Annotated in this window: 48 protein-coding genes (1 of these 48 running past the window's edge); 25 read left to right on the top strand and 23 right to left on the bottom strand. The window is 70.1% G+C overall.

Annotated elements, in window-relative coordinates:
- Both ACTOWY_RS17970 and ACTOWY_RS17965 read left to right on the top strand, forming a co-directional pair.
- Positions 1-811, top strand: partial view of a hypothetical protein gene (locus ACTOWY_RS17970; protein WP_441310779.1) — the 3' portion only. 20 nt of this gene lie to the left of the window's left edge; the window shows 811 of its 831 coding nt (coding positions 21-831); its start codon lies beyond the left edge, outside the window; it ends in the stop codon at positions 809-811.
- 33 nt (positions 812-844) lie between these two features.
- Positions 845-1,405, top strand: coding sequence for a hypothetical protein (locus ACTOWY_RS17965; protein WP_441310778.1), 561 nt, complete (start codon positions 845-847; stop codon positions 1,403-1,405).
- On the opposite strand, the gene ACTOWY_RS17960 is transcribed toward ACTOWY_RS17965, so the two are convergent.
- From ACTOWY_RS17960 to ACTOWY_RS17950, 3 genes are all read right to left on the bottom strand, one after another.
- Positions 1,402-2,652, bottom strand: a complete 1,251-nt coding sequence (locus tag ACTOWY_RS17960) for a hypothetical protein (RefSeq protein ID WP_441310777.1) — start codon at positions 2,650-2,652, stop codon at positions 1,402-1,404. The genes ACTOWY_RS17965 and ACTOWY_RS17960 overlap by 4 nt on opposite strands.
- Before the next feature lie 102 nt (positions 2,653-2,754).
- Complete coding sequence (locus ACTOWY_RS17955; RefSeq protein WP_441310776.1) at positions 2,755-3,603, bottom strand: alpha/beta fold hydrolase; 849 nt, start codon at positions 3,601-3,603, stop codon at positions 2,755-2,757.
- Positions 3,600-4,310, bottom strand: coding sequence for an SDR family NAD(P)-dependent oxidoreductase (locus ACTOWY_RS17950; RefSeq protein ID WP_441310775.1), 711 nt, complete (start codon positions 4,308-4,310; stop codon positions 3,600-3,602). Before ACTOWY_RS17950 ends, ACTOWY_RS17955 begins: the two co-directional genes overlap by 4 nt.
- Positions 4,311-4,786: 476 nt before the next feature.
- On the opposite strand from ACTOWY_RS17950, the gene ACTOWY_RS17945 reads away from it, so the two are divergent.
- Together ACTOWY_RS17945 and ACTOWY_RS17940 are read left to right on the top strand one after the other, a co-directional pair.
- Positions 4,787-5,002, top strand: a complete 216-nt coding sequence (locus ACTOWY_RS17945) for a hypothetical protein (protein WP_441311012.1) — start codon at positions 4,787-4,789, stop codon at positions 5,000-5,002.
- A complete protein-coding gene (locus ACTOWY_RS17940; RefSeq protein WP_441311007.1) occupies positions 4,981-5,736 on the top strand; it encodes a YeiH family protein in 756 nt (251 codons plus the stop codon). Before ACTOWY_RS17945 ends, ACTOWY_RS17940 begins: the two co-directional genes overlap by 22 nt.
- Here ACTOWY_RS17940 and ACTOWY_RS17935 read toward each other — a convergent pair.
- On the bottom strand, positions 5,733-5,894 hold the full coding sequence (locus ACTOWY_RS17935; protein WP_247757350.1) for a hypothetical protein: 162 nt from the start codon (positions 5,892-5,894) through the stop codon (positions 5,733-5,735). The genes ACTOWY_RS17940 and ACTOWY_RS17935 overlap by 4 nt on opposite strands.
- A 340-nt stretch (positions 5,895-6,234) precedes the next feature.
- Between ACTOWY_RS17935 and ACTOWY_RS17930 the strand changes: the two genes are divergently transcribed.
- From ACTOWY_RS17930 to ACTOWY_RS17905, 6 genes are all read left to right on the top strand, one after another.
- A complete protein-coding gene (locus tag ACTOWY_RS17930) occupies positions 6,235-7,470 on the top strand; it encodes an MFS transporter (protein ID WP_441310774.1) in 1,236 nt (411 codons plus the stop codon).
- Between the two features lie 211 nt (positions 7,471-7,681).
- Complete coding sequence (locus tag ACTOWY_RS17925; protein ID WP_441310773.1) at positions 7,682-8,443, top strand: DeoR/GlpR family DNA-binding transcription regulator; 762 nt, start codon at positions 7,682-7,684, stop codon at positions 8,441-8,443.
- 112 nt (positions 8,444-8,555) lie between these two features.
- Positions 8,556-9,911 carry an ABC transporter substrate-binding protein gene (locus ACTOWY_RS17920; protein ID WP_441310772.1) on the top strand — a complete coding sequence of 452 codons (1,356 nt, stop codon included), beginning with the start codon at positions 8,556-8,558 and terminating at the stop codon, positions 9,909-9,911.
- Between the two features lie 11 nt (positions 9,912-9,922).
- A complete protein-coding gene (locus ACTOWY_RS17915; RefSeq protein WP_441310771.1) occupies positions 9,923-10,834 on the top strand; it encodes a carbohydrate ABC transporter permease in 912 nt (303 codons plus the stop codon).
- Complete coding sequence (locus ACTOWY_RS17910; RefSeq protein WP_247757358.1) at positions 10,831-11,655, top strand: carbohydrate ABC transporter permease; 825 nt, start codon at positions 10,831-10,833, stop codon at positions 11,653-11,655. The genes ACTOWY_RS17915 and ACTOWY_RS17910 overlap by 4 nt, the downstream gene beginning before the upstream one ends.
- Complete coding sequence (locus tag ACTOWY_RS17905; RefSeq protein WP_441310770.1) at positions 11,655-12,650, top strand: zinc-dependent alcohol dehydrogenase family protein; 996 nt, start codon at positions 11,655-11,657, stop codon at positions 12,648-12,650. Before ACTOWY_RS17910 ends, ACTOWY_RS17905 begins: the two co-directional genes overlap by 1 nt.
- 51 nt (positions 12,651-12,701) lie before the next feature.
- Here the strand turns inward: ACTOWY_RS17905 and ACTOWY_RS17900 are convergent, their stop codons facing one another.
- Complete coding sequence (locus ACTOWY_RS17900) at positions 12,702-13,358, bottom strand: hypothetical protein (protein WP_441310769.1); 657 nt, start codon at positions 13,356-13,358, stop codon at positions 12,702-12,704.
- A gap of 88 nt (positions 13,359-13,446) precedes the next feature.
- Here ACTOWY_RS17900 and ACTOWY_RS17895 point away from each other — a divergent pair, with 88 nt between their 5' ends.
- Positions 13,447-13,980: a GNAT family N-acetyltransferase gene (locus ACTOWY_RS17895; protein WP_441310768.1), complete on the top strand. Its 534-nt coding sequence runs from the start codon at positions 13,447-13,449 to the stop codon at positions 13,978-13,980.
- A 25-nt stretch (positions 13,981-14,005) separates the two neighbouring features.
- A complete protein-coding gene (locus ACTOWY_RS17890) occupies positions 14,006-15,865 on the top strand; it encodes a hypothetical protein (protein WP_441310767.1) in 1,860 nt (619 codons plus the stop codon).
- Positions 15,866-16,254: 389 nt separating this feature from the next.
- Here the strand turns inward: ACTOWY_RS17890 and ACTOWY_RS17885 are convergent, their stop codons facing one another.
- A complete protein-coding gene (locus ACTOWY_RS17885) occupies positions 16,255-17,004 on the bottom strand; it encodes an IclR family transcriptional regulator (RefSeq protein ID WP_441310766.1) in 750 nt (249 codons plus the stop codon).
- 101 nt (positions 17,005-17,105) lie between these two features.
- On the opposite strand from ACTOWY_RS17885, the gene ACTOWY_RS17880 reads away from it, so the two are divergent.
- From ACTOWY_RS17880 to ACTOWY_RS17860, 5 genes are all read left to right on the top strand, one after another.
- Positions 17,106-18,305: a CaiB/BaiF CoA transferase family protein gene (locus ACTOWY_RS17880; protein ID WP_441310765.1), complete on the top strand. Its 1,200-nt coding sequence runs from the start codon at positions 17,106-17,108 to the stop codon at positions 18,303-18,305.
- Positions 18,302-19,048, top strand: a complete 747-nt coding sequence (locus ACTOWY_RS17875) for an acetoacetate decarboxylase (RefSeq protein ID WP_441310764.1) — start codon at positions 18,302-18,304, stop codon at positions 19,046-19,048. Before ACTOWY_RS17880 ends, ACTOWY_RS17875 begins: the two co-directional genes overlap by 4 nt.
- Entirely contained in the window at positions 19,045-19,974 is a 930-nt protein-coding gene (locus ACTOWY_RS17870; RefSeq protein ID WP_441310763.1) for a 3-hydroxyacyl-CoA dehydrogenase NAD-binding domain-containing protein, read from the top strand. Before ACTOWY_RS17875 ends, ACTOWY_RS17870 begins: the two co-directional genes overlap by 4 nt.
- A 1-nt stretch (position 19,975) precedes the next feature.
- Positions 19,976-21,145: an acyl-CoA dehydrogenase family protein gene (locus ACTOWY_RS17865; protein WP_441310762.1), complete on the top strand. Its 1,170-nt coding sequence runs from the start codon at positions 19,976-19,978 to the stop codon at positions 21,143-21,145.
- 306 nt (positions 21,146-21,451) lie between these two features.
- Positions 21,452-25,654, top strand: a complete 4,203-nt coding sequence (locus ACTOWY_RS17860) for a sugar-binding domain-containing protein (RefSeq protein ID WP_441310761.1) — start codon at positions 21,452-21,454, stop codon at positions 25,652-25,654.
- A gap of 46 nt (positions 25,655-25,700) precedes the next feature.
- Here the strand turns inward: ACTOWY_RS17860 and ACTOWY_RS17855 are convergent, their stop codons facing one another.
- Positions 25,701-26,570 (bottom strand): AraC family transcriptional regulator, encoded by an 870-nt coding sequence (locus tag ACTOWY_RS17855; RefSeq protein ID WP_441310760.1) that lies wholly within the window; start codon positions 26,568-26,570, stop codon positions 25,701-25,703.
- A gap of 91 nt (positions 26,571-26,661) precedes the next feature.
- On the opposite strand from ACTOWY_RS17855, the gene ACTOWY_RS17850 reads away from it, so the two are divergent.
- The gene (locus ACTOWY_RS17850; protein WP_441310759.1) at positions 26,662-27,573 is read left to right on the top strand and encodes an MBL fold metallo-hydrolase; all 912 of its coding nucleotides are present in this window, start codon (positions 26,662-26,664) and stop codon (positions 27,571-27,573) included.
- Positions 27,570-28,931 carry a carboxylesterase/lipase family protein gene (locus tag ACTOWY_RS17845; protein WP_441310758.1) on the top strand — a complete coding sequence of 454 codons (1,362 nt, stop codon included), beginning with the start codon at positions 27,570-27,572 and terminating at the stop codon, positions 28,929-28,931. Before ACTOWY_RS17850 ends, ACTOWY_RS17845 begins: the two co-directional genes overlap by 4 nt.
- Here ACTOWY_RS17845 and ACTOWY_RS17840 read toward each other — a convergent pair.
- Positions 28,912-29,628, bottom strand: coding sequence for a TetR/AcrR family transcriptional regulator (locus ACTOWY_RS17840; RefSeq protein WP_441310757.1), 717 nt, complete (start codon positions 29,626-29,628; stop codon positions 28,912-28,914). The two genes, ACTOWY_RS17845 and ACTOWY_RS17840, sit on opposite strands and share 20 nt — an antisense overlap.
- A gap of 95 nt (positions 29,629-29,723) precedes the next feature.
- On the opposite strand from ACTOWY_RS17840, the gene ACTOWY_RS17835 reads away from it, so the two are divergent.
- Positions 29,724-30,401, top strand: coding sequence for an NAD(P)-dependent oxidoreductase (locus ACTOWY_RS17835; RefSeq protein ID WP_441310756.1), 678 nt, complete (start codon positions 29,724-29,726; stop codon positions 30,399-30,401).
- Positions 30,402-31,608: 1,207 nt separating this feature from the next.
- Here the strand turns inward: ACTOWY_RS17835 and ACTOWY_RS17830 are convergent.
- From ACTOWY_RS17830 to ACTOWY_RS17820, 3 genes are all read right to left on the bottom strand, one after another.
- Positions 31,609-33,984, bottom strand: coding sequence for a terpene synthase family protein (locus tag ACTOWY_RS17830; RefSeq protein WP_441310755.1), 2,376 nt, complete (start codon positions 33,982-33,984; stop codon positions 31,609-31,611).
- A gap of 533 nt (positions 33,985-34,517) precedes the next feature.
- On the bottom strand, positions 34,518-35,504 hold the full coding sequence (locus ACTOWY_RS17825) for a FecCD family ABC transporter permease (RefSeq protein ID WP_441310754.1): 987 nt from the start codon (positions 35,502-35,504) through the stop codon (positions 34,518-34,520).
- Between the two features lie 74 nt (positions 35,505-35,578).
- Positions 35,579-36,631 carry a FecCD family ABC transporter permease gene (locus ACTOWY_RS17820; protein WP_441310753.1) on the bottom strand — a complete coding sequence of 351 codons (1,053 nt, stop codon included), beginning with the start codon at positions 36,629-36,631 and terminating at the stop codon, positions 35,579-35,581.
- 61 nt (positions 36,632-36,692) lie between these two features.
- On the opposite strand from ACTOWY_RS17820, the gene ACTOWY_RS17815 reads away from it, so the two are divergent.
- Both ACTOWY_RS17815 and ACTOWY_RS17810 read left to right on the top strand, forming a co-directional pair.
- Positions 36,693-38,474 (top strand): ABC transporter transmembrane domain-containing protein, encoded by a 1,782-nt coding sequence (locus tag ACTOWY_RS17815; protein WP_441310752.1) that lies wholly within the window; start codon positions 36,693-36,695, stop codon positions 38,472-38,474.
- Positions 38,471-40,228, top strand: coding sequence for an ABC transporter ATP-binding protein (locus ACTOWY_RS17810; protein ID WP_441310751.1), 1,758 nt, complete (start codon positions 38,471-38,473; stop codon positions 40,226-40,228). Before ACTOWY_RS17815 ends, ACTOWY_RS17810 begins: the two co-directional genes overlap by 4 nt.
- A gap of 636 nt (positions 40,229-40,864) precedes the next feature.
- Here ACTOWY_RS17810 and ACTOWY_RS17805 read toward each other — a convergent pair.
- The 4 genes from ACTOWY_RS17805 to ACTOWY_RS17790 are packed head-to-tail and all read right to left on the bottom strand — an operon-like array spanning position 40,865 to position 43,518.
- The gene (locus ACTOWY_RS17805) at positions 40,865-41,875 is read right to left on the bottom strand and encodes an iron-siderophore ABC transporter substrate-binding protein (protein WP_441310750.1); all 1,011 of its coding nucleotides are present in this window, start codon (positions 41,873-41,875) and stop codon (positions 40,865-40,867) included.
- Positions 41,876-41,907: 32 nt separating this feature from the next.
- On the bottom strand, positions 41,908-42,654 hold the full coding sequence (locus ACTOWY_RS17800; RefSeq protein WP_441310749.1) for an ABC transporter permease: 747 nt from the start codon (positions 42,652-42,654) through the stop codon (positions 41,908-41,910).
- Between the two features lie 40 nt (positions 42,655-42,694).
- A complete protein-coding gene (locus tag ACTOWY_RS17795; RefSeq protein WP_185004707.1) occupies positions 42,695-42,901 on the bottom strand; it encodes a DUF7336 domain-containing protein in 207 nt (68 codons plus the stop codon).
- Positions 42,901-43,518, bottom strand: a complete 618-nt coding sequence (locus tag ACTOWY_RS17790) for a hypothetical protein (protein ID WP_441310748.1) — start codon at positions 43,516-43,518, stop codon at positions 42,901-42,903. Before ACTOWY_RS17790 ends, ACTOWY_RS17795 begins: the two co-directional genes overlap by 1 nt.
- A gap of 207 nt (positions 43,519-43,725) precedes the next feature.
- Here ACTOWY_RS17790 and ACTOWY_RS17785 point away from each other — a divergent pair, with 207 nt between their 5' ends.
- The gene (locus tag ACTOWY_RS17785; RefSeq protein ID WP_441310747.1) at positions 43,726-44,943 is read left to right on the top strand and encodes a serine hydrolase domain-containing protein; all 1,218 of its coding nucleotides are present in this window, start codon (positions 43,726-43,728) and stop codon (positions 44,941-44,943) included.
- On the opposite strand, the gene ACTOWY_RS17780 is transcribed toward ACTOWY_RS17785, so the two are convergent.
- The 8 genes from ACTOWY_RS17780 to ACTOWY_RS17745 all read right to left on the bottom strand — a co-directional run bounded on the left by ACTOWY_RS17780 (position 44,940) and on the right by ACTOWY_RS17745 (position 55,862).
- Entirely contained in the window at positions 44,940-45,446 is a 507-nt protein-coding gene (locus ACTOWY_RS17780; protein WP_441310746.1) for a DinB family protein, read from the bottom strand. The two genes, ACTOWY_RS17785 and ACTOWY_RS17780, sit on opposite strands and share 4 nt — an antisense overlap.
- 47 nt (positions 45,447-45,493) lie before the next feature.
- Positions 45,494-47,041: a GMC family oxidoreductase gene (locus tag ACTOWY_RS17775; protein ID WP_441311006.1), complete on the bottom strand. Its 1,548-nt coding sequence runs from the start codon at positions 47,039-47,041 to the stop codon at positions 45,494-45,496.
- Complete coding sequence (locus ACTOWY_RS17770; protein WP_441310745.1) at positions 47,038-48,567, bottom strand: APC family permease; 1,530 nt, start codon at positions 48,565-48,567, stop codon at positions 47,038-47,040. The genes ACTOWY_RS17775 and ACTOWY_RS17770 overlap by 4 nt, the downstream gene beginning before the upstream one ends.
- A gap of 68 nt (positions 48,568-48,635) precedes the next feature.
- A complete protein-coding gene (locus ACTOWY_RS17765; protein WP_441310744.1) occupies positions 48,636-50,108 on the bottom strand; it encodes an aldehyde dehydrogenase family protein in 1,473 nt (490 codons plus the stop codon).
- 34 nt (positions 50,109-50,142) lie between these two features.
- Entirely contained in the window at positions 50,143-51,300 is a 1,158-nt protein-coding gene (locus ACTOWY_RS17760) for an aromatic ring-hydroxylating oxygenase subunit alpha (protein WP_441310743.1), read from the bottom strand.
- Positions 51,297-52,439, bottom strand: a complete 1,143-nt coding sequence (gene solA / locus ACTOWY_RS17755; protein WP_441310742.1) for an N-methyl-L-tryptophan oxidase — start codon at positions 52,437-52,439, stop codon at positions 51,297-51,299. Before solA ends, ACTOWY_RS17760 begins: the two co-directional genes overlap by 4 nt.
- A gap of 19 nt (positions 52,440-52,458) precedes the next feature.
- Positions 52,459-54,897, bottom strand: a complete 2,439-nt coding sequence (locus ACTOWY_RS17750) for a GcvT family protein (protein WP_441310741.1) — start codon at positions 54,895-54,897, stop codon at positions 52,459-52,461.
- 176 nt (positions 54,898-55,073) lie between these two features.
- Positions 55,074-55,862, bottom strand: coding sequence for an IclR family transcriptional regulator (locus ACTOWY_RS17745; RefSeq protein ID WP_441310740.1), 789 nt, complete (start codon positions 55,860-55,862; stop codon positions 55,074-55,076).
- A 238-nt stretch (positions 55,863-56,100) separates the two neighbouring features.
- Between ACTOWY_RS17745 and ACTOWY_RS17740 the strand changes: the two genes are divergently transcribed.
- Together ACTOWY_RS17740 and ACTOWY_RS17735 are read left to right on the top strand one after the other, a co-directional pair.
- A complete protein-coding gene (locus tag ACTOWY_RS17740; protein WP_441310739.1) occupies positions 56,101-56,418 on the top strand; it encodes a bifunctional 3-phenylpropionate/cinnamic acid dioxygenase ferredoxin subunit in 318 nt (105 codons plus the stop codon).
- Positions 56,415-57,590, top strand: coding sequence for an NAD(P)/FAD-dependent oxidoreductase (locus ACTOWY_RS17735; RefSeq protein ID WP_441310738.1), 1,176 nt, complete (start codon positions 56,415-56,417; stop codon positions 57,588-57,590). Before ACTOWY_RS17740 ends, ACTOWY_RS17735 begins: the two co-directional genes overlap by 4 nt.
- The last annotated feature ends 81 nt before the right edge of the window (positions 57,591-57,671 follow it).

The following is a 57,671-nucleotide window of genomic DNA, read 5'->3' as shown; positions in this document are numbered from 1 at the left end:
AGCCGCCCGCCGCCGCATCTGGTCCTGGATCGCGGCGGGTGTGCTGTTCGCCGCCCTGCTGCCCGCGCTGCCCGCCTCCGCCACCTCCACCCCGGCGCCGCCGGTCTCCTGCACCGAGGAAGAACGGGCCGCGGACCTGGTCAGGGAACGGGACCGGGTACTGCCCGCGCTCGAACAGGTGCGCACCGTGCGGAACTGGGCGCAGCTCGGGCTGCTCGCGGCGACCGGGTGGGGCGCCCTCGGGCACGGGTTCGTCAGCTTCAAGGGCGCGGGCGTGGCCATCGCGCGGACCGACTCGCCGTTGAGCGGATCGCACGTGGTGATCCCGCTGCCGGTCGGGTCGAAACCGTTGCTGCCGTTGACCATGCCCGACCTGGTGTTCTACGCGCCGAACCCGGAGTCCGGCACCGTCACGCACCCGCACAGTCCCGACTTCCCCTACACCCTGGTCGGCTGGGGTTATTGGGACCTCTACAACCTGGAGCGGCATCCCACCGGACGCGGACCCCTCTGCCTGACCCGGCGGGACTGGCACGTGCACGAGCGCGGCATCCACGACTTCGCCACCTTCGGCTTCGTGCCGGTGCCGCCACGGGAGAGCTTCCAGGGCGAGTCCAGCGGCGCCGAACTGGTGCCGCCGCTGGAACTGCTGCGCAATCCCGGGATCGTCCACAAGCGAGCGTGGAACACGCATCTGTGGCTCACGCCGGACGGAACCACGGTCACCCCGGCCTTCGCCAACCCACACCAGCCGATCCGCGGTCAGGAGCTGCGCTACGGCGAGTGGTTCTTCCAACCGCCGAGCCGGTGATCGGCACTCGCCCGGCCATGTCAAGATGGTGGCATGGGGTGGAGCAGGGGCGGGCGGCTGGGGGCCGTCGCGATGAGTGTTGGTCTGTTGCTGGTGGTGGCGGCTGACGGGTCCGGGGTGGCCGCGAGCAGGGCGAGCGGTTTCGGCGAGCAGGTGCTGGCGCGGGCCGAGACCTGGTACCGGCAGAACCTCCAGTACTCCCAGGAACGCTGCTACCAGAACGGGATCGGCTACGCCGACATCGACTGGGGCGGACCGCTGGGTGGGTGCCGGTGGCCGTATTACCGCACCGACTGCTCCGGGTTCGTCTCCATGACCTGGGGCCTGCGGTTCAGCTACGCCACCCCGCGTCCCGGCGACAGCCCGGACCTGGCCGATGTCGCGCACCGGATCCAGCTGCCGCAGCTGCGCGCCGGGGACATCCTGGTCGCCGACGGCAAGCACGTCCGGTTGTTCGAGCGCTGGCTGGACTACGCCGCGGGCCGGTACCGCGCCTACGATTTCGGCTCCACACCGGTGAAACACCAGGACTACGTGTGGGGCGCACCGGGCGAACACGCCTATCGCCCGATGCGCACCAACAGCCATCCTTAGCTCTTGACGTAGAACCGGTACTCGGTCACCGGGGACAGGTTGCCCGCGCGATCCTTGGCGTAGACCCGCATCCGCTGGCCGTGCGCCTGGGTCGGCGCGTACTCCACGGTCAGCGTGCCGTCGGCGTTCGCGGGCGTGGTGCGCATCCGGTCGCCGTCACCCCAGTGGTAGGCGGTGATATCGCTGACACCGTTGGGGCTGAAGGTGAACTTGCCGGTCACGCCGACCCCGCCGTGGCCCGGTTCCTCGTCACCGGCCGGGTAGTCCGTGGAAACCACTGTGGGAGCCTGGTCCGGGCGGGTGAAGTCGGTGCTGAACCGGCAGGGCGCGCTCGGCGGCGAGATCGCGTTGAACGGGTCGGCCGCGCGCAGGGTCAGTTCGTAGGTCTCGTTGTCCCGCAGGAAGTTCGCCGGTACGTAGCCGTGCGCGTAGTCGGTGGACCGGAAGTCCCCGTCCACCTCCACCCGGTGTGCCGGGTCGCTGGTCGAGGCCAGGGTGAACTTGGCGAGGAGCTGTTCGTTCGGGTCCGGATCCGACATCGTGCCGACCATCCGCGGCTTGGGGTCGTTGATGAACTGGTGCTCCGCCACGCAATCCCGCTTGGCGGACCCGGTCATCAGCGCCAGCCCGGTCGGCGCGTTCGGTGCCCGGTTGTAGCGCACCACCAGCGCGAGCCGCTCGTAGGAACGGCTGTCGGCCGGGTTGAGCTGCGCGGCGCCGGACATCCGCAGCGCCAGGGTGATGCTGGACTTGCGGGAGTGCACCGCCTCGCGCACCAGTTCGTCGGCGGGCCAGGTCACAAAATCGCCAGCGCACGGGCCGAAAGCGTTGGGACCGGCCAGTTTCACCCGCTCCCTTGGCGGATTCAGCCAGGTCGGCTCGCCGTTCCCGTCGGTCACCCATGCCTCGGTGACCCTGGTGCGCTCGCAGTCGCCCGCGGTCTCGATCGCGGACAGGTGCGCGGTCAGCAGCTCCGCGCCGTGCATGCCGGTCAGGTCGAAGGTGAGGTAGACCTTCGACGAGTGGAAACCCTTGTCCAGCCAGGAACCCACCCGCACCTTGTCCTCGGTGACCGGGAACGTGCGCAGCGGCTCGGCGATATCGGTGTGCACCACCTTGGCCGCCTTCAGCGCGGCGTAGCTCCCCCCGTTGGGCAACGGATCCGCCTGCGCGGCCTGCGCCGGGACGGCCAGCCCCGCGCTCAGCGCCGCGGCCACCACCGCGACGGACAGCAAACGAGCCCTCATGTCTTGCTCCTCCCCAGCCGCCCGCGTTCAGGCGGTCCGTGGAGTAGCACCCCCGCGGCGGACTCCGGGTTGCCCAGACAACCCGGGGTTCACTCGTTCAGCCTAGGAAGGGTGGGCGGCGAGATGGTTGAGGAGCAACGGAATCGTCTGATTGGCGCATTCCTCGGGCAGCCAGTGGCTCGCCCCGGCCAGGATCTCCAGGCGATAGGGCGCGTCCACGAACTCGGCGGTGCGCAACGCCGCGCCCCGGCCCAGCGCGCGGTCCGCCGAACCCCACAGGTACAGCGTGGGCGTGCGGATCCGGCCCGCCGGGATGGTGAGTTTCTCGTCCACCGCGCGATACCAGTTCAGGGTGGCGGTCAGCGCACCCGGTTCGGACAGCCTGCGCACGTTGCGCGCCACCAGGTCCGCGGCCACCTTGCCCTCGTAGGCCGCGCGCAGCCGGGCCGCGTCCTCGGCCAGCAGGCTGGCCTCGGCCTGACCGTCGGGGAGCTGGAAGAAACGGACGTAGTCCAGGCGACTGTGCTGGTCCGGGTCCGTTTCCTGTTGCTGTCGCAGTGCGACGGGGTGTGGGGTGGCCAGCACGGAGAGCGAGCGCAGCCGTTCGGGGTGCGCGCTGGCCAGCGCCCAGGCGATGAGGCCGCCCCAGTCGTGCGCGATCAGGTGGAAGCGGGCCGCGCCGAGCGTGGCGGCGAACGACAGCGCGTCGGCGACCAGCAGCGGGACCGTGTAATCGGTGATCTCGGGTGGGCGGGCGCCGACGGCGTAACCGCGCTGGTCCACCGCGACCGCCCGGTAGCCCGCGGCGGCCAGGGCACGCACGTGTTCGGTCCAGCAGTCGGCGAACTCCGGCCAGCCGTGCAGCAGCAGCACCAGTTCGCCGTCGGCTGGGCCCGCGGCGATGGCGGTGTGCCGGTGCGGGCCGTTGTCCAGGGTCAGGTGTTCGATCACGCGGTGCCCACCAGGTCTCGGATGTGGTTCAGCCAGGTCTCATGATCACTCGCGCGGCGCATCAAGTGATCTTGCACTTCGGGGTGCGGCAGGATCAACAGCCGTTCGTCGGCCATCCCGGTGAGCACCGTCTCGGCGACGCGATCCGGGTCGGCGGGGGAACTCGGGCAGACGCAGGAGACCCGCACGTTGTCCTTGGCGTGGTTGAGGTTGAGCCACTCGGCCAGTGCCACCGCGGCGTGCTGGACCACGGTGTGCACCAGGGCCGAGGGCTGGGTCAGCAACCCGGCCGCCGAGGCGGCGAGCACCAGGTAACCGCCCGTCAACCGCATCCGGGGCACCAGCGCCCGCGCCGCCCACACCGGGGAGAGCACGTGCGCCCGCCACAGGGTGTCCCAGATGTCATCCGCCACCTCCGCGCCACCGGGCGGGCCGGTCAGGCCAGGGTTGGCGCAGTAGACGTCGATATCGCCGTGGCGGCGGACCGCGCCGTTGATCAGCGCCAGCACCTCGGACTCGTGCCCGGCGTCGAAGCGGTGCGCGGTCACCACCGGACCGGCCGCCGCGGCCACCGCGCGCGCCCCGGCCAGGTCGAAGTCCGCGGCCACCACCGCCCGCGCCCCTTCCCGCGCGAACCGGTGCACCAGCGCGGCGCCGAGCGGGCTCGCCGCCCCGGTCACCACGATGTGCTTCCCGCTGATCCGCATGCGGGCACACGGTACGAGCGTGGCCGGTTCCGGTCGAGCCGCCCTCGTTGTGCCGCTGCGACATTCTCGAACCCGGTGGTCGGGCCGCTGCTCCGGCAGGACCAGTGGAAAGCGTTTCCTCCGTTGGTAGGACACGACCTTGCCGGAACCGCCCGCACACACGTGTGCATCGGGCGGAAACGGGCGGTGCGCAGCAACTTCCCTGAAGTCGAATCTGTCCGGAAGTGCCAGTCACAGCGCACCTCGGCTCGTCAAGACGGCTTACCCCGAACGGCCGCAGCGGCCACGAATCGTCCCGGTGTCTGAGACGACAACGGCGCCGCTGCCGGCGGCGGGTGGCCGTGATTACCGTCCCCGGCCATGACCGGACCGCGGCCCGCCCGCGCGATCGATGAGGACTGGCTCTCCGTCCTCATCGGACTCGCGCTACTCGCCCTCGCCCTCACCGGCGTCATCCCACCAGGGCTGGTGCCGTGATGACCACGATCGCCCCCGGCCGCACCCTCGGCCACGCCGCGCTCGGCGTGCTCGTGGTGCTCGCCCTGTCCGCGCTGACCCGCTACCTCTCCGCTGCCGTGCCCGCGCTGACCAAGGGCACCGCGCTGGCCGGGATCGGCGCCTCGATCGAGTTCCCGGTGTACGCGATCCTGCTGGGGCTGCTGGACCGGCGATCATCCAGTCGCTGCTGCTGATCACCATCGTCTTCGGCTTCGGCTGGTGGCTGGGCGGACGGCTCGGCCTGGAGGACAAGCTGCGCGCGCTGCTGTCCTCGGCGGTGGCCATCTGCGGGGTCAGCGCGGCCATCGCGGCCGCGGGCGCGGTGCAGGCCAAGAAGGAACAGCTGGCCTACAGCGCCAGCCTGGTGATCGTCTTCGCGCTGCCCTCGATCTTCGTGCTGCCCTGGGCCGCGGCCGCGCTCGGCCTGCCGCCGGAGGTGGCCGGGGCCTGGATCGGCGGCAACATCGACACCACCGCCGCGGTCACCGCGGCCGGTTCGCTGACCGGGCAGAAGGCCCTGGAAATCGCCACCATCGTCAAGGTCACCCAGAACGCGCTGCTGGGCGTGGTCGCGGTGGCGCTGACCGCCTACTTCGCGCTCAAGGTGGAACGCAGCGGGCCCAGTGCGCGCTCGGCGGGAAGCCAGCTGTGGCAACGGTTCCCGAAGTTCGTGCTCGGTTTCCTGGCCGCCTCGGTCCTCACGACCGTCTACATCGGACTGGTGCCGGCGGCGGAGAGCAAGGCCGCGATTGGCGTGGCCAACGACCTGCGCACCTGGTTCCTGATCCTGGCCTTCGTCAGCATCGGCCTGGAGTTCCGGGCGGGCGCGTTGCGCGCGGCGGGCTGGCGGCCGGTGGGTGTCTTCGGCGCGGCGACGGTGGTCAACATCGTCGCCGCCCTCGGCCTCGCGGTGCTGCTGTTCGGTTAGGTGAACAGCCGCTGCACGAAGGTGATCACCGACTCGGCGGCACTGCGGAGCATGCCCAGGATGCCGTGCACGCCACCGGCGGCACCTGTGGGGTCGTTGACGATCAAGTAGATCACCAGAATGACCGCCAACACCACGATCAGCTTCTTCACGTTCACCGGCTCGAGTCCATCCTCATCACTGCCCGTCAACCCAGGACGCGCAACAGCCTCCCATCGAGGGACCGCGAACGTCGAACCGACACACCGTTGGCTTGCACACACCCGTCTGGGGGAGAGTCTAATTTGAAACCGGTCCCCATCGGGTGGAATTCAGGATTCCAGATCCGCAACTCCCGCCGGTGATCATCCATCCGACCATCGGACAATGCTCTGACCTGCGACAATGATCGTCCAACGGTAACTGGTTGCGGATGAAAACAGGTTCTTTCTCCCGCTAGTTCCATTCCACCAATGCAACAACTCGACCGAACGGGTCGCTCTCTGCCACAAAGACCGGATGCTCTCCCCCGTCCCGGTGCACGCGCAGGTGGCGGCCGGTCCCTGGCAGGCACGTCAGTGGTTCTGGCTCAGCTGCGGCGTCTTCGGCGTGCTCGGCTTCGGCAGCGCCCTGCTCGGCCCGACCCTGGGCGACCTGGCGCAGGCCCTGGCCATCACGCTGCCACTGGCCGGGTCGATCCGCTCCGGCCGCCAGCTCGGCCAGTTCCTCGCCTCGGTGAGCTGCGCCTGGCTGGGCGCCAAGCTGTCCACCGCGCTGCTCGGACTGGCCGGGTTCCTCTGCTACTCCGCCGGACTCCTGCTGCTGCTCCTGCCAGCCGGGCTGCCGGTGGCGGTCCTGGCAGCCGTGCTGTGGGGCCTTGGCCAGGGCGGGCTGCACGTGGTGTGCAACGCCGAAGTGGTGGCCCGGATGGGCGACCAGGCGCCGCGGCACGTGGCCCAGCTGCACTTCTGGTACTCCCTGGGCTCCATCGCCGGACCGCTGCTGGTCTACCTGTGCCGGCTCACCGGGCACTGGGGCGCGGCCTACGCGCTGGCCGCAGGCACCATGGCGGTGCTGGGCCACCGTCTGTTCCGGCACCGGGCCACGCCCGTTTCGGAACTGAACCGGGCAGCCACGCCGCGGCTGCCGATCGGGCTCGCGGTGCTCGCCGCGCCGATGGTGGCGGTCTCCGCGGTGAACATGATGAACGCCGGACTGGCCGACTGGTCCTACCAGAACGCGGTGCTGGTCGCCGCCGCCGGACCGGCCGCGGCCACCGCGGTGACCTCGGCGTTCTGGATCAGCGTCGCGGTGGGCAGGCTGATCTCGGTACGCCTGGTGGACCTGCTGGGCACCGGCCCGCTGCTGGTCGCCGCGGCCGCGGTGGCCACCGTCGGCACCGGCGGCATCGTGCTGTGGGGACCGCACATCCCCAGCCTCACCGCGGCCACCGCACTCGCCGGCCTCGGCATCGCCCCGCTGTACCCGCTGGTCACCGCCCTGGGTGCGGCCGCGACCGACTCCCCCACCACCGCGGCGGGCGTGCTGTCCGCGGCCGCGGCGGCCTCCGCGGCACTCGGACCGATGGCGCAGGGCTTCCTCGGCGGCGGACAGGACGGCGGGATGGTCCTGGTCGCCGCGCTGGCACTGCCCCTGGTGATCGGCGTGGTGCTCACCGTGCGCCAGGACCGGGCGCGAAAAGTCACCCTCCCGGGTGCTCATGGAGAAGGTCCGGGCCACCACCCGGGCAGCTAGATCACGCGAAACAGGCAGCACGCCTGCCCAGGTGGATCGATTACCTGGGGAAACCCCAGGTCCGGCGCCGCCAAGACGGGCAGCAAACGGGCATAACCACGCCAGGCTGTGGCGCTGGCCACAGCGTTTCAGTGGTGTTACACCTATGCACCAAGCCCGAACGGGCACAGTCGAGCCCAGGATCGACGCCCGAACGGACAAGGAGGTCTGGATGCAGGCGGAGGACCGCAAGCGACGCATCCTGGCCAGGGCCCGAGCCGACGGCAAGGTCGACGTGATGGCCATGGCCAGCGAGTTCGGGGTCGCGCCGGAAACGGTGCGCCGCGACCTCAAGACCCTCGGCGAACACGGGCTGCTGCGCCGCACGCACGGCGGCGCGCTGCCGGTGGAGAGCGCCGGGTTCGAGACCGGACTGGCCTTCCGGGCCGCGTCCATGGTCCCGGAGAAGCAGCGCATCGCACGGGCCGCGGCCGACCGCCTGGACGAGGCCGAGACGGTGTTCATCGACGAGGGCTTCACCCCGCACCTCATCGCCGAACACCTGCCGGCCAACCGGCCGCTGACCGTGGTCACCGCCTCACTGCCGACCGCGGCGGCGATGTCGGAGCAGCCCAGCGTCACCGTGCTGCTGCTCGGCGGGCGGGTCCGCGGCCGCACCAAGGCCACCGTGGACCACTGGGCGATCCGGATGCTGAGCGAACTGGTCATCGACCTGGCCTACATCGGCGCCAACGGCATCTCCCGCGAACACGGGCTGACCACCCCGGACCCGGTGGTCAGCGCGGTCAAGGCGCAAGCGATGCGGTCCTCCCGGCGGAAGATCTTCGTCGGCGTGCACACCAAGTTCGGCGTGGCCAGCTTCAGCAAGTTCGCCGCCGTCGGCGACTTCGAGGCGATCATCACCGACACCACGCTGTCCCCGACCGAGGCCCACCGCTACGCCCTACTGGGCCCCAAGGTCCACCGCGTCTAACCCCACCCCCGTACTGGCCGCTCTCCTACACCGACTTGGCCCAACTGGCACACCCACTTGGGCCAACTCGGCGTACGACTTGGGCCAACTCGTCACACTCGAAAGGAAGACGATGAGGTCTCCTCTGCCACGCAGGCTCGGGGCGATCGCGGCGTGCTCGCTACTGCTGACCGCGGGATGCGCGGGCGCGGGCGGCATCGGCGATCCGGACGACCCGAACTCGATCAACGTGCTGATGGTGAACAACCCGCAGATGCTGGACATCCAGCGGCTCACCGCCCAGCACTTCACCAGCCGCAGCGGCGTGAAGGTGAACTTCACCGTGCTGCCGGAGAACGACGTCCGGGACAAGATCAGCCAGGACTTCACCAGCCAGGCCGGGCAGTACGACATCGCCACCCTGTCCAACTACGAGGTGCCGATCTACGCCAAGAACAAGTGGCTGGCGCCCCTGGATCCCTTCATCGCCGCCGATCCCGGCTTCGACCAGCAGGACATCCTGGAGCCGATCCGGCAGTCGCTGACCGCCGCCGACGGCAAGGTCTACGCCCAGCCCTTCTACGGCGAGTCCTCCTTCCTGATGTACCGCAAGGACATCCTGGCCGCCAAGAACCTCTCCATGCCGGATCGGCCCACCTGGCAACAGGTCGCCGACATCGCGTCCAAAGTGGACGGTGCCGAGGCCGGGATGAAGGGCATCTGCCTGCGCGGCCAGCCCGGCTGGGGACAGCTGATGGCGCCGCTGACCACCGTGGTCAACACCTTCGGCGGCACCTGGTTCACCCAGGACTGGCAGGCGAAACTGGACTCCCCCGAGTTCACCGAGGCCACCAAGTTCTACGTCGACCTGGTCCGGAACCACGGTGAAGCCGGTGCCCCGCAAGCCGGTTTCGCCGAATGCCTGAACAACATGACCCAGGGCAAGACGGCCATGTGGTACGACGCCACCTCCGCCGCCGGGCTCCTGGAAGCCGCGGACTCCCCGGTACGCGGCAAGCTCGGCTTCGCCCAGGCGCCGGTGGTCAAGACCAAGAGTTCCGGCTGGCTCTACACCTGGGCCTTCGCCGTGCAGCAGGCATCCACGAAGCAGCAGGCGGCCTGGAAGTTCCTGTCCTGGGCCAGTGGCAAGGACTACGAGACCGTGGCCGGCCAGCAGCTCGGCTGGTCCAAGGTCCCCGACGGCAAACGCGCCTCCACCTACCAGCGGCCGGAATACCTGAAGCTGGGCGGTTCCTACGCCGATGCCACCCGCACCGCCATCGCCACCGCCGACCCGCGCAACCCCGGCGTGCAACCCCGGCCCGCCTACGGCATCCAGTTCGTCGGCATCCCCGAGTTCACCAACCTCGGCACCCAGGTCTCCCAGGAGATCAGCTCGGCCATCGCCGGACGGCAGAGCGTGGCGGAGGCCCTGAAGTCCGCGCAAGGCCTGGCGGACAAGGTCGCCGCGAAGTACCGGAAGTCCTGAGAGGAGGAACGATGACCACCCTCGCCACCCGCCCCAGCCCGCCCGCCCAGCCACGCGGACTGTCCACGGCGGCCCGCTGGGCCCGGCGCGCGCCACTGCTGCCCGCGCTGATCTTCACCATCGCGGTCACCCAGCTCCCGTTCGTGGCCACCCTGGTGATCTCCTTCCTGCAGTGGAACTCCCTGGCCCCGGAGAACCGCGGCTTCGCCTGGCTGGACAACTACCTGGCCGTGGTCACCGACCCGAACCTGCGGTCCTCGGTGCTCACCACCATCCTGCTCACCGCTAGCGTGGTGCTGGTCAGCCTGATCCTCGGGCTGGGGCTGGCCCTGTTGCTGGACAACAAGTTCCGCGGCCGCGGCCTGGTCCGCACGATGCTGATCGCGCCGTTCCTGGTGGTCCCGGTGGCCGCCGCGCTGCTGTGGAAGCACGCGCTGTACAACCCGGAATACGGGCTGTTCAACGGGATCCTCGGCATCGAGCTGGACTGGATCAGCGAGATGCCGCTGATCGCGGTGATCGCCTCGCTGGTCTGGCAGTGGACGCCGTTCATGATGCTGATCCTGTTGGCCGGTCTGCAATCCCGTCCGCTGGACGCGGTGGAGGCGGCCTCCATCGACGGCGCCAGCGGCTGGCAGGTCTTCCGCTACCTGACCCTGCCGCACCTGCGCCAGTACCTGGAACTGGGCGGGCTGCTCGGCTCGATCTACATCGTGCAGAACTTCGACGCGGTCTTCACCATCACCTCCGGCGGCCTGGACACCGCGAACCTGCCCTACACCATCTACCAGACCTTCTACCAGGCACACGATTACGGCGCGGCCTCCGCGGCCGGGGTGGTCGTGGTGATCGGCTCGATCATCATCGCCACCTTCGCCCTGCGCGCGGTGTCCTCCCTGCTGAAAGACGAGGTGACCCGATGACCCGCCGCGCCTGGCGCCCGTGGGGCGCGCTGGCCTGGTTCGCCGGCATCCTGTTCTTCCTGCCGGTGGCCTGGATGGTGCTGACCTCGCTGCACAGCGAGTCCGACGCGGCGACCAACCCGCCGTCGGTGCTGGCCCCGCTCACCTTCAGCGGGTACGCGGAGTTCTTCGGCGCGGACGGCGGCGCGAGTCCATGGCCGCCGCTGCTCAACTCGGTCACCGCGAGCGTCGGCTCGACGATTCTTGTGCTGCTGCTGGCTGTTCCGGCCGCCTACGCGCTCTCCATCCGGCCGGTGCGGAAGTGGAGCGATGTGCTCTTCTTCTTCCTCTCCACCAAGATGCTGCCGGTGGTCGCCGGACTGCTGCCGATCTACCTGATCGCCCAGTACACCGGGCTGCTGGACAACATCTCCTTCCTGGTGGTGCTCTACACCTCGATGAACCTGCCGATCGCGGTGTGGCTGATGCGCTCCTTCCTGGCCGAGATCCCCAGGGAGATGCTGGAGGCCGCCGCGCTGGACGGCGCCGGCCTGATCACCACGCTGCGCCGGGTGGTCGCCCCGGTGGCCATGCCCGGCATCGCGGCCACCGCGTTGATCTGCTTCATCTTCAGCTGGAACGAGCTGCTCTTCGCCCGGGTGCTGACCGGGGTCGTCGCGGGCACCGCGCCGGTCTTCCTCACCGGGTTCGTCACCAGCCAGGGCCTGTTCCTGGCCAAGATGTGCGCCGCGGCCACCGTGGTGTCACTGCCGGTGCTCATCGCCGGTTTCGCCGCCCAGGACAAGCTGGTCCAGGGCCTGTCGTTGGGAGCTGTGAAGTAATGAAGGCCGCCGTCATCACCGGAGTCGGTCAGGTCGAGGTCACCACGGTGCCCGATCCCACTCCCGGCCCCCGTGAGGTCGTCGTCGAGGTCTCCGCCTGCGGCCTGTGCGGCACTGATCTGCATATCCTGCAAGGGGAATTCGCGCCCACCCTGCCGGTGATCCCCGGGCACGAGTTCGCCGGTGTGGTGGTGGAGACCGGCAAGGACGTCACCGAGGTCCGCGCCGGGGACCGGGTCGCGGTGGATCCCTCGCTGTACTGCCACGAATGCCGTTACTGCCGGCTGGGCCGCAACAACCTGTGCGAGCGCTGGGCCGCCATCGGCGTGACCAATCCCGGTGGCGCGGCCCAGTTCGCGGTGGCCCCGGTGGCCAACTGCGTCAAGCTGCCCGAGCACGTGCGCACCGAGGACGCGGCGCTGATCGAACCGCTCTCCTGCGCGGTCCGCGGCTACGACATCCTCAACTCCCAGCTGGCCAGCCGGGTGCTCATCTACGGCTCCGGCACCATGGGCCTGATGATGCTCGAACTGGGCAAGCGCACCGGCGCGGCCAGCATCGAGATGGTCGACCTCAACCCGGACCGGCTGGCCACCGCACAGCAGCTCGGCGTCACCGGCACCGCCACCAACGCCGACGAGCTGGACCGGCCGCGGGGCTGGGACGTGGTCATCGACGCCACCGGCAACGAGAAGGCCATCCAGGACGGCCTCGGCCGGGTCGCCAAGGGCGGCACCTTCCTGCAGTTCGGCGTCTCCGACTACTCCGCGCGGGCGGTGATCGAGCCGTACAAGATCTACAACCAGGAGATCACCATCACCGGCTCGATGGCCGTGCTGCACTCCTACGAACGCGCCGCCGACCTGTTCGCCGCCGGCGTGCTGGACCCGGAGATCTTCATCAGCCACCGCCTGCCCCTGGCTGACTACGCCGAGGCGCTGGAGTCCTTCCGGCGCGGCGAGGGCCGCAAGATCCAGGTCCTGCCCGGCGCCTGACCCGAGAGCGCCCCCGCCGCCCGCCGCGGCGGGGGCGCTCCGGCCACAACCTCAGAGGAAGTTGATCGAACCCCGCCGGGACACGTCCAGGGTCACGTCCTTCAACGTGATCTGGCGGCCGCCGGCCGACACGGTCCGGTACTGGCACTTGAACTCGGTCTTCTTGCCCGGCTCGACCAGCTGCGCGGCCGGCAGCTGGTCGCAGCGCAGCTCATCGCCCCGCCGCTGGTACTGCTCGGCGAACAACGCGTGCACCGCCTCGGCCTGCAGCACGCCCTTGAGCGGCTTCATCGTGTATTTGACCAGCATGTCCGACTCCTTGAAGTCGTCGGAGACGGTGATCTGCCACGGCACCTGCAGGCCGTTGTAGGTGACCGTGCAGTCGGTGATCCCGCCTGCCTTGAACACGATCTTGTCGTCCTTGCAGGAGCCGGCGACCTCGCCGCGGAACTGCACCATGATCAGGGTCTGCAGGCGCAGCTCCTGCACCATCTTCTTCAGCGGCGGCGCGTCGAGCGGCTCGTCCGGGACGAGCTTGCGCGCCTCCTCCGACTTCAGCGGCGCCGCCTTGCCCGGCGTGATCAGCACGGCCCGTGGCGTGCCCTCGATCGGCACCGCCTCCGCCGCGCCCACGATGGACCGGGTGCCGCAACCGGTCAGTGCCAGCAAGGCCAGCGCCAGTGCACCGGCGATCCCCCCATAACGCATGGTCAGAGCCTAGACGACGGACCGGCCGAGCCGGCGCCGGGCACCCTGGTCGTGGCGGCGCGATCTTGTACCGGGGGATACTGGACACATGACCAGAAAACTTCCGGGGTACCTGACCGCGCGCGAGCCGGTGGAAGCCGATCACGCCAAGGTCACCGTGGCCCTGTCCACCTGGTGGGGTGGCCTTGGCGGGGCCGCTGGCGAGCAGCAGCGGGCGTTGCTGGTGCCCCGGCTGATGTTCCAGCACTTCGCCACCAGCAGCACGGTGCTCGAACGCGACGGGCGGATCGCCGCGTTCCTGATCGGTTTCCTGTCCCAGTCCCGGCCGCGGGAGAGCTACATCCACTTCGTCGGGGTGGACCCGGCCCTGCGCGGCCTGGGGGTCGGCGGCTGGCTGTACGAGCGGTTCTTCGCGCACAGCAGGGCCAACGGGCGCACCGTGGTGCGGGCGATCACCTCCCCGACCAACGCGGGCTCGCACGCCTTCCACACCCGGATGGGCTTCCTCACCGAGCCCGGGCCGGCCGAGTTCGAGGGCCGTCCGGTGCAGCCCGACTACGACGGCCCCGGCCTGGACCGCCTCAGCTTCCGGCTCGACCTGGGCGATTCCCCCACGCCGTGACCCGCGGTCCGGGCACACTCATCCGGTGATCATCCGAGCACTGGCCGCCGCGGTCGCGCTGACCGCCACCGGCCTGCAACCAGCCGCGGCCGCCCCCGCGGCGATCGAACCGTGTTCCGCGGTCTCCGTCGGACCAGCCCAGGTCGTCGTGGACAACGCCACCCGGCTCGGCCTTGGCCTGAAGGGCTGGCCGGACACCGCCTTCGGGGTGCTGCCCGAAGGCGGTGGCCAGTACCGGTTCCTGTCCGTCTCCGCGCTGGTGCCCTCCGGCAACATCAACCAGAGCATCTCGACCACCCGCGGCACCCTGGACAATCCGGTGGCCGGCGGGGCCAAACACGGACAGGTGCAGAACATCCCGGCGGGCTACCAGTATGCGGGCGGCGGCCCGGTCTTCCGCGATCCGGGCAGTGGCCTGGTGCTGCAGATGCTGCACCTGGAACGCAGCCTGGACGGGCCGAATCACCAGTTCTACTCCGACCTGCACCTGGGCCTGCACGACCCGGCCACCGGCCACACCCGGCGGCTCGGCGAGATCATCGCCCCGGACATGGACTTCGCCACCGCGCACCAGCACAAGCTGACCGCCGACATCGGCACGTCCAGCTTCGTGCTGCGCGACGGTTTCCTGTACGCCTACTTCCCGGATTACTCCTTCGACAACGGCAAGTGGGTCAACACCCCGCTGTCGGTGGCCCGCGCCCCACTGGCCAAGGTGATCGCGGCGGCCAAGCAGGGCAAGGCCAGCGAGTGGAAGAAGTACCACCAGGGCGCCTGGAACTCCCCCGGCCGCAACGGGCCTTCCAGCGCGGTCCGTGAGCAGGGCGTCGGCGCCTGGCATCCCAGCGTGGTCAGGACCACCCGCGGCGGCACGATCATGGTGGCGGGCAACAGCATCACCGAGTTCGTACTGGCCACCTCGCCGGACGGGATCACCGGCTGGTCCGGCCCGACCACCCTGTTCCGCGACCCCGAACGCGGCAACGCCTACCCCACCATCGTCGGCACCGGCGCCGATCCGTCCATTGTGGACAAGGAATTTTACCTGTACTACCTGCAGTGGGCCAAGGCCGGTGACTGGGCGAACGCGGTGGCCATGCGCCGCCACGTCACCTGCGTCGCCGGCCGCACCCTGCCGAGGACCACGCTGACCGGCTACGTCAACGGCGCCCAGCACCGCACCAGCACGGTCCTGGACCGCACCCCGGGCTTCGCCCCCGAGCCCGGCAAGCTGTGGCAGCTGGACACCGCGGCCACGCCGGGCACCGTCCCGCTCTACGGCTGCCGCAACGGCACCGACCACTACCTGTCCCTGGCCGCGGGCTGCGACTCGCCCCAACACGCGGTGCTGCAGAGCGAGGGCCGGATCAACACCGCCGCACCCCCGGCCACGCCGTCAACCCCGTTGTACCGCTGCAAATCCGGCGGCGACCACTTCACCTCGACCGCGGCGAACTGCGAGGGCCGCGGCACCCAGGACCAGGTCCTCGGCCACGCCCTGACCAGCACCCAGCGGGCGTTCAGCCGGTTCTACGACGGCCGCGAACACTGGGACACCAGCGGCCCGGTCACCGCCAAGTACGCGCTGGAACACCGCTGGTTCCTGGAAACCGCGGCACAGCCGGGCACCGTCGCGCTGTACGGCTGCGCCTACACCAGTGTCAAGGGCCGCAACCACTTCGTCTCCACCCAGTCCGGCTGCGAGAACCAGACCGTGCTGCGCACCGAGGGCTGGGCCTACCTGGAGCAGCCCAGCGCACCGTCGATCCCGCTGTACCGGTGCTACTGGCCGGAGCAGGACGACCATTTCCTGTCCCCGCACGAGAACTGCGAGGGCGTCCCCGGCGGCCGCAACGAAGGCCGCCTGGGCTACGCGCTGACCTGAGCCACGCGGTCCGCATCCCAGTACCACTTGGGCCAACTGGTACGCCCACTTGAGCCAACCCGGCGTACCAGTTGGCCCAACTCGCCGGAAGATCGGCACGCCAGGGCGGGTTCACCACCAGCGTCCGCCACGGATCCGGCTCCGCGGCCGCTCAGCCACCGCCGCTCAGCCACCGCCCCGGCGCCAACGGCCGCCCGCCGCGGTGCCATCCGCCCGCCTCCGCCAACCCCGCCCGCGACCCGTCACTCCACCAGCCCAGGAATCCCCGGCCCGCCAATCCCTCGGCCCACCGCGTCCCGGCTTGTCGCTCCCCCACTCATCACTCCACCCCATTCACCGCTTCGCCAGCCGCCCAGCCCACTCCCGCACCTCAGCCAGCTCCACCCCACTCACCGCTCCACCGGCCGCCCCGCCCACTCCCGCACCGCCGACACCAGCACCTCGGCCAGCTCCGCCAACCGCTCCCCCACCGCCTCCCGCCGCCCCGCCAGCGACACCGCCCCCACCACGGCCCCCTCGGCCCACACCGGCGCCGCCACCGCCGCGATCCCGCGCAGCATCGGCCCGCTGTCCCCCAGCGAGAACCCGTCCTCCCGGATCTCCGCCAGCTCCCCCAGCAACCCCAGCGCGGCCTGCGCCTCGCCGCCCACGTGCGCGCTCACCACCTCATGCCGCTCCCGCTCCGGCAGGTGCGCCAGCAGCACCCGCCCCACCGCGGTCTCCGGCAGCGGCGTGCGCAACTGCCGCACTGTCAGGTAATTGAACGGATCGTCCGTGCCAGCCCAGTCCACGTACACCGAGGCGTCCCCCAGCCGCACCGCCAGCACCGCGCTGCACCGGTGCTCCCGGGACAGCGTCACCAGGTCCGCGTGCCGCACCACCCTGGCCGGCACCCGTCCGGCCCGCAGCGACAGCAGGTACGGCGCGGCGCCCAGGGTGAAGCGGTGGTCGGCTTCGTCCAGATAGCCGACCGCGACCAGGCCGTTGACCAGCTTCTGGATCGAGGAGACCGGGGCGTCCAGGCGCAGCGCGAGCTGGGTCAGCCCCAGCCCCTGGGGCTCGGTGGCCACGGTTTCCAAGATCGCGGCGATCCGGTCGACCGCGCGGTGATGTGGGCGTTTGGCGGCGAGATCGGACATCGCGACTCCTTACCTATATGGATAGCACCGTATCACATTGCGTAAGATCCTTAGCCTACCTAAGTTCGGAGGTGACCGGAGCACAACGAGGAAGGACCGTGATGACCGAGAACAGGGGCGCGCTCGACGGGATCCGGATCATCGACCTCTCCACCGTGGTGATGGGCCCGTACGCGACCCAGATCCTCGGCGACCTGGGCGCCGATGTGATCAAGGTGGAGGCGCCTGCCGGGGACATGAGCAGGCTGTCCACCCCGGCACGCAACGCGGGCATGGGCGCGCTGGCGCTCAACGTCAACCGGAACAAGCGGGCCATCGCGCTCGATCTCAAGCAAGCACAGGGCAAAGAGGTCTTCCTCGACCTGGTGCGCACCGCCGACGCGCTGGTCACCAACATGCGTCCCGGCGCGCTCGCCCGTCTCGGCCTTGGCTACGAAGACCTCACCGCGGTCAACCCGAACCTGGTGTACTGCAACGCCCAGGGCTTCCGCAGCGACTCCTCCCTGGCCGGCCGGGCCGCCTACGACGAGATCGTGCAGGCCACCTCCGGCACCGCCGACCTGATGCGCCGCGCCACCGGCACCCCCACCTACATGCCGACCATCCTCGGCGACAAGGTCAGCGGGCTGACCATCGTCTACGCGGTGCTCGCCGCGCTGCTGCACCGTCAGCGCACCGGCGAGGGCCAGCGGGTGGAGGTGCCGATGACCGACACCATGCTGGCGTTCAACCTGGTCGAGCACCTCGCGGGCCGCACTTTCGAGCCCGCGCAAGGGCTCCTGGGTTTCCCGCGCTCGCTCGCGCCCGGCCACCGTGCCGTGCGCACCGCCGATGGCTGGGCCTGCATCCTGCCCTACAGCCGTAAAAACCTCCTCGACTTCTTCACCGAGGCCGGTGCGCCCGAGCTGGCCGAGGATCCCCGGTTCAGCACGGCCGAGTCCCTCGCCGAGCACTTCGGCGACCTCTACGAGCTGATCGAGAAGTTCGCCGTGCGACGAGACACCGCGGACTGGGAGGCCGCCTGCGCGCGGCTGAGCATCCCGTTCGCCCCGGTGCTGGACCTGGACCAGGTGACCGAGGACGGCTACGTCCGCGAGGTCGGCCTGCTGGAGACCGCCGAGCACCCGACCGAGGGCGCCTACCGGGTGATCGGTTCGCCGGTCCGCTTCTCCGCCACCCCGGCCGGTCTGCGCAGGCACGCGCCGCGGCTGGGCCAGGACAACGACGAGGTGCTGGCCGAACTCGGCTACCCGCCGGAACAGCGCCGCGCGCTCGCCGAGAACGGGGTCACCGCGTCATGAAGGCAGCCGATGTGGCCCGCAGGCTGGTCACCCCGCTCACCGCACCCGCCTACCCTGCCGCACGCACCCGCTTCCGCGACCGCGAGTACCTGAACATCGTGTACCGCACCGACCCGGACGCCCTGCGCGCCGTGGTCCCGGAACCCCTCGAGATCGAGGAACCGCTGGTCCGCTTCGAGATCATGCGGATGAACCAGGCCAGCAACTACGGCCCCTACACCGAGGCGGGCCAGGTCATCCCGGTCCGCTTCGGCGCCGAACGCGGCGAGTACCTGCACCAGATGTACCTCGACAGCTTCGCCGCCACCGCCGCCGGGCGCGAGCTGGCCGCCTATCCCAAGTCGATGGGCTCGCCCGCGCTCTTCGCCGAGCACGGCGCCCTGGTCGGCACCCTGGACCTCGGCTCGCAGCGGGTGGCCACCGCGACCATGGGCTACCAGCACCGGCCCCTGGACTTCGAGCTGGCCAGGGCGCAGATCGCGGTGCCCACGTACATGCTCAAGATCGTCCCTGGCTATGACGGCAAGCCCCGAATCTGCGAGCTGGCCCGCACCCAGATCACCGACCTGACGATCAAGGACGCCTGGACTGGTCCCGCCCGCCTGCAGCTGTTCGAGCACGTGCTCGCGCCACTGGCCGACCTGCCGGTCCGCGAGATCGTCTCGGCCAGCCACATCATCACCGACCTCACGCTCGCCCCGCTCCGGCCGGTGCACGACTACCTGCGAGGGAGCCAGTCATGAGCCGCACCATCGCGGTCGTCGGCGCCGGCGTCATCGGCCTGTCCTGGACGACCCTGTTCCTGGCCAAGGGTTTCCAGGTCCGGCTGTGCGACCCGCGCCCCGACCTGGCCCAGATCGCCACCGCCGCCATCCCCGAACTCGCACCCACCGTCCCCGGCTTCACCGGCGAGGCGGCCGAACTGCTCACCCGCCTGGAGTGCACCGCCGACACGCTCAACGCCGTGCGGGATGTGCACGCCGTTCAGGAGAACGGCCCGGAGGACCTGGAGTTCAAGCAGGACCTGTTCGCCGCACTGGAGAAGGCGGCCCCGCCGGACGCGCTGCTGCTGTCCTCCACCTCCGGCCTGGTGCCCAGCCTGCTCGGGGCGCGCATGGCCGACCCGGGCCGGGTACTGGTCGGGCACCCGTTCAACCCGCCGCACCTGCTGCCCCTGGTCGAACTGGTCCCGCACCCGGACACCGCCGCCGAACTGGTCGAGCGCGCCGCCGGGTTCTACCGCGGCCTCGGCAAGGTCCCGGTCACCCTGCGCACCGAGAGCCGCGGTTTTGTGGCCAACCGGTTGCAGGGCGCGCTGTTCGCCGAGGCGGTCACCCTGGTCCAGGACGGCGTGGTCACCCCGGCCGAACTGGACCTGATCGTGCGCAACTCCCTCGGCATCCGCTGGGCCGCGGTCGGCCCGTTCGAGGCCCTGCACCTGGGCGGTGGCCCCGGCGGCCTGCGGCACCTGCTCACCCACCTCGGCCCCGGCATGGCCCGCGGCTGGGCCCAGTGCCGCACCCCTGTCCTCGATGAGTCCACAGTGGACACCCTGGCCACCGCGGCCGACCAAAACTTCGGCAGCGCCGACTACCCCGGCCGCACCCGGCGCCGCGACGACCGGCAACTGGCGATCCTGGCCGCGCTCACCACCACCGAAGGAGCCTGACATGGCCACCGCACCCGACCTCCTCACCGGCGATTTCTACGGCTTCCAGCACCTCCTGGACGACCGAGAGCAGGACATCGTGCGCCGCACCAGGGAATTCCTGGCCGCCGAGGTCGCTCCCATCGCCAACAGGGCCTGGGCCGCCGCCGAGTTCCCGCACGAGATCATCAAGGGCTTCGCCGAACTGGACATCGCGGGCCTGGCCTACCGCGGCGAACGCAGCCTGCTCACCGGTTTCCTGGCCATGGAACTCAACCGCGTCGACCCGTCCCTGGCCACCTTCTTCGGTGTCCACAGTGGACTGGCCATGGGCAGCGTGAACCGCTGTGGCAGCGAGGAGCAGAAGCAACGGTGGCTGCCGGCGATGGCCCGGATGGAGCAGATCGGCGCGTTCGCCCTCACCGAACCCGAAGGCGGCTCGGACGTCTCCGGCGGCATGCGCACCACCGCCCGCCGCGAGGGTGATCACTGGATCCTCAACGGCGCCAAGCGCTGGATCGGCAACGCCACCTTCGCCGACCTGATCGTGGTCTGGGCCAGGGACGAGGCCGACAACAAGGTCAAGGGCTTCGTGGTCGAACGCGGCACCCCCGGTTTCACCGCCACCCGGATCGAACACAAGGTCGCCCTGCGCACCGTGCAGAACGCCGACATCACCCTCACCGACTGCCGGGTCCCGGAGGCCAACCGGCTGCAACGCGCCACCGGCTTCCGCGACACCGCCGACATCCTGCGCCAAACCCGCGGCGGCGTCGCCTGGCAGGCCGTCGGCGTGATGATGGGCGCCTACGAGAAGGCCCTGGCCTACGCCACCCAGCGCGAACAGTTCGGCCGCCCCATCGCCGGCTTCCAGCTCGTCCAGGACCTGCTGGTCCGCATCCTGGCCAACGTCACCACCAGCCTCGCCCTGGTGGTCCGCCTGGCCCAGCTGCAGGACGAGGGCGTCTACCGCGACGAACACTCCGCCCTGGCCAAGGCCGTCTGCACGGTCCGGATGCGCGAAGCGGTCGGCTGGGCCAGGGAAATCCTCGGCGGCAACGGCATCGTCCTCGACTACGACGTGGCCCGCTTCGTCGCCGACGCCGAAGCCATCTACTCCTACGAAGGCACCCGCGAAATGAACACCCTGATCGTCGGCCGAGCCATCACCGGCCACAGCGCCTTCGTCTAACCCACCCCACCCGCGTGTTGGCCGTTCCGGTACGCCACGTTGGCCGTTGCGGACGCCGGGCCGGGCACCTCAGCACCGCGAACACGCCCGAGCAGACGCCCGCTCAAACACAGTCACCCCCGGCTAGCCTGATCGGATTACAACGTTGGCAGTCCATTTCCGGCCATAGTTCGGTCAGTTCTTGACTGCTCATGATCGGCTGCTGTTAATGGGAGCGGTTCCACATCGGGGTGGGCTCGCTGCTCGCCGCCATGGCGCGCCCACCCCACCTTCGGTTGTGCTCCCCCGCCAGGAGGTAGGCGCCCCATGCCCCGTTCCCGATCGCGCACCGCTGCACTGGTAGCCGCGCTGGCCCTGGTCGCCGCCTCGGCGTCGACGTTCACCCCACCGGCGGCCCAGGCGGCCCCAGCGGAGCGCACCGTCACCGGCCAGGTCCGCGACGCGGTCACCGGCGCGCCGGTGGCCGGGGCGGTGGTACACGCGGCGGCCCAGACCACCAGCGTGCGCACCGGCGCCGACGGCCGGTTCAGCCTGCCCAGGGTGCCCGCGGACACCATCGGCGTGGTCGCGGCCAAACAGGGCTACGACTTCCGCTGGCAGCCCCTGGAATCCCGCGGCGACACCGCGGTCACCCTGCGCCTGGACCGGGATACGCCACGCTCCCTGCCACACCCGGACTACCCGCGCCCCGACCTGGACCGCCGCGCCGGCGCGGACGGGAAATGGCTCAACCTCAACGGAACCTGGTCGCTGAGCTTCGACCCGCGCGATGTCGGCCGCACCGAGAACTGGGCGGCGGGCGGGCACGAGTGGCAGCACGCCGTCCGGGTCCCGTTCAGCTACACCTCCCTGGCCGGCGTGGGTGAACAGGCCCGCGCCAACAACCAGGTCTACGCCAGTCAGTTCGAGGCCAACCGGGGCGCGGTCTGGTACCAGCGCCAGGTCACCGTGCCCGCCGACTGGCCTGCCGAGCGCAACGTGCTGCTGCGCTTCGGCGCGGTGGAATGGAACGCCGTGGTGTTCCTGAACGGTGTGCAGCGGGCCGAACACGACGGCGGCTACTCCCCGTTCGAGGTCGACCTGGGCCGTCTGGCGCCGGGCTCCACGCATTCGCTGGTGGTCCGCGCCTTCGCCCCGGACAACAGCGACCGCACGCCGTACCCGCAGGGCAAGCAGATGGGCTGGTACGCCGACACCGGCGGCATCTGGCAGTCGGTCTGGCTGGAACCGGCCGATCCCGCCCGCCTGGACACCGTGCACGTCACGCCGAAGCTGACCTTCGCCGGTGACCGCCTGACCAGCGCCAAGGCCGAGGTCGCGATCACCGGCAACACCGCGGCGGCCGGGTCCACCGCGAAGATCACCATCCGCGAGCAGGCAGGCAGGCCCGGTGTCGAGCAACGCGGCCTGGACCTGCCCAAGCCGGTGGAACCCAAGGCAGGCCGGGTCATCGCCACCAGCACGCTGACTCTCGACGGAACCACCGGAAAGTCCACTGTGGACATTCCGGAAGCCCGGCTGTGGTCGCCGAACACGCCCTGGCTCTACCAGGTCCAGGTCGAACTGACCGGCGCCCAGGGCCGGGACGCACTGCACACCTGGACCGGCCTGCGCACCATCTCCCGGGACTGGGCGCCCGGCCACTCCCCGGCCGAGCAGTCCGATCCCCAGCAGCAGTACCAATATCTGCACCTGAACAACAAACCGATCTACCTGCGTTCCGCGCTCGACCAGGCGTTCAACCCCTGGGGCACCTACTCCTACACCGGCCTCTACCAGGGCGGCGACCTGCGCGCAGGCTCGGTCGGCGACCCGCGCAAGGGGTCGGTGCTCTTCGATCTCGCACTGGCCAAGCAACTCGGCCTGAACTCCACCCGCCTGCACATCAAGATCAACGATCCGCTGTATTACCACTGGGCGGACGTGATGGGCCTGATGGTCTGGTACGACCAGCCGAACTTCGGCTACAACGGCTACCAGGCCCGCGCGGAGCAGCTGTTCGAGAGCGTGCTGCACGACGCGGTGAAGCGGGACTACAACCACCCGTCGATCGTGATCTGGGACGTCTTCAACGAGGGCTGGGGCATCACCGACGGCAACGGCATGCGCGAGGACGCCAAGCCGTGGGTGGAACGCATGGTGCAGCTCACCAAGCAACTCACCCAGGGCGGCAGGCTGATCGTGGACAACTCGCCCTGCTGCAACAACCACCACCCCAGTGAGAGCACGGACTTACTCGACTTCCACGGCTATCTGTCCACATGGGAGGAATGGAAGTCCAATGTGGACCACATCGTGCGCAACACCTATCCCGGCTCGACCTTCAACATGGAGGAGGGCAAGAAGCAGGCCGGCCAGCCACTGCTGAACTCCGAGTTCGGTCCGTGGTCCGGCGGCCGGGAGAAGGATCAGGACGTCGCCGCGCCGTTCCGCTACACCACCGAACTCTTCCGCAACCAGCCCAAGATGAACGGCTACCTGTTCACCGAACTGGCCGACATCGAATGGGAGTGGAACGGCTGGTCCGCCTACGATCGCACGCTCCAGGTGCCCGGTTACCTCGACGCCGACGGGAAACAGGGCGGCGTGCACCTGGCCAACGCCGACGACGTGCTGTTCTTCGACGCCCGCCCGGTGCAGCGGGTCACCCCGGGTCAGCCAGTGTCGCTGACGGCGAAGTCCTCGCTGTTCTCCGGCCGCGACCTCGGCGCCACCGAGTTGCGCTGGCGGATCTCCGGCACCGATGCGACCGGCGCGCCGGTCCGCGGCACCGAGTGGGCGCGGAAACCGGTGTCCCCCAAGAAGTACACCACCAGCGACCTGGGCAAGGTCGAGGTGACCGTGCCCGCCGAGCTGACCCACGGCCGCCTGGACATCCAGCTGGTGCGTGGCCGGGACGTGCTGGCCACCGGCCAGACCTTCCTCGCGGACTGGAGCACCCGCACCGACCGGGCCACCGTGCTCGGCGAGCAGCGCACCAGCCCGTCCAGGGTGGCAGGCACCATCCGGCTGGATCCGGCCGCGGCCAAGGCGAACTGGCCGCAGGGCCACGACACCTTCCGCAACGACGGCTCCAGCGCCGCCTGGGGCTACGGCGACGGCGAGTTCCAGTGGACCGTCGAGTTGCCCGACGAGCTGCGCGAAGGCCGCTGGAACACCGCCCAGCTGGTCCTGGAGGCCTCCGCGTCCCGGCCGGGCTCGCCCCGCACCCGGTTCCCGCAGACCTCCGAACGCCGCTACCCCACCACGTTCCGGGCCTTTGTGGACGGTGTGTCGACCCAGGCCGTTGTGCTGCCGGATGATCCGGCCGACGCACGCGGCGCGCTGTCCAACGAGTCCGGCTTCGATCCCGGCCAGTACGGCTACCGGGTGGTCCTGGACCTGGACGCGCGCAAGCTCAAGGAGGCCGCCGCCGACGGCAGGTTCACCCTGTCCCTCACCGGTTCCGGCGGCGGGCTGACCGTGCACGGACCGCGTACCGGCCGGTTCGGGATCAGCCCGCAACTCGTGCTGTCCCAGGGCCGCGGCGTGTCCGGACCGCCGGTGCAGCAGCCGGAGTCCTATGTCGGCACCACCGAGGGCGCCGGGGTCAACACGCATTTCGTGCCGGGCACGCTGAAGGAGGGTCAGGCCACCCCGGCGAGTGTGCTGGTGGTCAACGACTCACCGCGCACGGTCCGTCAGGTCCGCCCCGAACTGGTGCTGCCCGCCGGCTGGCTGGCCGAACCGGTCGGCGAGGTGTCCACAGTGGACCTTCGCCCCGGCGAGTCCACGGTGGCGCGGTACCGGCTGGTGCCCGGCAGTGTCGGTGATTCCCAGGTGACCACCAGGGCCTTCTACCGCGACGATGCCGGGCGGCAGGTGGTCGACGAGCCGTGGCTGGTGACCGTGCCGGTGCCGGAACCGACCGAGGCGAACTACCCCAAGCGCACCATCCTCGACGGTTTCGACTCCGACACCAGCGCGCACTACCGGGGTCACCAGCCCTTCAGCGGCGAGGCCGCACCCGCACCCACGGTGTCGGATTCCAAGCTGAAGGTCAGTCACCCCAGCCAGTTCTTCACCATGATCGGCTCCAACGCCACCCCCTCGGCCAATCCGGCGGTGAACATCGTGGAGGTCGGAGAACTGGCCGGTGGCAGCATGCGGGAGAACAGCCTGTTCACCGGTCTGGTCAAGGACAAGGACACCTATGTGGTGGCCTGGTACAACCACTTCCGCAAACAGACCGGCTTCGACATCCGGCTCAACGGCCAGTTCCTGCAAGGCAATCCGACCGCCCGCCTGGATCTGCAACCCGGCGACAAGTTCGCGCTCGTGGTGGCCGGGAAATCCCTGGACATCTTCCACGGCCGCGACGGGCGCTGGACCTCGGTGCGCACCGGGTCGGTCGATCCGCGGCTGAACCTGTCCGATCCCACGGTGCTCAGCCAGTTCCGGCACGGCGTGGCCATGCGCGGCGACAGCGGCACCGTGTCCATCGAATCCCTGGAGGGCCGCACCCGCTGACCGGACACCGGGCCGCCTCCGTCCACTTCGGACGGAGGCGGCCCGCTCAGCCCGGTCGCTCCCACTCCCCGATGTGCTCATGATCACTCCGGCGCAACTGCCGGTACCGTCCCGCCGACACCCCGTACTCCCGCTTGAACGCGTTGGCGAAGGCGAACTGCGAACCGTAGCCACAGCGATCCGCGATCACCGCCAGGGTCGCGTCGGTGGTGCGCAACATCCGCGCCGCCATGGCCAGCCGCCACCAGGTCAGATAGCCCAGCGGCGGCTGCCCGACCAGCTGGGTGAACCGGCGCGCGAACGCGGCCCTGGACAACCCGGCGGCGGCCCCCATCCCCTCCACCGTCCACGGCGCCGCCGGATCCCGGTGAATGGCCCGCAAGGCCGTGCCCACCACCGGATCCCGCATCGCGGCATCCCAGTTCCGTCCGTCGCCGTGCTCGTCCAGCCAGGCCCGCAACAGGTAGACGAGCAGCACCTCCAGCAACGACGGCAGCACCGCGTCCCGCCCCGCCCGCACCTGCGCCAGTTCCGCCCCCAGCACCGAGATGATCCCCTGCAGCGGCGCGTGCTCGCCGGGCCGCGCGGTCTGGACCAGCAGCTCGGGCAACTCGGCCAGCAACGGGTGCGGCCGGGCCTGCTCCAGCTGGAACGCCCCGCACAGCAACCGGGTGCGCACCCCCGCGTCGACCAGCTCGTGCGCGGCGCCACGCGGCAACACCACCGCGTCCCCCGGCGTCAGCAGCACCGGCTCCCGTCCAGGCAGCACCACCTTGATCGCACCGACCAGCACCACGTGCAGCCGGGCCCCGGCGAAATCGGGGAACTGCCGCGACCAGTGGCCCTCCGCCTCGGTCAGCGCCGAGTACGGCCGCCCGCTGCGCATGGCCGCGATCGCGTCACTGAGCACATCCATCCGCGGACCCCCGACGATCAAGACGAAGACGTAAACACCCAAGACCCTGGATCATTCCCGACCTGGCACCGCCGAACCTAGCGTGACCGGCATGAGCACCATCACCCTCGGCGACGTCGAGATCAGCAGGGTCACCGAGTGGCACGGCCCCTTCGCCCCCACCAGCATCCTGTTCCCCACCCTGTCCCGCGATCACTGGCAGGCCAACAGTTCCTGGCTCAGCCCCGACCACTGGGATCCCGCCACGGACATGTACCTGGCCCGCACCCAGTCCTGGGTGCTGCGCAGCGAGGGCCGGATCATCCTGGTGGACACCGGAATCGGCGATGACAAGCAGCGCCAGGTCCCCGCCTTCCACCACCTCCGGACCGGCTTCCTGGACCGCCTGGCAGCGGCAGGCGTGCGACCGGAGGACGTCGACCTGGTCGTCAACACCCACGCGCACGCCGACCACGTCGGCTGGAACACCCGTCTGCACAACGGCGAATGGATCCCCACCTTCCCCAACGCCCAGTACCTCCTCAGCACCCCCGAAGACACCTTCGCCAACCCCGTCAACAACATCCCCCGCCGAGCCCCCTTCGGCGGCCCGGACCGCGACGACGCCCAGATCCACCTCGACAGCATCGCCCCACTCCAGCACACCGGCCAACTGTCCACCTGGGACGGACCAACTCACCAGATCGACGCCAACCTGACCCTGGAACTCGCCCCCGGCCACACCCCGGGCTCCGCGGTGCTACGCCTGGCCTCCGGCACCGACCGGGCCCTGTTCATCGGCGACATCGCGCACACCCCGCTGCAACTGATCGAACCCGACCACGAGCCCTGCCTCAGCGAGGACGAACCAGCCGCCATCGCCACCCGCCGCCGGCTGCTCGCCGAGGCCGCCGACACCAACGCCCTGATCATCCCGGCCCACTTCGGCGGCAGCGGCGCGGCCGAGGTCACCCGCGACGGCTCGAAGTTCGCCATCACCGGCTGGGCGGCGTTCAGCAAATGAACACCGTGCACACAGCCCAAGGCCCCGTCCAGGGCGAACACCGCGCCGAGGTGACCGTCTACCACGCCGTGCCCTACGCCGCCCCGGTCCCAGCTCCACCTCTCCCCCACCAAGGTCTCCCGCCCACCACACCCGACACCCGCTTCACCGCCCCAGCCCCACCCCCTCCCCGCGCTGGCATCCACGACGCCACCACCCCCGGCTCCACCGCTCCAGCCCCACACCGCCGCACCCTCGGCCGCCTCGACCTCACCCCCCTCAACTCCCCCACCACCCCCGGCCCCGACTACCGCACCCTCACCATCTGGACCCCATCCACCGCCACCACCCCTCGCCCCGTCCTCGTCTTCCTGCACGGCGGCGGCTTCCAGACCGGCTCCGGCTCCGCCCCGCTCTACGACGGCACGGCCTTCGCCCGCGACGGCATCCTGCTGGTCACCGTCAACTACCGTCTCGGCGCGCCCGGCTGGCTGCACCTGCCCGACGCCCCGGCCAACCGCGGCCTGCTTGACGTCATCGCCGCGCTGGAATGGTTGCGGGACAACATCTCCGCCTTCGGTGGCGATCCGCACAACATCACCGTGGCCGGTCAGTCCGCCGGGGCGATGCTGGCCACCGGACTGCTCGCGGCACCCCGCGCGCACGGACTGTTCCGGCGGGTGATCAGCCAGAGCGGCAACCCGGACGCCGTGCTCACCCCGGAGCAGGCGTACCGGGTCACCGAGGCGCTCGCGGCCGAACTCGGGGTCGCGGCGACCGCGGCCGCATTCGCGGGCGTGGCTGATGCGGACCTCATCGCGGCGCTGGGCCGGATTCCGCTGCCGACGGACGGTCCGTTGCGCGGGATCACACCGTTCGGCCTGGTCCTGGACCCGGACACGCTGCCCCGGCCGCCCACCGAGGCAGTGCTGCCGCCGGTGGACCTGCTGATCGGGATCAACACCGACGAGGCGAACCTCTACCTGGTCCCCACCGGCCGACAGGCGCCCTGGCTCACCACCGAGACGCTCTTCGGCGCGGGCAGTCGGCAGCTGGCCCAGGCACACGCGAGGCAGCTACCCGGCCGGACGCGTCGGTACGAGTTCGCCTGGCGATCCGGAGCCTTCGACGGCGCCCTGGGCGCCTGCCACTGCGTTGAACTGCCCTTCGTCTTCGCCACCACTGCCGTTCGGGAACTGCACGGCGTTCAGTCCCTGCTCGGCCCGACCCCGCCATCGCCGGCGCTGGTGGCGCGCACGCACGCCGCCTGGAGCCGCTTCGTCAGCACCGGCGATCCAGGCTGGCCCGCCTACACCGCCGAATCCCCGCACACCATGCGGATCGACGAGCAATGGACGCTCACCACTCCGGCGGAGTGAGTCCCAGCGAGACCACCAGATCCCGCAACTCGTAGCCGTACAGCTCGGCGCTCTGCCCGGTCTGGGCGCCCAGGTGGCCGTAGATCTCCAGGGCGACCAGACCGTGCATCCGGCCCCACACCCGCAGCGCGAGGGCCACCCCGGCCGGAGGCAGCTTCGGGAAGTCGGCGCGGACCACGCTCACTAGGCCGGAGTCGAAATCGGCCCACCGGTACCCGCCCCCGCCCTGCCGTAGTTCCGCGCTGGGCCAGGCCGCCGCGACCAGCTCCACCAGTCCGGAACAGGCCCGGTGCGCCGGACCGGGTGCGGCGCCGCCCTCCGGCACCGCGTAACCCGGCACCGGGTCGCCGTAGATGAGCCGGAAGCCCTGCGGATTGGCCACCGACCAGCCCCGGAACGCCTCGCCCCACGCGATGATCCGCCCGGCCGTGTCCTCGGCCAGCCGGGCATCCCGCGCCGTCTCCACCGCGTCAACCAGGTCGCCGTAGACACCCTGGATCAGCGTGGTGATCAACTCGTCCCTGGTCGCGAAGTAGCCGTAGATCGCGCCCGCGGTCATCCCCATCTCGCGGGCGATGGCGCGCAGCGTGACCGCGTCCGGCCCACCCCCGGCCAGCAACCGCAGGGCGATCGCCTGGATCTCCTCGGTCGTCTCGGCCCGCAGCCGAGCCCGCCGGTTCCGCGTCACATCTCGCACCCTTGACACTCTAAGCCGTGCGGATAGTATCCCCAGTACATTTACTACACGCCGTTCAGTTCTCGAACAGCGTGCACCGTACTGGGGAGACAATCATGCGCATCGGCGTGTTCGGCGCCACCGGCGTCATCGGCGGCCGCATCGTCCGCGAGGCGGTCGCCCGCGGCCACGAGGTCACCGCCATCAGCAGATCCACCCCACCCGCCGAGCCAGGCCCGGTGACCTGGCGACAGGCCGAGATCAGCGATCCGGCCGCGGTTACCGAACTACTGCCCGGCCTGGACGTACTGGTCAACGCGATCAACGCGGGCCGCGACATCGACGACACCATCCGCAACGCCGACGCACTGCCCACAGCGGCCCGTTCCCTGTTGTGCGCCCTGGAATCCCACCCACGCACCCGACTGATCGTCATCGGCGGCGCGGGCAGCCTGGAGATCAGCCCCGGTCAGCAGATCGCGGACCTCGACGGCATCGCCGAGTCCCTCCCCGCCGACCTGGGTACCCCACCGGAGTACCTCCGGGTGATCCACGCCCACCGCGAGGCACTCAACCTGTACCGCCTGTCCAACCGCGACTGGACCTACCTGAGCCCCTCAGCCCTGCTGATCCCCCCGGGCGAACGCACCGGCCGGTACCGCCTGGGCCGCAACGAGCTGCTGGTCCGCGCCGACGGCAGCAGCGCGATCTCCGCGGAAGACCTGGCGGTCGCGGTGCTGGACGAAGCTGAACACCCGCGACACGTGGGCCTGCGTTTCACCGTCGGCTACTGAACAGGCGGACCATCCGGTTGCCCCGCGCGCACGGGAAAACCGGATGGCCACCCGTTTCGGCCGCCGTGTCCCACCATGGATCGCGTCGGCGCACGCACGGTACCAAGCCCCCACACCCGACCTAACCACCTTCAGTCGTACCTAAAGCCCAACGCCGCCGCCCCGGGAAGAAGGTCCGGAAATAGCGGAAGCCGCCCGGTCCGGCAATGCGGAGGGCGGCTTCCCGATGACGAACGGCGATCACGTCGGGGTAGCGCGGCAGGCGCAATGACGTGACATCAGATCGACGCCCACGCCCGCGCAGCTCCCCGGAGCCGTTCATCGTAACGCTGTGAGGTGGAGTTGTTCTGCCACCAGAGTGACGCACCAACCCGGATGTCGCAACGTATTTACCAAAGTTAGTCACACAAGGTACCCCGACCCAGCCCGCCAGCCATCCAGCCAGGCCGCCAAAGCCACCACATCCCGCCGGATCCACCCCCTACAACCTCCCACGCCACGCCCTGACGACAGCCGCCAGCCAACGCTGTGACCAGCGACAACGTTCGGCGGCCAGTGACAACGCCCGACGCACTGCCAACGCCAGCCGACCCGGACCCGCCGCGCCCCACGAGCCCCACGCTCCAGCCTCCTCAAGACCGCAGCCGCGCCCGCTTCAACCCACCGCACAACCCGCCACGCAAACCCCCACTCCAACACGCCCCGCAAGCCCACCACCCCATGCTGCACCCCTCGGAGACGCCGGAGCATCCTCGTCCTGCCCATTGCCCAGCAACCGGGTCACTCCAGTGCGATCGCCGCCGGTAGTGCCATCGCCGTTCCGGTCGGCTTCAGCCGGACCGGGCGGCCGTCCCAGCTGGCCGTCGCTATCTGCTCACCGGACCGGGAACAATGCCGTCCAGTCCCGTGTCGAACGCACTCCGGCCCCGTATCGGCTGACGCTCATCCACTCGGGCCACCTGTCCCTCGGCACCTGACTCTCGATCACTGGACCGTGTGGTGCCCCGCGCCGCCCACCGCTTCTTTCTGCGGTAACGAAACGATCAGCGGTTGAGGTTCCGCGGGCCGTTCTGCTGTGAGCGAACAGCGGATCGGGCCCGTGGCTGGAGCCTGGATGGCAAGGGGCACAACGGGAACTGGGCGTGCGACAACGTCGGCCACGCCCTGGGTGGGCGTGGCCGACGTTGGGGGTTGCGGCACGGGGCGATCAGTGCGCCGGTTCCGTGAGGGGCTTCAGGCGGGCCGCGGACGTGCCCAGTCCGGTGGGGCCGCCGAGCGAGCGCGAACCGGTCGTGCTGGGTACGTCGGGCGCCGGGGTGGCAGCGGTCGGCGGCGCCGGAGCTGGCCGAGCTGGGATTGCCGGCGCCGGGGCTGACAGGGCTGGGACTGGCGGGGCCAGGCCGGGGCAAGGGGTGACAGTGGGAGCAGTGGCCGGGGCGTTGTGGCGGAGGAGGTCTGGTTCGTTGTAGCGGATGCAGCCTTCGTGCCAGATGTGGATGCCTGCCATCCAGCGTTTGAGTTCTTCGGCGTAGCCCAGGAGGACCTTCTGGGCTTTGCGGTCCAGCTTGTGGTCACGGAACAGGGCCGGGAACTCGACGGCGAGGATGTGCTCGAACTGCTGCATGCGTTCGGTCATCAGCTTGTTGACCAGCTGGGCGGCGCGGTCGCGGTCGCAGTCCAGGAAGTTCTGCACGACGAGGACCGCGTTGTGCAGCTCGCCCTCGAACTGGATCTCCTTCTGATAGGAGAACATGTCGTTCATCATGCTGGAGTAGTCCTGGGCGGACTTCTCCAGCGCCTGCACCGGTCTGGAGCGGTAGATCTCCTCGGGCACGGCCTGGCCCAGTTGCAGGCGGCACAGCGCCATCGTCATGTCCGAGCCGAAGGTGGCGCGGCGCATCTCCACGTAGTCGACCGGGTCCGGGATGCGGTTGGCGAACTGGTTCTCCAGTTCCCACACCCAGCTCTCGGTCATGTCCTCGTTGGCCTTGCGGAAGACCTTGCGGTGTGCGTCGGTCATCGGCCCGGCGGTGCGGCTCCACAGGTCGGCCAGACCGCGTTCCAGCGCGTTGACCGGGGTCTCGGTCTGCACGGCGTCCAGCGGCATGAACAGCTTGAAGCGTTCGGTCTGGACCCGCGCGGCGGCCAGGTTGCGCGGGTGGCCGAAGACCAGGGGGTAGCAGTCGTCGCCGTAGGTGCCCCAGGCCAGCCAGGCGGAACTGACGTCCAAACCATCGGGGGTGGCGTCGGGGTGGATGCCCGCGGCGCACAGCGGCAGGTCGTAGTCGCGGATCTTCTGCTCGCTCCACACGGTCCGCTCGGCCGAGAGCGGGTGCGGCTCGTCCAGGAGGCCCATCTCCTTGGCCCACAGGACCACGTTCTCCCTGGCCTGGTCCAGGTGCGGGCTGAGGGTGGTGCGAAACGGCAGGTAGAAGTCCGGGCGCGGCAACGGGCCGCACTGCCGGAACGGCACGTTGGCGAAGCTGCGCAGGCGTTGCGGCATGGTGCGCGCGATGGACGGGATGATCTGCGCCGCCGAGGTGCCCAGGCCGTTCGGACCGCTGAAGGCCGATGGGGAGGCCTTGCCGCCCTTGTTCATGTACCGGCTCGACCGCATGTGCCACTCGTGCCCGCCGGACTGCCAGTCCTGCAGCCCCTTCACATACGCCAGCACCTCCAGGCGCTGCTGCGGGGCGACCGCGAAGCGCTCGAACAGCGGTGGCAACTCGACCAGCGCGGTGTGCTCGAACTGGTGCAGCCGCGAGGTGAGCAGGTCGTTGACCGCCTCGGCCGCCTCCTGGGTGGGGATCTCCAGGAACCGCTCGAACACCAGCACACCGTTGCTGAGTTCGCCCTCGTCGAGCACCTCGCGCTCGTAGGAGAACAGGTCGTTGCGCAGGTGCACCGCGTCGGAGAAGGTGTCCCGCAGCACCTCCAGCGGCCGTGAGGCGGCGATGATCTCGGGCACCTCGACCCCTGCGGCGTGTTCGATCAGGTTGGCCGACCAGGGCGCGCCACCGACCTTGCGGCGCATCTCGATGTACTCGATCGGGTTGGACACCCGCTCGGCGTTGATGTTGGACAGCTCCCACATCGACTCGTCGAGCAGGTTCTTGGTGCTTTCCACGAACCGCCGCCGCCAGTCCGCCGAATGCGAGGGCACCGTGCGGTTCCAGAGGTCTTCCAGGCCCTTCTCCACCGGGTTGGTCGGCGTTTCGGTGATCGGCCCGGTGATCGGCATGAACAGGCGCAGCCGGTCGAGGTAGTCGACCGCGTTCTGCATGTCGTGCGAGCGCTTGTACATCTCCAGGAAGTGGTCGTCGAAGTAGAAGACCCAGACGTACCAGTCGGTGATGAGGTTGAGCGTCTCGGTGTCGCAGTCGGGGTGGGTGTAGCTGCACAGCAGGGCGTAGTCGTGCGAGTCGAGGTCGTGTTCGTCCCAGATGGGCACGCCGTGCTGGGGCACGTCGATCATGTCCATCTCATACGCCCACGCCTTGCTGTGGACGCGCGCCGCCTCCAGGCTGGGGTTCAGCCGGGCAGGGTAGGGCATGTAGAACTCAGGCAGCTCGAATGGCTGCATAACCTCGCACCTGTGCCTTCTTGCGGGGACGACCGGAACCGGCGACGCAGGGTTCGCCTGGGGCCAGGCAACCAGCCGGGTCGGCCGGTCTCAACCACTCCAGGGTGGTTGCACACTTTCGGGAGTGGTGATCGCTCGACCAGCCCAACCGGAGATCGCGGAGATGACGGAAGGTGCCGGAGACTGGCCGCATTTGTCCGGGTCGGTACGTGGACAACGCTGACTAAGTGGCGGTACCAGGGGTGTTTGCCCAGGTCGCCCGCTTCCGGGGCGGTCACCTGTTCGGTGTGAGCAAGGTGGCGCCCCGCGAGACGGGGGCGCGGGCGCGGGGCGCCACCTGGGTCAGGGATCCGCAATCGTTGGGGCCGTGCGGAAACGCTGGGAAGACCATGACTCACGAACGGCCGGGATGATTGCTCCCGCAACACGTTCGTGTCCTGATCGAGGCGGCCGCGCAGCCTGCGGTTTCGGTCGTGTCCACGGTTGCCCGGTTGCTGTTCGCTGTTGTTGGACACGGTGTTGGATCGGTACGGCTACCGGCCCCGGCGCCACTCGTGGACCAGCAGCCACACCAGGTACAGCCCGCCGATCCCACCGGTGATGATGCCGACCGGGAGCTGCACCGGCGCGAAGATCCGTTGCACCGCAAGGTCGCTGACCAACAGCAGCGCGGCGCCCATCAGCGCGGAGGCGAACAGGTTGGGCCCCGGCGCGGCGGTGAGCCGGCGGGCCAGCTGCGGGGCGGCCAGTGCCACGAAGGCGATCGGCCCGGCCGCTGCGGTGGCCAGCGCGGCCAGGGTGACGCTGACGCCGAGCAGCGCCAGGCGGGTGGGCTCGACCCGCACCCCCAGCGTGGCCGCGATCTCATCGCCCATCTCCAGCACCGACAGCCTGCGCCCGTAGTACAGCGCGACCGGCAGCAGCACCGCCATGGCCGCGATCAGCGGCAGCAGGTGGTTCCAGGTGCGGCCGTTGAGGGTGCCGGTCTGCCAGGCCTCCGCGGCCAGCGCCAGGTGCAGGCTCGCGCTGGTGATCAGGTACAGGTTGGCCGAGAGCAGCAGGCTGCTCAGCCCGATGCCGACCAGCACGAGCCGGAATCCCTGCACGCCACGGGAGAACGCGAGCAGGTAGGCGACGACCATGGTCAGCCCGCCGCCGGCCAGGGCGCCGAGGGAGATCGCGGTCATACTGCCCTGGAACCAGACGATGACCAGGATGGCGCCGGTGGCCGAGCCGGTGGTGAAGCCCATGAAATCGGGACTGCCCAACGGGTTCCGGGTCAGGCTTTGCAGCACCGCGCCGCTGACCGCCAGCGCCGCGCCGACCAGCAGTCCGGCCACCACCCTGGGCAGGCGCAGGGTCACCACGATGAACTCGGTGGGGCCGTCGCCCAGTCCCAGCAGGGCGTTGACCACCTCGCCGGGGGTGAGCGGGAAGTCCCCGGTGGTCATGCCGAACACGCCGGCGGTGGCCGTGGCGAGGGCGAGCAGCAGGCAGATGAGCAGCGTTCGCGGGGCCACCCGCACGGAAAACCAGCCCCTGTGGATACGCAACACCCGGCCCCGGATCGGCGTGGTACGTTCCTGAAGGCGGGTCATGAGTGCACCAGCTTCCGGCGGCGGCACAGGGCGAGGAACACGGGCGCGCCAAGGAAAGCGGTCACGATCCCGACCGCCAGCTCGGCGGGCGCGACGAGCAGGCGGCCGAGGATGTCCGCGCCCAGCAACAACATCGGCGCGAGCACCGCGGAGAAGGGCAGCACCCAGCGCTGGTCGGCGCCGACCAGCAGCCGGGCGAGGTGTGGCACGGCGAGGCCGAGGAAGCTGATGGGTCCGGCCGCCGCGGTGGCCGCGCCGCACAACACGGTGATGGCGAGCGCGCCGAGCCAGCGGGTCCGTCCCATGTGGACGCCGAGGGCGCGGCCGGTCTCCTCGCCGAGGGCGAGTCCGTTGAGCGGGCGGGCCAGTCCGAGGGCGAGCAGGATGCCCGCGCCCAGGAACGGGGCGACCACGGTCAGCACGTCCATCCGGCGTCCGGCCAGCGAGCCCGCGTTCCAGTAGCGGAACTGGTTGAACGAGGCCGGGTCCAGCAGCAGCACGGCGGTGTTGAAGGCGAGCAGCACCGCGGTGATCGCCGCTCCGGCCATGATCAGCCGGTCCGGCGTGACCGCGGCCCGGCCGGTGGAACCGAGCACGTAGACGACGAGGGAGGCGATAGCGGCGCCGGCGAAGCCGAGCGCGATGGAGCCGGTGGTGCCGGACACGCCGAGGAAGGCGATGCCGATCACCACCGCGGTGGAGGCGCCCATGGTCACCCCGAGCAGTCCGGGATCGGCCAGGGCGTTGCGGGACAACGCCTGCATCAGGGCGCCGGAGAGTCCGAGCGCGGCGCCGACGAGCAGGCCGAGCAGGGTGCGCGGGATGCGCAGCTCATGCACGATGACCGCTTCGGCGCTGCCGTTGTTGTGCCACAACACCGACCAGATCTCAGCGAAGGGAATCGACTTCAGCCCGAACCACACACTGAGCAGGCAGACCACCGCGAGCGCGGCGAGTGCGAGCAGCAGCCCACCGGCACGCACCGCGATCCCGCGAGCACGGGCCGTGCGCGGCGGCGAACTCCCGTGTGTGGCGAGCACCTCGACCATTTGATCTCCATCCCCAGTCGTACTCCGTTACCGTAGCCTTACCTAACTGGGAGGTGACGGGGTGCCCGTCGGAACAACGTCGGGCCGCGCCGTCCTGACTCGCGCGATCCTCGGCCAACGCGGCTTGACCGGGTCCTCCGCCGTGCTGGCGGCCAGCCATCAGACCGGCGAGGCACTGGTGCCGGTGCTGATCGGCGTGGTGATCGACCAGGCCGTCTCCACCGGTTCGCTCAGCGCGTTGCTGTGGTGGCTGGGCGTGCTCGTGCTGGACTTCGTGCTGCTGTCGCTGAGCTTCCGGTTCAGCGCGCGGCTCGGCGAACGGGCGGCGGAACGGGCCGCGCACCGGCTGCGGATCGAGTTGACCGAGCGGGTGCTGGACCCACGCGGCGGCGCGGAGACCGGACGGTTGTCGGGCGAGCTGACCAGTGTGGCGACCGGGGACGCGCAGCGGGTCGGGGCGCTGAACATGGGTCTGCCCGCCGGACTGGCGGCGGTGGTGGCACTGGTGGTCGGCGCGGTGGCATTGCTGCGGGCGTCCTGGATTCTCGGCGCGCTGGTGCTGGTGGCCGCGCCGCTGTTGCTGTGGGCGGCGCGGGCGCTGGGACGGCCGCTGGAACGGCGTAGTCACGCCGAGCAGGACCGGGCCGCGCTCGCCTCCGGAGTCGCGGCGGACCTGGTGGCCGGGCTCCGGGCGTTGAAGGGCATCGGCGCCGAACAGGCCGCGACCGCGCGGTACGCCACGATCAGCGGCGAGTCGATGGCGGCCGCGGTGCGGGCGGCGCGGGCGCAGTCCTGGCTGGACGGTTCGATGACCATGCTCACCGGGATCTTCCTCGCGGTGGTCGCCCTGGTCGGGGCGCACCTGGCCGCGAGCGGGACGATCACCGTCGGCGAACTGGTCACCGCGGTCGGACTGGCCCAGTTCCTGTTGTGGCCGTTGACGTTGTTCTCCTGGGTGAGCAAGAACTTCGCGCAGGGCCGGAGTTCGGCCGACCGCATCGCGGCGGTGCTGTCCACTCCCCCGCTGCTGCCCGCCGCGACGGCCGTGCTGCCGGAGCATCCGGCCGGTTCGCTGGCTGTGGACAGCCGCAGTGGATCACTGGATTTCAGTGCTATCGTCGAGGCGGGCGAGTTCGTGGGCGTGGTGGCCGTGGACCCGGCCGAGGCGGCGATGCTGGTGCGCTGCTTGGGTCGTGAGGTGGAACCCGAGTCGGGTGAGCTGTGGCTCGACGGGGTCGCACTGTCCACTGTGGACGCTCGACTGGCGAGGTCGGCGGTGCTGGTGGCGGCGCACGACGCGGAGCTGTTCGAGGGCACGGTGCTGGAGAACGTCCAGGCCGCGGCGAAGTCGGGCACGGCGGGTGCTGTGGCGGATCTGGCCGCGCCGGGTGCTGTGGCGAATTCGGCCGCGTCGGCGCCGGATCCCGTTGGCAGCGGGTCGATTCCGCCTGGCCTGGCCAGGGTGCTGGTCGCGGCCGGGGTGGACAGCGTGGCCGAGGTGCTGCCCGCGAGGCTGGACACCCCGGTGAGTGAGCGCGGGCGGTCGTTGTCGGGCGGGCAGCGGCAGCGGGTCGCGCTGGCTCGGGCGCTGGCGGCGGATCCCGTCGTGCTGGTGCTGGACGAGCCGACCACCGCGGTGGACGCGGTGACCGAGGCCCGGCTGGCGGCCGGGATCCGGGACGTGCGGCGTGGGCGTACCACGGTGGTGGTGGCGTCCAGTCCGGCGTTGCTGGCCGTGGCTGATCGGGTGTTGCTGGTGACGCGGGGGCGGGTTGTGGCGCAGGGGCGGCATGTGGAGCTGGCGGCGGGCAACGCCGACTACCGGGCGGCGGTGCTGGGATGAGGGAACTGCTGCCGGTCGCGGATGGGCGGCGGACCTGGGCCGCGGTGTCGGGTTTGCTGCGGGCGCACCGTGGGCTGGCCCTCGGCGGGTTCACGGTGTTGTTGCTGGGCACCGCGGTCGGGTTGGTGACGCCCTGGTTGCTGGGGCGGATCGTCGACCTGGTGGCGGGGCGGGATCCGGCCGACGCCATCGCCTGGCCGGTGGGGTGGCTGGTGGTGGTTGCCCTCGTCCAGGGGGTGGCCACCGCGGGTGGGGTGGCCATGGTGGCGCGGCTAGGCGAGGGCATGCTGGCCCGGTTGCGGGAACGCTTTGTCGCGCGGGCCCTGGAGCTGCCACTGGGTGAGGTGGAGCGGGCCGGGTCCGGCGACTTGACCGCCCGGGTCACCCGGGATGTGGCCGTGGTGGCGGACGCGGTGCGCAACGCGATGCCGGTGCTGGCCAAGTCGGGGCTGGCGATTGTGCTGACGCTGGCCGGGTTCGCGGTGCTGGACTGGCGGTTCCTGCTCGCCGCCCTGCTCGCGTTGCCGGTGCAGGTGCAGGCCGTGCGCTGGTACGGGGGGCGGGCGTTGCGGGTCTACGCCGAGCACCGGGTGGCGGTCGGGGCCCAGCAACAGCAACTGCTGGACACCATTGGCGGGGCTTCGACGGTGCGGGCGCTGGGGATGGGCGCTCAGCAACTCGGCCGGGTGCGGGAGCGGTCGGAGTCCGCGGTGTCGCTGGCGTTGCGCGGGATCCGGTTGGTCACGCAGTTCTACGGGCGGGTCAACACGGCTGAGCTGATCGGGCTGGGCGCGGTGCTGGTGGCCGGTTTTGTATTAGTGGCACAGGGATCGGTGTCGCTGGGCACGGCGACCGCGGCCGCGTTGTACGCGCACAACCTGTTCAACCCGGTGGGTGCGGCACTGGCCTTGGCCGACGACGCGCAGTCGGCGGCGGCGAGCCTGGCCCGGCTGGTGGGCGTGGCGGACCGGCCCGCGGTGGCGGAGCCCGCGGGGGCGGTGGTTCCGGTGGACACCACGGTCAAGGTCAGCGGCGTGACCTTCGGGTATGTCCAGGGCCACGAGGTGTTGCACGGGGTTGACCTGGAACTGGCGCCGGGTGAGCGGGTGGCGCTGGTCGGCGAGAGCGGGGCGGGCAAGACCACCCTGGCCAAGTTGATCGCGGGAGTGCGCGAGCCGACCGGGGGCACGGTGACGGTGGGTGGACTGCCGTTGGCCGAGCTGGCGTTACGGCGGACGGTTGCCTTGGTGACGCAGGAAGTGCACGTGTTCGCCGGGTCGCTGGCGGCGGATCTGCGCCTGGCCCGCCCCGTGGCGTCCGAGGCGGAGTTACGCTCGGCGCTGGATCGGGTGGGGGCACTGGCGTGGGCCGAGGGACTGCCGGACGGACTGTCCACTGTGGTCGGTGAGGGCGGCCATCGCCTGACCGTGGCCCAGGCCCAGCAGCTGGCACTGGCACGACTGGTGCTGGCGGACCCGCCGGTGGTCATCCTGGACGAGGCCACGGCCGAGGCGGGCAGCGCGGGCGCCCGGGTACTGGAGCAGGCGGCGATGGCGGCACTGGCCGGACGGACGGCACTGGTGGTGGCGCACCGGTTGACGCAGGCCGCGGCGGCGGACCGGGTGGTGGTGCTGGCCGGCGGACGGGTGGTGGAGTCCGGGGCGCACGCGGAGTTGTTGCGGGCTGGTGGTCGCTACGCTGAGTTGTGGGCTGCCTGGTCGGACGGGCGCGGCGGTGCTGGAACCGCGGCTTGACCGGGTCTGGACCGCGGGCGGCGAGGGTGAGCTGCGGGTTCGGGGCTGTTCGCTCAGAGCAGAATCGCTCGCGGAACTTCGGTCGCTGATCGTTTCGTTCCGCAGATAGAAGCGGTGCGCGGGGCGGGGCGAAGTGGCAGGCCGGAGTGAAGGCCAGCCGGGCCGGACCGTGGCACGGTGGAGACGGAAGCGATGTGCTGGGGAGACGGCAGCGGCACGCTGGCCCGGAACCAGCCGGGGCGCAGGGGCGAAACCGGCCTCCCACGCGGTGCCTGGCCGCAGTGGCTGCGGGAGCGGCACCCACGCGGCGCCTCGCCGGAGCCACGACGGGAAGGGCGCCCACGCGGTGCCTGGCCGGAGTGGCGGCGGGAACGGCGCACGGACGAAACCGCGATGGCGGCGACCGGACGCCGCGGACCGGACGCCGCGGGCCGGGCGAGGCTGGGCAGGCGCCGCCGACTGGGCAGGGGCCGCCGGGCGAGGCCGGGCCGGGGCGAAAGTGGAAGTGGTGTGCGGGCTGGGCTGGAGTGGATCCGGCTGCCGGGCCGCGACTCATGCGCTGGCTGGCAGCCGGATCCACGATGGCAGCTTGCCCGCGGTGGTTACTTGCCCGCGGTGGCTACTTCCTCGCGGTGGCTACTTCTTCGCGTTCACGAGCAGCGGCACCAGGTGTTCCAGGGCGTAGGGCATGCTCAGGACCGTGTTGAAGGAGATGGCGGCGCCGATGGGGGGTTCGTTGTAGGGGACGAACATGTCGCGCTTGTCCTGGAAGACCTTGAGGCGCTGGTAGACCGGGTCGGCCTTGACCTTCTTCTCCAGGCTGGCGTCTTCGGTGAGCCAGATCAGGCGGTCGACCTCGAACAGGTCGGGGAGGCCTTCGGAGCCGACCTCGATGATGTTCTGCTCTTTCGGAGCCTGGCGCAGGCGGTCCGGGGTTTGGAAGCCCAGGTCCAGGAGGAAGGCCAGCTTCGGGTCGTGGGCGGCGAAGGCGGCGTAGACGCCGGGCTGGACGGTGTCGGCGACCAGGGCGGTTTGCCTGGCCCACTCGGGGTGGTCGGCGCGGATCTTGGCGAAGCGGTCCTTCAGCGCGGTGATCTTGGCGTCGAGTTCCTTGTCCTTGCCCAGGGCCTTGCCGATGGTGCGGGCCATCTCCTCCCACGGCGTGGCGTAGTCGGGGTGCTTGGCCGACTGGGCCACCACGGGGATGTTGAGCTTGGTCAGGGTCTCGTACTGTTCCTTCTTGATCCCCGAGTAGCCCGCGATCACCAGGTCCGGGCGCAGCGAGGCGACCTTCTCCATGTTGATGTCGTCGCGCTCACCGACGATGGTGGGCTCGGTGCCCGCCCACTTCTCCTTCTGCCACGGGAAAACGCCGAAGGGGCGTTCCTTGAACCAGTCCACGACGCCGACCGGCTTGACGTCCAGCGCGAGCGCGGTCTCGTGGTCGGACAGGCCCAGGGTGACCACGCGCTGGGGGCGCTTGGTGATCTCGGTGGTGCCGTACTTGTGCTCGATCTTCACCGGGAAGACGCCGTCTCCCCCGCCCTGCCCCGCCGGGGAGTTCGTACCCGCCGATCCGCAGGCGCCGGCCACCAGCGTGGCGGCCAGGGCGAGGGCCACGGCGGGCAGGGTTGTTCTCTTGGACATGTGGTTCCTCCCAGTAACGTGCTTAGGGAAGCCTAACCTTTGAGTTGGGGTGCGCCGAGGCGGCCCCGGGCGAGCAACTCGACCGTGACCAGCACCGCGATCGCTTCCACGGCCAGTAATCCGATGAGCACAACCAGTTGGGTGGCGCCGGCTTCCAGGGGGGTGGCGCCGCCGAGCAGCATGCCGACGAACGCGCCGGGCAGGGTCACCAGACCGACCGTGCGGGTCTGGTCCAGGGCGGGCAGCAGGGCCTGGCCCGCGGTGGGGCGGCACAGTTCGAGCACCGCGTCGCGGGGTGGCAGGCCCAGGGCGAGGGCGGCTTCGTACTCGCCGTGGCGGGTGTGCCACTCGTGCCGGGCCCGGCGACCGGCCAGGCTGGTGGCGGTCATCGCGCCGCCGATGAGGATGCCGGCGGTGGGCAGCACCGCGATGGGCTGGGGCGGCACGATTCCGGTGAGCACCAGCAGGATCAGCACCGGCAGCGCGCCGCCTGCGATGGCCAGGGCGAGCCAGCCGCTGTGCCGCAGGCCGCCGAGTCTGCGGGCCGAGGTGAGCACCGCGACCGCGCACATCACGGTGATGAACAGCGCGGTCCAGCCGGTCGAGCGCAGCACGGCCAGCAGCACCAGCGAGATCAGGGTGAGTTGCAGGACCGCGCGGGCCGCGGCGGTGAGCACCGGGCGGGCCGGGCCGAGGCCGCCGAGGCGGACCACCGCGGCGGCGGCCACGGTCAGCAGCAGGAGTACGACCGCCAGTGACGGTCCGAGGTCAACGCGCACCGGCGCAGTCTCCCGCGCCGGGTCAGACCGTGCGGCCGGGTCAGACGGTGAGGAAGCCCTCCGCCCACTGGTCTGAGTTGACCCGGTACTCCGCGATGTGGAAGCCGCTGGGCTCCTCCCGGAAACCGGGTAGCGCGCGCGAGCGCTCCACCCTGGCCTCGGCCTCGGTGCGGGTCGCGTAGACGCCCAGCAGCTTCTCGTCCCGGCCACCGAGATGACTGGTGTGCCACAACAGGTAGACGTACATCAGTGGGTGCGTCCCCTTCCGGACGGGGGTGGCGGTCCCTGGTACGGCGGCCAGGCCACCGCGGATGGGTAGGGTGGTGGTGTCCGCGACACCTCGGCGGCGCGGTGCTCGCGCCGGCGGCGTTGCCACCACAGCAGGCCGATCAGCCCGAGTGCCAGCAGCACGAAGGCGATCAGCGCGAACGGCAACCAGTACCCGAGGCCACCGTCGCCGGTGTCCTCCTCGAGTGCCGGGTTGCGCTCGCCGAGCCGGTCGATCAGCTCAGCCCGGTCGGCGCGGGAGACCAGTTTTCCGTCGAGGGTGATCTCCAGCTCGTCGATCCGGCGCGGGAAGGTGTCCCAGACGACCTTGGTGATGCCCTGCGCGGTCTGCTCCGGGTCGGCGCGCCGGTCCCGTTGCTGTGCCTGGACACGCAGCCGGACGAGCCCGGTGGACTCGGTGGACTGGTGGGTGGAGACCTGCTCCACGCCGGCCTTCTCGATCCGCTGGCTCAGTTTCACCAGTTCGGTCAGCGCCGCACAGCCGGTGATTGTGAGCGCACACAACGCCACTACCGGGGCGAGTAGCCGGCGGAAACGGCCGGGGCGCTCGGTGATCGGCGGCGAGGGTGTGGACACGGCACCAGTGTTACCGGGGAACTGGCCCGGAAGCTTGTGTTGGGGTCATAGGGAAAGCGGCACGAGATCGGACCGTCATCTTTCGGGCTCCCCGGCGTGCCGCAACACCGATCGGCAAAGTTTGCGTCGCGGTACGGACACGTATGGACCTTTTCCCGCTTCCAGGACGTAAGCCTCTAGCCCTGGACGAACCCCAGGAGGACACCCGTGCCGGTCCACGGTCTGTGCACCCCGCGTTTCGCCGGGGTGCGCGCCGAGTTCGAGCGCAATCTGGCCGAGCGCGGCGAGGTGGGCGCCTCGGTGCACCTGACTGTGGACGGGGAGACCGTGGTCGACCTGTGGGGCGGGCTGGCCGATCCCGCGCAGGGCAGGCGCTGGACCGACTACACCTTCACCCACGTCTGGACCGCCACCCAGGGCGCGACCGCGTTGTGCGCACACCTGCTCGCGGTGCGTGGTCAGCTCGACCTGCTCGCCCCGGTGAGCCGGTACTGGCCGGAGTTCGGCAAGGGCGGCAAGGACTCCGTGCTCGTCGGCCAGCTGCTCGACCACCAGGCCGGGCTGCCCGGGTTGCGGGAGGTGTTGCCGCGCGGGGCCTTCTACGACTGGGAGCTGATGACCGAGCGGCTGGCCGCGGCCGAACCGCTGTGGACCCCGGGCGCCCGGCACGGTTTCCACGCCTTCACCTTCGGCTTCCTCATCGGCGAACTCGTCCGGCGGATCACCGGCGGATCACTCGCGCAGTTCTTCGAACGTGAACTGGCCGGGCCACTCGATCTGGACTTCTGGCTGACCCTGCCGCCGGACCTGGACGAGGCGGCCGCGCCGATGGTTCCGCAGCCGGAGCTGTCCGAGCTGATCCCCACCATGCACCTGACCGCCATCACCGACCCCGACTCCCCCGCAGGCCGGGTGCTGCTCAACAACGGCGGCTACCTGGCCCCCGGCGAGGCCGATTCACGGGCCGCCCGCGCGGCGGTGCTGGGCGGCACCGGCGGACTGACCAACGCACGCGGACTATCCCTGCTCTACCGGCCCCTCGCGGTGGGTGGCAGCGTGGACGGGTTGCGGCTGCTGGACCGGGCCGCGGTGGCGCGGGCCGGGGCGGTGAGTTCGGCCGGGTCCCTGGACGCGGTGACGCTGGTGCCCAGCCGGTACTCGCTCGGGTTCAGCAAGGCCTGCGACAACCGGCATCTGCCACCCGCGGACCGGGAGGGCGTGCTGTGGTCGGAGCAGGCCTTCGGTGCCTGCGGGATGGGCGGGGCGGTCGGCTTCGCGGATCCGGGCGCGCGGATGTCGTTCGGGTATGTGATGAACCGGCAGGGGCCGGGGCTGGGCGTGAACGAGCGCGGGCAGGCGTTGATCGACGCGGCGTACCGGGGGCTGGGGTATCACCGCGTCAACGGCGGGATCTGGTTCCGTTAGGCGCCGGTGACGCCGTCGATGGCCTCGCGCAGGAAGTCGGCGTGGCCGTTGTGCCGGGCGTACTCGTGGATCATGTGCAGCATGATCATCCGCAACGACACGTGTTCGCCCCAGCGCGGCTGGTAGCCGGTGACCTCCAGTGATTCCGCGGCCAGTTCGATTCGCCGGGAGTGCTCGACCTCGGCTTCCCAGGCCGCGAACGCCTCTTCCCGGGTGCAGTTCGAGGCGTCGTAGGCGGCTTGGAAGTCGAAGCTGTCCGACCAGATCAGCGGGATGTCCTCGGCGTTGATGACGCGGCGGAACCAGGTGCGTTCGACCTCGGCCAGGTGCCGCACCAGACCCAGCAACGACAGGGTCGAGGGTGGGGAGGACTGGCGGCGGAGGTCCTCTGTGGACAGATCAGCGCACTTCATGGCCAAGGTGGCGCGGTGGAAGTCCAGGTAGACGCGCAGCGTTTCGCGTTCGTCGCCCTGGCGGGGCGGGTCAGGGCGTTCGGTGATCACCAGGGCAGGGTAACCGGCGGCGCCGGCGGGCGCCGCCGGTTTACCGCTCAGGCCGCCTTGATCAGGTCAGCGCATTTCTCGCCGATCATCATGGTGGTGATGCACGGGTTCACGGTGACCAGGAACGGCATCACCGAGCCGTCCGCCACCCGCAGGCCGTCGATCCCCTTGACCCGCAGCTGCGGATCGAGTGGGGCCTGGGTGTCCCCTGGCGCGCCCATCCGGACTGTGCTGGAAGGGTGGTAGACGGTGTTGTGGGTGCGGCGGATGTAGTCGAGCAGCTGCTCGTCGGTGGTGTTGTCCGGGCCGGGGAACAGTTCCGGGCCTGCCCAGGCCGACATGGCGGGCTGGCCGACGATCTCGCGGGCCAGGCGCAGGCCGTGGGTCATCACGCGTTCGTCGTGCGGGTGGCTGAAATAGCGTGGGTCGACCATCGGCTTGTCCCGGAAATCCCTGCTGCGCAACCGGACCGTGCCCAGTGACCGGCTGCGGGTGACGTTGGGAGTGAGGCAGAAGCCGTTCTCCGTGGTCGGGTAGCCGTGTCGCAGCGTGTTCATGTCGAAGGGCACCGAACCGTAGTGGAACATCAGATCCGGCCGGTCCAGGCCGTCCTCGGTGGTGGTGAAGATGCCGATTTCCCACCACTGGGTGGATTTCTGGGTCATCGGCTGCTTCGCCTGCCACTGGATCACGCCCTCGGGGTGGTCCTGCAGGTTCTCCCCCACGCCCGGCGAGTCGACCAGCACGTCGATTCCGTGCTGCCGCAGGTGTTCGGCCGGGCCGATGCCGGAGAGCATCAGCAGTTTCGGGGTGTCGATGGAGCCGCAGCTCACCACGACCTCCCGGCGGGCGTGCGCCTGGAGGCTGTGCTGCCCGTCCGCGGCCAGGTATTCCACGCCGGTGCACCGCTTGCGCTCGTCGATCAGCAGGCGCTTGACCCGGACCCCGGTGCGGATCTCCAGGTTCGGCCGCCGGCCGATGATCGGGTGCAGGTAGGACACCGAGGAGGACGCGCGGACGCCCTCCTTGGTGGAGTTGATCTGGAACCAGTTGGCGCCGTTGACCACGGTGCGGCCGCTGTTGAACGGCGTGGTCGGAATCCCGGCCTGGGCACACGCCTCCAGCAGCGCGGCGGCGCACGGGTCCTCGCCGGGCACGGTCATGATGTTGACCGGGCCGGAGCGGCCGTGGTGCTCGCCGGGGGCGTCGTTGGTCTCCAGCCGTTGGTACAGCGGGAAAACCTCGGCCGCGCTCCAGCCGGTGCAGCCCAGCGCCGCCCACTCGTCCAGGTCCTCCGCGGGCGCCCAGAAGGCGATGCAGGAGTTGTGCGAGGAGCAGCCGCCGAGCACCTTGGCACGGGCGTGCCGGAGGAAGGAGTTGCCGGTGGACTGGGGTTCGACCGGGTAGTCCCAGTCGTAGCCGGACTCCAGCAACGACATCCACTTGTCCAGCCGCAGGATCGCCGGATCGTCCACATCGGACGGTCCGGCCTCCAGCAGGCACACCCGCGTATCCGGGTTCTCCGAGAGCCGGGCGGCGACCACCGCACCTGCCGTGCCGCCGCCCGCGACGACGTAGTCGAACTCCTCCATCAGCGCACCTCCGGCACTGCGGCGGCCTCGGTCGGCGTGTGCGCGTGGTCGGCCAGCACCCCGCTGCGGTGGCGCTGGACGAACCAGTAGTACGCGAAGCCGACGAGCGTGACCGCCCCGACGAACAGGACCGCGCCCCACTGCAGGTACCAGTGGAACGGCGGGCTCGGGTTGTAGATGGCCTGTCGTGGCCACAACAGGTTCACCACCATGGCCGCGCCCCACAGCACGGCCACGATGTTGATCGGCAGACCCCATTTGCCCAGCCCGAAGCGGGGTTCCTGACCCTCCACTGTGTCCAGTGGCCAGCGCCCGCGCAGCCGGGCGATCAGCAGTGGCACGGTGACCAGCAGGTAGGCCAGGTAGATCAGGATGATCGCGATGCTGGTGACCACCGAGAAGATCTGCGGCTGACCGATGTTGATCATCAGGAAGGCGATGCCGAAGACGCCGATCAGCAGCGCGGGCAGCACCGGGGTCTGGAAACGCGCGCTGACCTTGGCCAGCTTCTGGCCGCCGGGCAGGTTGTTGTCCCTGGCCATGGCGAACATCATCCGGATCGCCGCGGTGTGCACCGCCAGCACGCACACCACGATCGCGATGGCCACGGTGACCAGGAAGATCTTGCCGACCACCGGGCCGAGCACGTCCAGCACGATGTACTGCAGCCCGATCGTGCCGAGTTCCGGCGCGTTGATGTCGCGCACCGCCATCAGCGCGAACAGCAACAGCAGTCCGCCGATGAGGAAGGAGGCGATCACCGCGCGCAGGATGGACTTGGGTGCGTTGCGGGTCGGATCCACCGACTCCTCACCGAGCGAGGCCGCGGTGTCGAAGCCGTACATCACGTACAGCGAGGCCAGCGAAGCGGCCAGGAACGCGCCCATGTAACCGAGTGAGTGGCCGTCGCCGGTGCCGTGGGTTTCCAGCACCACCTCGGGTCCGCGGACCGCGAAGGCGGCCAGCACGATCACCATGATCACCGCGGCGATCAGCTCGATGAGCACGCCCGCGCTGTTGATCCGGGCCATCAGCTTGACCCCGCAGGCGTTGATCACGGTGGTGAACACGATCAGGATGCTGGCCAGGAGCACCGCGTTGGTCGGGTTGTCCGGCACCAGCTGGAAGCCGTCCCAGATCTGCGGCAGGGTGATCTGCAGGGCCAGCGCGGTGGCGGCCACCGTGGTGGCGGAGGCGGCCAGCATCAGCCAGCCTGCCAGCCAGGACACGTGCGGGTTGCTGAGCCGTTTGGCCCAGTTGTAGATCGAGCCCGCGATCGGGTAGCGGGCGGCCAGTTCGGCGAAGCAGAGCGCCACCATGAGCTGGCCGGCGAAGACCATCGGCCAGGACCACCAGTAGGCAGGGCCGCCCTGGGCGAAACCCAGGTAGAACAGCTGGAACGTGCCGGTCAGGATGGAGATGTAGCTGATCCCGGCGGCGAAGGTGTGGAAGTTTCCGAGTGTGCGCTTCAGTTCCTGGCGATAGCCGAACTCCTGGAGTTCAGCATCGTCGGAGCGGACGGTCGTCATGGCAACCTCCGGGCGTGGTGGGAAGCGGGGATGCGGGCATGGGCCTCCGGTCATTCACCAGGGCAGGGTCACTCGCCGGAGAACCACTTCTGTGGCGCCGGCCGAAGGTTGTGCCAGATGTGCTTGGGCTCGCGGTACTCGCTGAGTCCGCTCGGGCCTAGTTCGCGGCCGATGCCGGACCGCTTGAAACCACCCCATTCCGCCTGGGGCAGGTACGGGTGGTAGTCGTTGATCCAGATGGTGCCGTGCCGCAGTCGCGCGGCCACCCGCTCGGCCCGGCCGGCGTCGCCGGTCCACACCGCGCCGGCCAGGCCGTAGTCGGTGTCGTTGCCGATCCGGATCGCGTCCTCCTCGTCGGTGAAGGTCTCCACCGTGAGCACCGGACCGAAGGATTCCTCGCGCAGCACCGACATCCCGGACTTGCAACCGTCCAAAATGGTCGGTGGGTAGTAGAAGCCGTCGGCCAGCGCCGGATCCGCTGGGCGCTTGCCGCCGCAGCGCAGCACCGCGCCCTCGGCGATCCCGGCGGCCACGTAGGCCTCGACCTTGTCCCGGTGCGCGGCGGAGATCAGCGGTCCGGTCTCGGCGCGTTCGTCGAACGGCCCGCCGAGGCGGATCTTGTTCGCCCGTTCGACCAGGGCGTCCACGAACCGGTCGTGCCACTGCTCCTGGATGATCAGGCGGGCCCCGGCCGAGCAGACCTGACCGGAGTGCAGGAAGATCGCGGTGAGCGCGTAGTCCAGCGCCGTGTCGAAATCGCTGTCGGCGAAGACGATGTTCGGGTTCTTGCCACCCAGTTCCAGGGCGACCTTCTTGACCGTGCCCGCGGCGGTGGCCATGATCCGCTGCCCGGTGGACAGCCCGCCGGTGAAGGACACCAGGTCCACATCGGGGTGTTCGGCCAGCGGCGCGCCCGCCTCGGGACCGGCGCCGAGGATGAGGTTGCCCGCGCCGTGCGGCAGCCCGGCCTCCACCAGCAGCCGCATCAGGATGATCGCGGTGCTGGGGGTCAGCTCGCTGGGCTTGAGCACGAAGGTGTTACCCGCGACCAGCGCCGGGGCCACCTTCCACGCGGTCTGCAGCAGCGGATAGTTCCATGGGGTGATCAGCCCGCACACGCCGACCGGCTCGTAGACGACCTTGCTGGTGGCGTCCGGGTTGCCGGTGTCGACCACCCGGCCGGCCTCGCCCGCGCCGACCGAGCCGTAGTACCGGAAGGTGTTGGTGACATCGTCGATGTCGTACTCGGCCTCGACCAAGCGCTTTCCGGTGTCCATGGACTCGGCGCGGGCCAGCGCGACCTTGTCCCGCTGCAGCAGATCGGCCACCCGGAGCAGCAGGCGCGCGCGTTCGGCGGCCGGGGTGCGCGGCCAGGGGCCGGTGTCGAAGGCGGTGCGCGCGGCCTGGATGGCCAGCTCGGTGTCCGCACGGCTCGCCTCGGCCACGGTGGCCACGACCGAGCCGTCCGCGGGGCACCGGATCTCCCGCCGGCCCCCCTGTTGGGAGTCCAGCCATCTGCCGCCGATGAACAGCTCGGCCATACAACCTCCTAGAGATGTCTGGCCGCTATCTAATTCAATCTTCGCGCTCAGCGCACCCCGAAGAGGTCGGAAAGTTGCCGATTGACGCCTGAACCCACTGGTGGAACGCCCCGATGTGATGTTCGCTTGGCACGAGTACGCCACCGTCGCGGTAGGCGCGGGAGGACATCGACGGCTGTGTCCTCTCACATGCCTCGAAGTCCTGCTCGTTCACCCGGTGGAACAGTTCGACCGAGCGCGAGACGTCCTTGCCCGCGGCCACCACCTCGTTGGTGTAGAGCCAGTCGCATTCCACCACCGTGCGGTCCGCGGCCAGCGGGAACATCCGGTGGAAGATGATGTGGTCGGGCACCAGGTTGATGAAGACCTGGGGTTTCACCGTGATCGCGTAGTAGCGCCGGTCCTGATCCTCCCCCAGCCCTGGCAGCGGGTCGAACCCGGGGCTGCCGTCCACGGTGAATCCCTGGATCTCGTCGCCGAACTCGGCGCCGTGGCCCACGTAGTACTGGGCGGCGTAGCCGTCGGCGAACTCGGGCAGCACCTCGGTGAGTTCGGGATGGATGGTGGCGCAGTGGTAGCACTCCATGAAGTTCTCCACGATCAGCTTCCAGTTGGCGCGCACGTCGTAGACGATGCGACGGCCTACCGTCAATTGGTCGATGGTGTAGGAGTCGATGGCTGCAAGGGAACCGAGGCGTTCGGTGATCGCCTGTTGCACGGTGTCCGCAAAGGACGGTGGTTCCGGTGCGAGGCACACCCAAAGGTAGCCCAGCCATTCCTTGACCTGCGCGGTGACCAGGCCGTACTCGACGCGGTCGATGTCGGGCATCTTGGTCAGGTTGGGCGCGGCGATGAGCTTGCCGTCCAGGTCGTAGGTCCAGGCGTGATAGGAGCACTGGAAATTGCGTTTGACCGCGCCCTGTTCCTGGGTACAGATGCGGGCCCCGCGGTGGCGGCAGATGTTGAGGAAGGCCCTCGGCTGCCCGGCCCGGTTGCGGGTGACGATCACGCTCTCGCGTCCAATCTGGACGGTGCGGAAGCTGCCCGGACCGTCCAGATCGGACATTCGGATCGCGCAGAACCACATCGTCTCGAACAGCTTCTCCTGCTCGGCGGCGAAGGTGGCCGGGTCGGTGTAGGCGCTGCCGGGCAGGGTGGCCAGCAGGCTCGGGGGCAGGCCGGTGGTGGTCACGGGTTCACCTCGGCGAGTCGCTCGGGACGGAACAGGTCGATGGGGTGCGCGGTCGAGCCGGTGAGCGCGAGATCGGCCAGGATCTCGCCCACCACCGGCACGAACTTGAAGCCGTGCCCGGAGAATCCGCAGGCCACGGTGACCCGCTCGTGCCCGGGGTGGGTGGCGATCACGAAGTGCTCGTCGGCGGTGTTGGTGTACATGCAGGTGGCCGCGCGCAGGAACTCCCCCGGCAGACTGGGGATGCGCGGCAGCAGCTGTCCTCGCATGGCCTCGATCTCGTGCGGGTGCACGGTGCGGTCGATGGTGTCGGGGGTGCAGGTCTGGCCGCCGCGGAAGAAGGCGACCTTGGCGCCGCCGCCGGGTCCGTCACTGGCCGGGAAGCCGTAGGCCTGGATGCCGTCGGCGGCCTCCCAGATGTAGATGGGGTGCACGTCGGGCTGGAATGGGTCCAGGCCGCCGGTGGGGGCGAACCAGTACTGCACCTGGCGTTCGATCACGAACGGGATGCCCAGGTCGGCCAGCAGCTGCGGGGCCCAGGCGCCAGGACAGATCACCAGTTTTTCGGCGGTGTACTCCCCCGCCTCGGTCCGGACCTGGACACCGGTGGCGGTGCTGGTCCAGTCCAGGACGGGTTCGTGGTAGTGCAGTTCGGCTCCGGCCTTGTCGGCCAGGTCGAGGTGTGCGCCCACGGTCGCTTCCGGACGGACGAAGCCTGCCTTCTCCTCGTACAGCGCGACCTCGTCCGCGGCCGGGGTCAGGGTCGGGAAGCGGCGGCGGATCTCCCGCGCGTCCAGCATCTCGTGCGGCAGGTTCCAGGTCTCGGCGGAGAGTCTGCTGCCCTTGACAGTGAGGCAGTCCGGGCGGCCGATCATGACGCCGCCGGTCACCGTGAGCACCTCGCGGCCGGAGTCGTTGGCCAGCTTGTCGAACAGCTCGTAGGAGCGCAGCAGCAGCGGCACGTAGGCCGGGTCCTCGAAGTAGGACTGGCGGATGATCCGGGAGCCGCCGTGGCTGGATCCGTTGCTGTGCGCGGGTCCGAAGCGGTCCAGGCCGAGCACCCGGCTGCCGCGCGCGGCCAGGTGGCAGGCGGCGGCGCTGCCCATGCCGCCGAGGCCGATCACGATCACGTCGTACATCGGGCTGATCTCCCTCACGTCACCGGCGGATGCGGGCCATCTCTGGGTCGAACAACGGTTCGGCGGCCACGGTGGCGTTCAGCCTGCGGCCGAAGTACTCGATCTGCACCGCGGTGCCGGGGATGGCGGCCTCGGCGGGCAGCCAGGCGTAGGCGATCGGACTGTCCACTGTGTACCCGTAGGCGGCCGAGGTGACATAGCCGACCGGTTTTCCTTGGTGGAACACGGGTTCCTTGCCCAGGACGTTGGTGGTGCGGTCGTCCAGGGTGAGGCAGGACAGGCGACGGGCGGGCTGGTCCGGGTCGAGCTTGGCCAGGGCGTCGCGGCCGAGAAACTCACCCTTGTCCAGCCGGACGGCGAAGGCGAGACCGGATTCGTAGGGGTCGTGTTCGTCGGTCATGTCGGTGCCCCAGGCCCGGTAGCCCTTTTCCAGGCGCAGGCTGTTGAACGCGCTGCGCCCGGCGGCGATCACCCCGTGCTGTTGGCCCGCCTGCCAGAGTTCGTCCCACAGGCGCAGGCCGAGTTCGGCGCTGGTGTACAGCTCCCAGCCGAGTTCGCCCACATAGGACAGTCGCAGCGCGGTCACCGGGATCATTCCGACGTGGATCTTCTTGGCCCGGAAGTAGCCGAAGGCCTTGTGCGCCAGGTTCTCCCGGACCAGCGGCTGGAGCAGCTCGCGGGCCAGCGGGCCCCACAGGCCGATGCAGCAGGTGCCGCCGGTGATGTCCTTGATCTGCACGGCCGGATCGGTGTTCTGCCGGAGCAGCCAGTCCAGGTCGAGGTTTCCGTTGGCGCCCACCTGGAAGTGGTCCGGGCCGAGCCGGGCCACGGTGAGGTCGCTGCGCACGCCGCCGGCGTGGTCCAGCAGCAGGGTGTAGGTGACCGCGCCGGGTTTCTTGTCCAGCTGATTGGTGGTCAGGCGCTGCAACAGTTCCAGTGCTCCGGGGCCGGTGACCTCCAGGCGTTTCAACGGGGTCATGTCGTACATGGCCACCTGCTCGCGGGTGTGCCGGGCCTCGGCGGCGGCGATCGGCGACCAGTAGCGGGCGGCCCACTCGTCGCGCCCGGGCAGGTCGATGCCCTCGGCGAGGTGCGCGTTGGCCTCATACCAGTGCGGGCGTTCCCAGGCCCCGGCCTCCAGGAAGAACGCGCCCAGTTCCTGTTGCCGGGGGTAGAACGGGCTGGTGCGCAACGGGCGCGGGTGTTCCATCGGCTGCAAGGGGTGCAGCACGTCGTAGACCTCGACGAAGTTCTGCGCTCCCCGGGCTTCGATGAAGTCCGGGCTGAGCTGAACCTCCTCGAACCGGTGCAGATCACATTCATGGAGGTCCAGCTCGGATTTGCCCTCGATCAGCCATTGGGCGAGTGCGCGGGCGACGCCTGCGGAGTGGGTGACCCAGACCGCCTCGGCCGTCCAGAATCCCTTGACCTCGCGGTGTTCGCCCAGCAGCGGGAAGCCGTCCGGGGTGAAGGAGAACACCCCGTTGAAGCCTTCGTCCACTGTGGACTGACCGAGGGCGGGCAGCAGGTCGACGGCGTCGGCCCAGGCCGGGTCGAAGTCGGCCTGGGTGAAGGCCAGCATCGAGGGCATCTCGGACTGTTCGGGGCCGGGCAGTTCGTCCAGGCGGACCGGCATCGGGCGGTGCGCGTAGGAGCCGATGCCGATCCGGTCGGTGTGCTCGCGGAAGTACAGATCGCGGTCCTGATGCCGCAGGATCGGCCGGATCGCCTCGTCGGCCGGGTTGATGGTCCCGGCCAGTTCGGGCAGGGCGGCGGTGCGAACGTACTGGTGCGCAAGGGGAAGCAGCGGCACGGTCAGTCCGACCAGCGCGCCGATCTTGGGGCCCCAGAACCCGGCCGCGCACACCACGATGTCGGCCGGGAAGTCGCCTTGGTCGGTGCGCACCCCGCTGACCCGGTCGCCGGTGGTCAGGATCTCCAGGACCTGGTGGTGGGCCAGGAACCGCGCGCCGCGGTCCATCGCCCGGCGGGCCTGGGCCTCGCCCGCACGCAGGGCGCTGGCCAGGCCGTCCTCGGGCACGTGCAGGCCGCCGAGCACCCGCTCGCGGTCCAGCATCGGCCACAGCTTCAGGCATTCCTCGGTGTCCAGCAGCCGGGACTCCACCCCCCAGGCGGTGGCCCAGCCCTGCTTGCGGTGCAGGTCGGCCCAGCGCTGCGGGGTGGTGGCCACCTCCAGGCCGCCGACCTTGCGGAAGCACCACCGGTCGGCCAGGGTCAGCTGGTCGTACTTGCGCACCGTGTAGGCGGCGAAGGCGGTCATCGTCTTTGACGGATTGGTCTGGAACACCAGGCCGGGGGCGTGCGAGCTGGAGCCGCCCGCGGCGAACAGGGGTCCCTGGTCGAGCACGGTGACCGAGGTCCAGCCGCGTTGTGTCAGCTCGTCCGCGAGGGCGCAGCCCACGATCCCGGCCCCGATGACGACCACGTTCGGCTGCACGGCTCACTCCTCTCCGCCCGGTGGCGGGGTGGTGGATGGAGTTGCGTATTACGCATCGGGTTGTGCGATGCGAAACACGGTGCGGCCGCGCGGGCGTGCTTGTCAAGACCGGATCGCGCTGATGGCGCAGCGATGCCCAGTGAGGTGAACAGCCTGTAACAGCAACAGGATGCGGGTCAGGCCCAGCCCATCCGGCGGGAGACCTCGGCGCCGGCGGCGACCACCTGTTCGGCGACTTTCGGAAGTCGGTCCGGGGTGAGTCGATAGGACGGGCCGGAGACGCTGATCGCGGCGATCACCGCGCCCTCGTAGGACCGGATCGGGGCGGCCAGGGCGTTGAGCCCGATCTCCAGCTCCTCGACACAGGAGGCGAAGCCGCGTTGCGCGACGACGACCAGCTCCTCGCGAAGCTTGCGGGTGGAGGTGATGGTCGCGTCGGTGAAGCCCTCCAGCCGGCGGCCCAGCACCCGGCGCACCTCCTCGGGACGCATGTGCGCGAGCAGCACCTTGCCGCTGGAGGTGGCGTGCAGCGGAGTGCGCCTGCCGACCCAGTTCTGGCTGGTCACGGCGGCGGTGCCGCGGGCCTGGGTGATGTTGACCGCGGCCGCGGCCTCCAGGTCGGAGATCGCCACGTTGACCGTCTCGCCCAGGTCGTGGGCCAGTTCGACGCACACCTCGCGGCTTTCCAGGGTGACGTCCAGCCGGGCCGCGGTGGCCCCGGCCAGCCGGATGATGCCCAGGCCCAGGTGATACTTGCCGCGGTCCTCGGTCTGGGCGACCAGTCCGCGCTCCTCCAGCACGCCGAGCAGCCGGAACGCGGTGGACTTGTGTACGCCCAGCTCAGCGGCTATCTCGGTGACCCCGACCTCGCCCTCCCGGGCCAGGATTTCCAGCACACTCACCGCCCGGTCGACGGACTGCACGGAACTCGCGGCACGGGGTTCCCGGTCGCAATCGCTGGCCATAGTGCCCACGGTAACCACTCTGCCGAACGGACGCCGTCCAAACGCGCAACGCGTTGGCAACACATTTCCCCGGTTTCGCCTCTTGACGAGACCGGGCTGCGGGACCGACTCTGTTGCGCATAGCACATCGCGTCGCGCACTACGCAACAACTCAACCTCGCCTCGACGCCGTCCCGCCGGTCGCGTCGGACCGAGGAGCTGTACTCCCCGAGCCGTTCACACCGCCATGGAGGGCGTGATGATCGCCGTCTGCCGCCTCGACGAACTGCCACCCGGAGAGGCCGTGCGGCTGCTCGCCGACGTGCCGGTCGCCGTGTTCAACGTCGAGGGCGAGTTCTACGCCATCGACGACACCTGCACCCACCAGGACGCCAGCCTGTCCGAGGGTTACCTGGAGGGCTGCCTGGTGGAATGTCCGCTGCACGCGGCCAGTTTCGACCTCCGGACCGGCAGGCCGACCTGCCTGCCCGCGAAGAAACCGGTGCGCACCCACCAGGTCACCGTGCTGGACGGGATGATCTATTTGCGGACCTCCGCCGAGCAGGAGGTGGCATGAGATCCGTCGCGGTCATCGGCGGCGCGCTGGCCGGCCTGTCGGCGGCCAGGGCGTTGCGGGACCAGGGTTTCCAGGGCAGGCTGACCGTCATCGGGGCGGAGCCGCACCAGCCCTACGACCGGCCGCCACTGTCCAAGAACTTCCTGCTCGGCACGATCGGCACGGCCGATCTGGCGCTGGCCGAGGAGTCGGATCTGGCCGAGTTGGAGGCCGAGTGGTTGCTCGGCCAGAGCGCCAGCCACCTCTCCCCCGGGCTGGGCTCGGTGGAGCTGGCCGATGGGCGGCGGTTGCGCTGCGACGGGGTGGTGCTGGCTACCGGCGCGACGCCGCGGAGCCTGCCAGGGGCGGAGTTCCTGGCCGGCGTGCATGTGTTGCGCACGCTGGATGACGCGATCGGATTGCGGGCGGATCTGGTGGAGGGGTCGCCGCGGGTGGTTGTGGTGGGGGCCGGGTTCATTGGGGCGGAGGTGGCCGCGACGTGTGCCGCGTTGGGCCTGCACGTGACGATCGTGGAGGCGGCGCCACTGCCGCTCGCGCCGGTGCTGGGGCGGGAGATGGCGGCGCATTGTCTTGGGCTGCACGCTGATCATGGGGTTCGGCTGATCTGCGGGGCCGGGGTGACCGCGTTGCTGGGGCAGGGGCGGGTTACCGGGGTTGAGCTGAGCGACGGGCGGCGGCTGCAGGCCGATGTGGTGGTGGTCGGGATCGGGGTGCGGCCCAACACCGGGTGGTTGGCGGGGTCGGGGCTGGACCTGGATAACGGGGTCAGTTGTGATGCGGGTGGAGTGACCCGGGTGCCCACTGTGGTCGCGGTGGGGGATGTGGCCAATCTGGGTGGACGGCGGGTCGAGCACTGGACGAACGCGGCTGAGCAGCCCGCTGTCGCGGTGGCCAACTTGCTGGCGGGGCGGACTGTGCATACCGGGCGGGCCGCGCCGTATTTCTGGTCGGACCAGTACGGGGTGCGGATCCAGTTCGCGGGCCATACCCGGCCTGGGGATCAGGTTCGGATCGCCGAGGGGGAGCCGGGGTCGCGCAGCTTCCTGGCGATCTATGAGCGGGATGGTCAGGCGGTCGCTGCTTTGGCGCTCAACCGAGCCAAGCCGTTCACGCGGGTCCGCCGCTCCCTAAGCGGGTTGCCAGAAGTTGTGTCCGTAACTCGCGGGAGTTGACCTTCCCTCGAACGTGAAGAGCCCCGTCGGGTTGGATTGAGTTACCACACACAACCGACCCGACGAGGCCTCCTTCAGTAT

The sequence above is a fragment of the Crossiella sp. CA198 genome (assembly GCF_052078295.1).
In the GTDB taxonomy this organism is placed as follows: Bacteria; Actinomycetota; Actinomycetes; order Mycobacteriales; family Pseudonocardiaceae; genus Crossiella.
The sequence above is the reverse complement of the archived record's forward strand: the minus strand, read 5'-3'. Positions and strand labels throughout refer to the sequence as shown.

Bases quoted from the DNA above. Each gene is read 5' to 3' on its own strand.
- ACTOWY_RS17965 (WP_441310778.1), top strand. From the start codon at position 845: ATGGGGTGGAGCAGGGGCGGGCGGCTGGGGGCCGTCGCGATGAGTGTT.
- ACTOWY_RS17960 (WP_441310777.1), bottom strand. From the start codon at position 2,652: ATGAGGGCTCGTTTGCTGTCCGTCGCGGTGGTGGCCGCGGCGCTGAGC.
- ACTOWY_RS17950 (WP_441310775.1), bottom strand. From the start codon at position 4,310: ATGCGGATCAGCGGGAAGCACATCGTGGTGACCGGGGCGGCGAGCCCG.
- ACTOWY_RS17945 (WP_441311012.1), top strand. From the start codon at position 4,787: ATGACCACGATCGCCCCCGGCCGCACCCTCGGCCACGCCGCGCTCGGC.
- ACTOWY_RS17930 (WP_441310774.1), top strand. From the start codon at position 6,235: ATGCTCTCCCCCGTCCCGGTGCACGCGCAGGTGGCGGCCGGTCCCTGG.
- ACTOWY_RS17925 (WP_441310773.1), top strand. From the start codon at position 7,682: ATGCAGGCGGAGGACCGCAAGCGACGCATCCTGGCCAGGGCCCGAGCC.
- ACTOWY_RS17920 (WP_441310772.1), top strand. From the start codon at position 8,556: ATGAGGTCTCCTCTGCCACGCAGGCTCGGGGCGATCGCGGCGTGCTCG.
- ACTOWY_RS17915 (WP_441310771.1), top strand. From the start codon at position 9,923: ATGACCACCCTCGCCACCCGCCCCAGCCCGCCCGCCCAGCCACGCGGA.
- ACTOWY_RS17910 (WP_247757358.1), top strand. From the start codon at position 10,831: ATGACCCGCCGCGCCTGGCGCCCGTGGGGCGCGCTGGCCTGGTTCGCC.
- ACTOWY_RS17905 (WP_441310770.1), top strand. From the start codon at position 11,655: ATGAAGGCCGCCGTCATCACCGGAGTCGGTCAGGTCGAGGTCACCACG.
- ACTOWY_RS17900 (WP_441310769.1), bottom strand. From the start codon at position 13,358: ATGCGTTATGGGGGGATCGCCGGTGCACTGGCGCTGGCCTTGCTGGCA.
- ACTOWY_RS17895 (WP_441310768.1), top strand. From the start codon at position 13,447: ATGACCAGAAAACTTCCGGGGTACCTGACCGCGCGCGAGCCGGTGGAA.
- ACTOWY_RS17885 (WP_441310766.1), bottom strand. From the start codon at position 17,004: ATGTCCGATCTCGCCGCCAAACGCCCACATCACCGCGCGGTCGACCGG.
- ACTOWY_RS17880 (WP_441310765.1), top strand. From the start codon at position 17,106: ATGACCGAGAACAGGGGCGCGCTCGACGGGATCCGGATCATCGACCTC.
- ACTOWY_RS17875 (WP_441310764.1), top strand. From the start codon at position 18,302: ATGAAGGCAGCCGATGTGGCCCGCAGGCTGGTCACCCCGCTCACCGCA.
- ACTOWY_RS17870 (WP_441310763.1), top strand. From the start codon at position 19,045: ATGAGCCGCACCATCGCGGTCGTCGGCGCCGGCGTCATCGGCCTGTCC.
- ACTOWY_RS17865 (WP_441310762.1), top strand. From the start codon at position 19,976: ATGGCCACCGCACCCGACCTCCTCACCGGCGATTTCTACGGCTTCCAG.
- ACTOWY_RS17860 (WP_441310761.1), top strand. From the start codon at position 21,452: ATGCCCCGTTCCCGATCGCGCACCGCTGCACTGGTAGCCGCGCTGGCC.
- ACTOWY_RS17855 (WP_441310760.1), bottom strand. From the start codon at position 26,570: ATGGATGTGCTCAGTGACGCGATCGCGGCCATGCGCAGCGGGCGGCCG.
- ACTOWY_RS17850 (WP_441310759.1), top strand. From the start codon at position 26,662: ATGAGCACCATCACCCTCGGCGACGTCGAGATCAGCAGGGTCACCGAG.
- ACTOWY_RS17845 (WP_441310758.1), top strand. From the start codon at position 27,570: ATGAACACCGTGCACACAGCCCAAGGCCCCGTCCAGGGCGAACACCGC.
- ACTOWY_RS17835 (WP_441310756.1), top strand. From the start codon at position 29,724: ATGCGCATCGGCGTGTTCGGCGCCACCGGCGTCATCGGCGGCCGCATC.
- ACTOWY_RS17830 (WP_441310755.1), bottom strand. From the start codon at position 33,984: ATGCAGCCATTCGAGCTGCCTGAGTTCTACATGCCCTACCCTGCCCGG.
- ACTOWY_RS17820 (WP_441310753.1), bottom strand. From the start codon at position 36,631: ATGGTCGAGGTGCTCGCCACACACGGGAGTTCGCCGCCGCGCACGGCC.
- ACTOWY_RS17810 (WP_441310751.1), top strand. From the start codon at position 38,471: ATGAGGGAACTGCTGCCGGTCGCGGATGGGCGGCGGACCTGGGCCGCG.
- ACTOWY_RS17805 (WP_441310750.1), bottom strand. From the start codon at position 41,875: ATGTCCAAGAGAACAACCCTGCCCGCCGTGGCCCTCGCCCTGGCCGCC.
- ACTOWY_RS17795 (WP_185004707.1), bottom strand. From the start codon at position 42,901: ATGTACGTCTACCTGTTGTGGCACACCAGTCATCTCGGTGGCCGGGAC.
- ACTOWY_RS17770 (WP_441310745.1), bottom strand. From the start codon at position 48,567: ATGACGACCGTCCGCTCCGACGATGCTGAACTCCAGGAGTTCGGCTAT.
- ACTOWY_RS17765 (WP_441310744.1), bottom strand. From the start codon at position 50,108: ATGGCCGAGCTGTTCATCGGCGGCAGATGGCTGGACTCCCAACAGGGG.
- solA (WP_441310742.1), bottom strand. From the start codon at position 52,439: ATGTACGACGTGATCGTGATCGGCCTCGGCGGCATGGGCAGCGCCGCC.
- ACTOWY_RS17745 (WP_441310740.1), bottom strand. From the start codon at position 55,862: ATGGCCAGCGATTGCGACCGGGAACCCCGTGCCGCGAGTTCCGTGCAG.
- ACTOWY_RS17740 (WP_441310739.1), top strand. From the start codon at position 56,101: ATGATCGCCGTCTGCCGCCTCGACGAACTGCCACCCGGAGAGGCCGTG.
- ACTOWY_RS17735 (WP_441310738.1), top strand. From the start codon at position 56,415: ATGAGATCCGTCGCGGTCATCGGCGGCGCGCTGGCCGGCCTGTCGGCG.